Origin of the sequence: Nitrosospira sp. Nsp11 (genome assembly GCF_900142705.1) — a bacterium.
In the GTDB taxonomy this organism is placed as follows: Bacteria; Pseudomonadota; Gammaproteobacteria; order Burkholderiales; family Nitrosomonadaceae; genus Nitrosospira.
In genome coordinates this window covers 1-57,671 of the sequence record NZ_FRBV01000013.1, presented here as the reverse complement: position 1 = coordinate 57,671, position 57,671 = coordinate 1, and the positions used below count along the sequence as shown (strand labels likewise).

The 57,671-nt window shown below is 52.4% G+C and carries 44 protein-coding genes and 2 pseudogenes (1 of these 46 running past the window's edge); 21 read left to right on the top strand and 25 right to left on the bottom strand.

The genetic code is table 11. The features are described from left to right. On the top strand, window positions 1-1,430 hold the 3' portion of the coding sequence (gene pyk / locus BUA28_RS12620) for a pyruvate kinase (protein WP_072768478.1). It extends 25 nt beyond the left edge of the window; 1,430 of the gene's 1,455 nt are visible here — the last part of the coding sequence; the start codon falls outside the window, past its left edge; the stop codon is at window positions 1,428-1,430. A gap of 93 nt (window positions 1,431-1,523) precedes the next feature. Further along, window positions 1,524-2,588: a class II fructose-bisphosphate aldolase gene (fba, locus tag BUA28_RS12615; protein ID WP_072768477.1), complete on the top strand. Its 1,065-nt coding sequence runs from the start codon at window positions 1,524-1,526 to the stop codon at window positions 2,586-2,588. Window positions 2,589-2,797: 209 nt separating this feature from the next. Here the strand turns inward: fba and BUA28_RS12610 are convergent, their stop codons facing one another. The 5 genes from BUA28_RS12610 to BUA28_RS12590 form a co-directional block, all read right to left on the bottom strand. Further along, window positions 2,798-4,366 carry a CYTH and CHAD domain-containing protein gene (locus tag BUA28_RS12610; protein WP_072768476.1) on the bottom strand — a complete coding sequence of 523 codons (1,569 nt, stop codon included), beginning with the start codon at window positions 4,364-4,366 and terminating at the stop codon, window positions 2,798-2,800. Window positions 4,367-4,400: 34 nt separating this feature from the next. Continuing rightward, window positions 4,401-6,482, bottom strand: coding sequence for a polyphosphate kinase 1 (gene ppk1 / locus BUA28_RS12605; protein ID WP_072768475.1), 2,082 nt, complete (start codon window positions 6,480-6,482; stop codon window positions 4,401-4,403). A gap of 80 nt (window positions 6,483-6,562) precedes the next feature. Further along, window positions 6,563-6,835 carry an oxidative damage protection protein gene (locus tag BUA28_RS12600; RefSeq protein ID WP_072768474.1) on the bottom strand — a complete coding sequence of 91 codons (273 nt, stop codon included), beginning with the start codon at window positions 6,833-6,835 and terminating at the stop codon, window positions 6,563-6,565. Between the two features lie 130 nt (window positions 6,836-6,965). After that, entirely contained in the window at window positions 6,966-8,306 is a 1,341-nt protein-coding gene (gene argA, locus BUA28_RS12595) for an amino-acid N-acetyltransferase (protein ID WP_072768473.1), read from the bottom strand. Window positions 8,307-8,442: 136 nt separating this feature from the next. Then, window positions 8,443-9,210 carry a 16S rRNA (uracil(1498)-N(3))-methyltransferase gene (locus BUA28_RS12590; protein ID WP_072768472.1) on the bottom strand — a complete coding sequence of 256 codons (768 nt, stop codon included), beginning with the start codon at window positions 9,208-9,210 and terminating at the stop codon, window positions 8,443-8,445. Between the two features lie 216 nt (window positions 9,211-9,426). Between BUA28_RS12590 and BUA28_RS12585 the strand changes: the two genes are divergently transcribed. The 4 genes from BUA28_RS12585 (at window position 9,427) to prsT (BUA28_RS12570) (ending at window position 17,067) form a co-directional block, all read left to right on the top strand. Next, window positions 9,427-9,984: a thioredoxin family protein gene (locus BUA28_RS12585; protein WP_072768471.1), complete on the top strand. Its 558-nt coding sequence runs from the start codon at window positions 9,427-9,429 to the stop codon at window positions 9,982-9,984. A 3-nt stretch (window positions 9,985-9,987) separates the two neighbouring features. Further along, a complete protein-coding gene (locus BUA28_RS12580) occupies window positions 9,988-10,770 on the top strand; it encodes an inositol monophosphatase family protein (RefSeq protein ID WP_072768470.1) in 783 nt (260 codons plus the stop codon). A 552-nt stretch (window positions 10,771-11,322) separates the two neighbouring features. Next, window positions 11,323-14,115, top strand: coding sequence for an XrtA/PEP-CTERM system TPR-repeat protein PrsT (gene prsT / locus BUA28_RS12575; protein ID WP_072768469.1), 2,793 nt, complete (start codon window positions 11,323-11,325; stop codon window positions 14,113-14,115). Window positions 14,116-14,271: 156 nt separating this feature from the next. Beyond that, entirely contained in the window at window positions 14,272-17,067 is a 2,796-nt protein-coding gene (gene prsT / locus BUA28_RS12570) for an XrtA/PEP-CTERM system TPR-repeat protein PrsT (protein ID WP_083570013.1), read from the top strand. 160 nt (window positions 17,068-17,227) lie between these two features. Here the strand turns inward: prsT (BUA28_RS12570) and BUA28_RS16310 are convergent. The 3 genes and pseudogenes from BUA28_RS16310 to BUA28_RS16455 all read right to left on the bottom strand — a co-directional run. After that, a pseudogene (locus BUA28_RS16310) lies at window positions 17,228-17,863 on the bottom strand (IS3 family transposase); the annotation flags it as partial. 340 nt (window positions 17,864-18,203) lie between these two features. After that, window positions 18,204-19,841 (bottom strand): GMC oxidoreductase, encoded by a 1,638-nt coding sequence (locus tag BUA28_RS12560; protein ID WP_083570010.1) that lies wholly within the window; start codon window positions 19,839-19,841, stop codon window positions 18,204-18,206. A gap of 145 nt (window positions 19,842-19,986) precedes the next feature. Beyond that, window positions 19,987-20,133: pseudogene (locus BUA28_RS16455) on the bottom strand (IS3 family transposase); the annotation flags it as partial. Between the two features lie 390 nt (window positions 20,134-20,523). Between BUA28_RS16455 and BUA28_RS16305 the strand changes: the two are divergent. The 5 genes from BUA28_RS16305 to BUA28_RS12535 all read left to right on the top strand — a co-directional run bounded on the left by BUA28_RS16305 (window position 20,524) and on the right by BUA28_RS12535 (window position 26,515). Then, window positions 20,524-21,618, top strand: a complete 1,095-nt coding sequence (locus BUA28_RS16305) for a PEP-CTERM sorting domain-containing protein (protein WP_072768467.1) — start codon at window positions 20,524-20,526, stop codon at window positions 21,616-21,618. A 400-nt stretch (window positions 21,619-22,018) separates the two neighbouring features. Continuing rightward, the gene (locus BUA28_RS15610; RefSeq protein ID WP_143148518.1) at window positions 22,019-22,405 is read left to right on the top strand and encodes a hypothetical protein; all 387 of its coding nucleotides are present in this window, start codon (window positions 22,019-22,021) and stop codon (window positions 22,403-22,405) included. A 679-nt stretch (window positions 22,406-23,084) separates the two neighbouring features. Continuing rightward, window positions 23,085-23,816, top strand: coding sequence for an N-acyl amino acid synthase FeeM domain-containing protein (locus BUA28_RS12550; protein ID WP_218587265.1), 732 nt, complete (start codon window positions 23,085-23,087; stop codon window positions 23,814-23,816). Window positions 23,817-24,420: 604 nt separating this feature from the next. Beyond that, the gene (locus tag BUA28_RS12545) at window positions 24,421-24,894 is read left to right on the top strand and encodes an acyltransferase (RefSeq protein WP_256598315.1); all 474 of its coding nucleotides are present in this window, start codon (window positions 24,421-24,423) and stop codon (window positions 24,892-24,894) included. Window positions 24,895-25,513: 619 nt separating this feature from the next. Beyond that, on the top strand, window positions 25,514-26,515 hold the full coding sequence (locus BUA28_RS12535; RefSeq protein ID WP_072768465.1) for an EDSAP-1 family PEP-CTERM protein: 1,002 nt from the start codon (window positions 25,514-25,516) through the stop codon (window positions 26,513-26,515). 169 nt (window positions 26,516-26,684) lie between these two features. Here the strand turns inward: BUA28_RS12535 and BUA28_RS12530 are convergent, their stop codons facing one another. Next, window positions 26,685-27,932 carry a nucleotide disphospho-sugar-binding domain-containing protein gene (locus BUA28_RS12530; protein ID WP_072768464.1) on the bottom strand — a complete coding sequence of 416 codons (1,248 nt, stop codon included), beginning with the start codon at window positions 27,930-27,932 and terminating at the stop codon, window positions 26,685-26,687. 257 nt (window positions 27,933-28,189) lie between these two features. Between BUA28_RS12530 and BUA28_RS12525 the strand changes: the two genes are divergently transcribed. Both BUA28_RS12525 and BUA28_RS12520 read left to right on the top strand, forming a co-directional pair. Continuing rightward, the gene (locus BUA28_RS12525; RefSeq protein WP_072768463.1) at window positions 28,190-29,413 is read left to right on the top strand and encodes an ABC transporter permease; all 1,224 of its coding nucleotides are present in this window, start codon (window positions 28,190-28,192) and stop codon (window positions 29,411-29,413) included. A gap of 14 nt (window positions 29,414-29,427) precedes the next feature. Beyond that, the gene (locus BUA28_RS12520; protein ID WP_072768462.1) at window positions 29,428-30,639 is read left to right on the top strand and encodes an ABC transporter permease; all 1,212 of its coding nucleotides are present in this window, start codon (window positions 29,428-29,430) and stop codon (window positions 30,637-30,639) included. Between the two features lie 138 nt (window positions 30,640-30,777). Here the strand turns inward: BUA28_RS12520 and BUA28_RS12515 are convergent, their stop codons facing one another. The 4 genes from BUA28_RS12515 to BUA28_RS12500 form a co-directional block, all read right to left on the bottom strand. Then, complete coding sequence (locus tag BUA28_RS12515; protein ID WP_072768461.1) at window positions 30,778-31,857, bottom strand: nitroreductase family protein; 1,080 nt, start codon at window positions 31,855-31,857, stop codon at window positions 30,778-30,780. Continuing rightward, window positions 31,858-32,715 carry a ThiF family adenylyltransferase gene (locus BUA28_RS12510; protein ID WP_072768460.1) on the bottom strand — a complete coding sequence of 286 codons (858 nt, stop codon included), beginning with the start codon at window positions 32,713-32,715 and terminating at the stop codon, window positions 31,858-31,860. 360 nt (window positions 32,716-33,075) lie between these two features. Continuing rightward, entirely contained in the window at window positions 33,076-34,752 is a 1,677-nt protein-coding gene (locus tag BUA28_RS12505) for a DUF1302 family protein (RefSeq protein WP_072768459.1), read from the bottom strand. Continuing rightward, a complete protein-coding gene (locus tag BUA28_RS12500; protein ID WP_083570015.1) occupies window positions 34,736-35,518 on the bottom strand; it encodes an ABC transporter ATP-binding protein in 783 nt (260 codons plus the stop codon). Before BUA28_RS12500 ends, BUA28_RS12505 begins: the two co-directional genes overlap by 17 nt. Window positions 35,519-35,581: 63 nt before the next feature. Between BUA28_RS12500 and BUA28_RS12495 the strand changes: the two genes are divergently transcribed. The 3 genes from BUA28_RS12495 (at window position 35,582) to BUA28_RS12485 (ending at window position 39,395) form a co-directional block, all read left to right on the top strand. Continuing rightward, entirely contained in the window at window positions 35,582-36,334 is a 753-nt protein-coding gene (locus BUA28_RS12495; RefSeq protein WP_072768458.1) for an outer membrane lipoprotein-sorting protein, read from the top strand. Window positions 36,335-37,050: 716 nt separating this feature from the next. Further along, window positions 37,051-37,833, top strand: coding sequence for a PEP-CTERM/exosortase system-associated acyltransferase (locus BUA28_RS12490; RefSeq protein ID WP_072768457.1), 783 nt, complete (start codon window positions 37,051-37,053; stop codon window positions 37,831-37,833). Between the two features lie 347 nt (window positions 37,834-38,180). Further along, a complete protein-coding gene (locus tag BUA28_RS12485) occupies window positions 38,181-39,395 on the top strand; it encodes an ammonium transporter (RefSeq protein ID WP_072768456.1) in 1,215 nt (404 codons plus the stop codon). A gap of 50 nt (window positions 39,396-39,445) precedes the next feature. Here BUA28_RS12485 and rng read toward each other — a convergent pair whose 3' ends face one another. The 9 genes from rng to BUA28_RS12440 all read right to left on the bottom strand — a co-directional run bounded on the left by rng (window position 39,446) and on the right by BUA28_RS12440 (window position 49,390). Next, entirely contained in the window at window positions 39,446-40,897 is a 1,452-nt protein-coding gene (gene rng, locus BUA28_RS12480) for a ribonuclease G (protein WP_072768499.1), read from the bottom strand. Between the two features lie 31 nt (window positions 40,898-40,928). Continuing rightward, window positions 40,929-41,552: a Maf family protein gene (locus BUA28_RS12475; RefSeq protein WP_072768455.1), complete on the bottom strand. Its 624-nt coding sequence runs from the start codon at window positions 41,550-41,552 to the stop codon at window positions 40,929-40,931. A gap of 81 nt (window positions 41,553-41,633) precedes the next feature. Then, entirely contained in the window at window positions 41,634-42,104 is a 471-nt protein-coding gene (rlmH, locus tag BUA28_RS12470) for a 23S rRNA (pseudouridine(1915)-N(3))-methyltransferase RlmH (RefSeq protein ID WP_072768454.1), read from the bottom strand. Window positions 42,105-42,115: 11 nt separating this feature from the next. After that, window positions 42,116-42,607: a ribosome silencing factor gene (gene rsfS / locus BUA28_RS12465; protein WP_072768453.1), complete on the bottom strand. Its 492-nt coding sequence runs from the start codon at window positions 42,605-42,607 to the stop codon at window positions 42,116-42,118. Beyond that, window positions 42,604-43,278: a nicotinate-nucleotide adenylyltransferase gene (nadD, locus tag BUA28_RS12460; RefSeq protein ID WP_072768452.1), complete on the bottom strand. Its 675-nt coding sequence runs from the start codon at window positions 43,276-43,278 to the stop codon at window positions 42,604-42,606. The genes rsfS and nadD overlap by 4 nt, the downstream gene beginning before the upstream one ends. Before the next feature lie 71 nt (window positions 43,279-43,349). Further along, complete coding sequence (aceF, locus tag BUA28_RS12455; protein ID WP_072768451.1) at window positions 43,350-44,717, bottom strand: dihydrolipoyllysine-residue acetyltransferase; 1,368 nt, start codon at window positions 44,715-44,717, stop codon at window positions 43,350-43,352. Between the two features lie 234 nt (window positions 44,718-44,951). Further along, window positions 44,952-47,618 carry a pyruvate dehydrogenase (acetyl-transferring), homodimeric type gene (aceE, locus tag BUA28_RS12450; protein ID WP_072768450.1) on the bottom strand — a complete coding sequence of 889 codons (2,667 nt, stop codon included), beginning with the start codon at window positions 47,616-47,618 and terminating at the stop codon, window positions 44,952-44,954. A 50-nt stretch (window positions 47,619-47,668) separates the two neighbouring features. Further along, the gene (folD, locus tag BUA28_RS12445; RefSeq protein WP_072768449.1) at window positions 47,669-48,526 is read right to left on the bottom strand and encodes a bifunctional methylenetetrahydrofolate dehydrogenase/methenyltetrahydrofolate cyclohydrolase FolD; all 858 of its coding nucleotides are present in this window, start codon (window positions 48,524-48,526) and stop codon (window positions 47,669-47,671) included. A 207-nt stretch (window positions 48,527-48,733) separates the two neighbouring features. Next, window positions 48,734-49,390 carry a hypothetical protein gene (locus BUA28_RS12440; RefSeq protein ID WP_072768448.1) on the bottom strand — a complete coding sequence of 219 codons (657 nt, stop codon included), beginning with the start codon at window positions 49,388-49,390 and terminating at the stop codon, window positions 48,734-48,736. A gap of 334 nt (window positions 49,391-49,724) precedes the next feature. Here BUA28_RS12440 and BUA28_RS12435 point away from each other — a divergent pair, with 334 nt between their 5' ends. The 3 genes from BUA28_RS12435 (at window position 49,725) to recQ (ending at window position 54,153) form a co-directional block, all read left to right on the top strand. Beyond that, window positions 49,725-50,903 (top strand): NAD(P)/FAD-dependent oxidoreductase, encoded by a 1,179-nt coding sequence (locus BUA28_RS12435; protein WP_072768447.1) that lies wholly within the window; start codon window positions 49,725-49,727, stop codon window positions 50,901-50,903. A 274-nt stretch (window positions 50,904-51,177) separates the two neighbouring features. Continuing rightward, on the top strand, window positions 51,178-52,215 hold the full coding sequence (gene pyrC / locus BUA28_RS12430) for a dihydroorotase (RefSeq protein ID WP_143148517.1): 1,038 nt from the start codon (window positions 51,178-51,180) through the stop codon (window positions 52,213-52,215). Window positions 52,216-52,344: 129 nt separating this feature from the next. Further along, entirely contained in the window at window positions 52,345-54,153 is a 1,809-nt protein-coding gene (gene recQ, locus BUA28_RS12425) for a DNA helicase RecQ (RefSeq protein WP_072768445.1), read from the top strand. 454 nt (window positions 54,154-54,607) lie between these two features. On the opposite strand, the gene BUA28_RS12420 is transcribed toward recQ, so the two are convergent. Next, on the bottom strand, window positions 54,608-55,030 hold the full coding sequence (locus tag BUA28_RS12420; RefSeq protein WP_072768444.1) for a PRC-barrel domain-containing protein: 423 nt from the start codon (window positions 55,028-55,030) through the stop codon (window positions 54,608-54,610). Window positions 55,031-55,223: 193 nt separating this feature from the next. Then, window positions 55,224-55,376: a hypothetical protein gene (locus BUA28_RS15960; RefSeq protein ID WP_178298042.1), complete on the bottom strand. Its 153-nt coding sequence runs from the start codon at window positions 55,374-55,376 to the stop codon at window positions 55,224-55,226. 568 nt (window positions 55,377-55,944) lie between these two features. Between BUA28_RS15960 and BUA28_RS12415 the strand changes: the two genes are divergently transcribed. Next, window positions 55,945-56,712, top strand: coding sequence for a DUF1269 domain-containing protein (locus BUA28_RS12415; RefSeq protein WP_072768443.1), 768 nt, complete (start codon window positions 55,945-55,947; stop codon window positions 56,710-56,712). A 98-nt stretch (window positions 56,713-56,810) separates the two neighbouring features. Then, on the top strand, window positions 56,811-57,221 hold the full coding sequence (locus BUA28_RS12410) for a hypothetical protein (RefSeq protein ID WP_072768442.1): 411 nt from the start codon (window positions 56,811-56,813) through the stop codon (window positions 57,219-57,221). A 90-nt stretch (window positions 57,222-57,311) separates the two neighbouring features. On the opposite strand, the gene BUA28_RS12405 is transcribed toward BUA28_RS12410, so the two are convergent. After that, window positions 57,312-57,524 carry a hypothetical protein gene (locus BUA28_RS12405; protein ID WP_072768441.1) on the bottom strand — a complete coding sequence of 71 codons (213 nt, stop codon included), beginning with the start codon at window positions 57,522-57,524 and terminating at the stop codon, window positions 57,312-57,314. Between the last annotated feature and the right edge of the window lie 147 nt (window positions 57,525-57,671).

Here is a 57,671-nt window from a genome sequence, read left to right as displayed (position 1 = left end):
CAACGCTGGGTCCGGCATCCAGAGACCCCAAGGTACTCGAGCGAATGATAAATGCCGGGGTGGATGTGGTGCGGATCAATTTTTCGCATGGCACAAGAGAGGAACATATAGAAAGCGCCGAATTGGCCCGCTCACTGGCACGTGCTGCGGGACATGCCGTTGGTGTTCTGGCGGACTTGCAGGGGCCGAAAATTCGTGTGGGTAGATTTGAAAAGGGCAATGTTCTGCTCAAAATCGGCGATAAATTCATACTTGATGCCGAATGTGAGCTGGGAAATCAGGAACGGGTGGGTCTGGATTACAAAGAACTGCCAAATGACGTGGAAACAGGCTCGACGCTTATCCTCGATGATGGCCGCATTGTGTTGGGTGTTACCGAGGTCAAGGGGAGCCGGGTGTACTGTGTGGTTGAACAGGGCGGAGTACTGTCCAATAACAAGGGTATCAACCGCAAGGGCGGCGGACTTAGCGCACCTGCCTTGACCGCGAAGGACGTGGAAGACATCAAGACCGCGGCAGCGCTTAAGGCGGACTACCTTGCCGTATCCTTCCCGCGCTCTGGTGATGATATGCGCTGGGCGCGAGACGTGATGCGGGATGCCGGCGGCAAAAGCCTGCTAATGGCAAAGATCGAGCGCTCTGAAGCGATTTTGGCATTGGATGATATTTTGGAAGCCTCCGATGCCATCATGGTTGCGCGGGGTGATCTTGCGGTAGAAGTGGGCGACGCAGTGGTGCCGGCTCTGCAGAAACGAATGATCCGCACGGCACGCGCCAACAACAAGCTCGTGGTGACCGCGACGCAGATGATGGAATCCATGATCAACAGTCCCATTCCAACCCGCGCGGAAGTGTCCGACGTCGCTAATGCGGTGCTGGATGGCACAGATGCGGTAATGCTCTCGGCGGAGTCCGCGGCGGGACAGTATCCCGTCGAATCGGTGGCAGCGATGGCTAGAGTCTGTCTCGAGGCAGAAAAAGAGTACCTGGTGAGCAGCGAACTCCGCCGCCTTCAGGGAGGCCTTCCGGAAACGATAGAGGAAGCGATTGCACGCGCGACCATGTTCACTGCGGGGGGGTTGAAAATTCGGGCCATCGCCGCGCTTACGCAGAGCGGTAGAACGGTATTGCTGATGTCGCGCAGAAGCTCCAACGTGCCTATCTTTGCGCTGAGCCCCCAAGAGGATACCCGTCGTAAAATGACGTTATTTCGTGGCGTTTATCCCGTTAAGTTCGGTGGCGGATCGAACGATCCCGAGATTATTCTGAATCATGCCGAAAACGAATTGCTCAAGCGCGGCGCCGTGCGCAACGGTGACCTGATTATCATGACTATCGGCGAGCCGGTAGGCAAAGCCGGTGGCACCAACACGATGAAGATCGTCAAGGTAGGAGAACACAAAAAGCATGAACGAAAGCCGGGATCCTGAGCGCCAGGCGGGCAGGATATTTTCTGCCTTTCATTGCTGACAGCTCATCATTACGACACACGATAAACTGATTTTAACTTGGAGGAGGCTCAAATGGCACTCGTATCACTGCGTCAACTTTTGGATCATGCAGCGGAAAATGGCTATGGGCTGCCCGCTTTCAACGTAAACAACCTGGAGCAGATTCAGGCCATCATGCAGGCAGCCGACGAATGCGACAGCCCGGTAATCATGCAGGGTTCCGCCGGCGCGCGCAAATATGCGGGCGAAGCTTTTTTACGCCACCTTATCGCGGCAGCGGTGGAAGCCTATCCGCATATTCCTATCGTCATGCATCAGGATCATGGTGCGTCCCCGGCGGTATGCATTAATGCGATCCGCAGCGGCTTTTCCAGTGTCATGATGGATGGCTCGCTGGAGGCAGACGCAAAGACCCCCTCGTCCTATGAATACAACGTAGCGGTCACGGCCAAGGTGGTGGAGATGGCGCACGCGGTTGGCGTTTCCGTCGAGGGAGAGCTGGGATGCCTGGGCTCACTTGAATCGGGTATGGGAGAAGCAGAAGACGGTCATGGAGCGGAGGGTAAGCTATCTCATGATCAATTGCTTACCGATCCGGAGCAGGCTGCTGACTTTGTCAAGCAAACAGGAGTGGATGCCCTGGCGATTGCCATCGGGACTTCCCACGGCGCGTATAAATTTACCCGCAAGCCCACTGGCGACATTCTCGCCATCGAGCGCGTCAAGGAAATCCACCAGCGCATTCCCAATACGCATCTTGTCATGCACGGCTCCAGCTCCGTACCTCAGGAATGGCTTGACATCATCCGCGAATACGGCGGAGAGATGAAGGAAACCTATGGGGTACCGGTAGAGGAGATTCAGGAGGGCATCAAGCATGGGGTGCGCAAGATAAATATCGATACCGATATTCGCCTCGCCATGACCGGCGCAATCCGCCGTCATCTTGCCAAGAACAAAAGCGAATTCGACCCGCGGAAATTTCTCAAGGATGCCACCGGCGCGGCGAAAGATATTTGCAAGGCGCGTTTTGAAGCATTTGGTTGTGCCGGTCAGGCAAGCAAGATAAAGCCCGTCATGCTGGATAATATGGCCAATAAATATGCTAAAGGTGAGTTGAAAGCTGTTATCAAGTAACGGGGCAATATATTATCGATCCAGAAACACGCCCTCTTCTTTTGGGCGTGAAAGATGGAACCGATGGATAACAAGGCTATCAAGGCGGTCAGTATTGACCGCCTTTTTTGTTTGTCAGAAATGCAGGACCGCAAATGGACGAGTTCGCCGTCCGTTTCTATTTCTATTCTTTCGATATGGCTCAGGCGCCACCTGGACCCTGAGAACTCTTACCAGAACGAGTTACTTTTATCGAAATCCACCCATGCATTTGTCAATTCCAGCTTTTTCGTCAATGCCTTGCTTGCGACCCAGCCCCGAATAATACCGACTGCTTCATACTCACCTCGTTCATCGCCGGTGCCAGGCACTTCGCTCAGCAGTTGCTCAATAATTGCCGTGTCGTTCATTACGCCCAGAATATCTTGAAGCTTCGCTAAGGACTTAATGTAAGCTTTCACTTTTTTCGGGGGATAGAACCCAGCGAAAAATTCCCCTGCGTACCGTTGCTTCTTGGCGAGGATACGCACCTCATGCAATTCCGCCGGACTCAGTTTCGCCAGTTTTCTATTGTACTTCTTCAGTTGCCGGTGCCGATGCGCCAGCAATGTTCCGGCGAATTCTTTCACCGACCCGCCGAGTCCGCCAGAGCCACCAGGCCCATCAACCCCCGCCCGATTATCCAAACCCATCAGATCGGACGGAGCAACCCAGGAGTCCGCACTCAGCCATGCGCCCAGCTTCAGCATCAGCTCCGTATAATGCGCCGATTCTACCGCGTTGCGCGCCTCATCGTTGTGACGGCGGCGTATCTGCTCACATTTTTTCTGTAGCGGCAGGATGCCGGGGTGGTCGGAAAAATGCGGAAGAATATCGGCTAATGTCTCCGTCACGAATACATCCCAATCACGGGCTGGTCCAAATTGCCCGGCAAGCCACCTTAACTCTTGTGCCATCGGCGCAAACGCGGCCCTGGAAAACGCTTTGGAAAAAACGTTCAACGCCGAACGCAGTCTACGCAAAGCAACACGCATCTGGTGCAGAAATTCGATATCGCCAACGTGCAACATGCCGGCTTCGTTGCTGTGCAAATGCCCAAGGCAGTTCCAAGCGATTGCCTTGAACGCTTCATTTACACTCATTTCGGCAACGAGCTGAACTGATGTCGCCTTAAGCGGTAGAGGCTTGATGCCGGCAAGCGCATAGCCACGCTCCGCCTTGCTCACATTTTCCAGTCTGAGGGGAGTGGTATGCAGCAGATCCAGCGCAAGCTGAAACAACGGTAATGGACTGCCTGATTTCAATTCCAGTTCGATTTCGCAAAAAGGCATACTGGCGTCGCCGACGACGATCCTGCCCTGATCGAGGCAAAGCTCTGCTTCACCGCCACCGGATAAGCGCAATGTACGGAGCCTACGTTTACACTCGGTGATAAACAACGGACGCATTTGCTCGCGCAGGTCGGCGTTATCGAATAACCTGATAAGAGAGGGATCAGAGATTTTGGTGAAATCAGGTTGTGGCTTCGGCACTGGAGTTTCCCACTCATATCGCTGATGCAATCCCGCTGCCACACTGCCTCCGCCCTTGATGCTCTGTACCCAGCGTCTACCGGAACGACGCAATCGGAATGCCACGTCATTACCTCTAAGATCGAAGTTAGAAGTATCGTAATAAACGGTGTAAAGATTTTGCGTAACGGAAGGCGAAATACTCAGAGATTTCAATAACGGACTCCGCTGCACTCGGGCAACGCAGTTTGAGGGCAGGCGTAATTTCAGCTCGATTTCGTTAGTCATACTGTGGTTTTGCAGGTTTGCTCCATGGCGGATCTCAACCTGGCTTCGATGCCGCCAACTCCGCAAGCAGCATCTCTTGAGCACAAAGCCGCTTGCCTCTGCGGGTCATCTTGAGACGATAATTACCATCACCGTCCATGTCCCATGCCTGCCTGTTGTCCTTGAGATATATATTAAGGCCTTCGGCAAGCACCCGCTTTTTCAGTTTCGCGTCCAGAACCGGAAAGCATATCTCGATACGGCGAAAAAAATTCCGATCCATCCAGTCGCCGCTTGAAAGATAAATGGTCTGGGCGCCGCCGCTACGAAAATAGAAAATCCGGGTATGCTCGAGGAACCGTCCGATGACCGAGCGCACCCGGATGTTATCCGATAACCCCTTAATTCCGGGTCGTAGAGCGCAGACGCCACGCACGATAAGATCGATTTTCACCCCGGCACCGGAAGCGGCATATAGCGCCTTGATGATTTCCGGCTCGAGCAAGGCATTCATTTTGGCGATGATACGTGCAGGCTTCCCCGCTTTCGCATTCTGAATCTCGCTATCGACGGCCGCCAGCATCTGGCTGTGGAAGCTAAACGGAGATTGCCACAGATGCCTTAATTTCCCTGCCTTGCCGAGGCCGGTCAACTGCGTGAATACTTCATTCACGTCCGCGCAGACATCCTCATTGGAAGTAAATAATCCGAAATCGGTATAGAGCCGGGCAGTGCCGGCGTGGTAATTACCCGTACCCAAGTGTACGTAACGCCGCAGCTTGCCCTCCTCACGCCGAACAACCATTGCCATCTTGGCATGAGTTTTGTAGCCGACCACCCCATACACGACATGCGCGCCGACTTCCTCCAGCCGGCTGGCCCAGTTAATGTTGGCTTCCTCATCGAAACGCGCCAGCAACTCCACGGCTACCGTTACTTCCTTGCCGCTGCTGGCGGCAGCGATAAGCGCTGTCATGACTAACGAATCCGTTCCTGTACGGTATACGGTCTGTTTTATGGCCACAACGTCAGGATCAGCCGCAGCCTGCTGAATGAAATGAATTACCGGCTGAAATGATTGATACGGATGATGCAGAAGAATATCGTTCTTCCGGATCATCTGAAAAATATCCACGGCTTTTTTCTTTTGCAACGTTAGCGGCAGACCGGGAATGAACGGCGAGTATTTCAGGCCGGGACGCTCGATCTGATCGGGAACCAGCATCAACCGTACCAGATTCACTGGCCCTTCCACCTGATAAAAATCGTCTTGAGAAAGGCCAAGCTGGTCCAGCAAAAAATCCGACATGTGTTTTGGGCAATTGTCCGCCACTTCGAGCCGTACCGCGTTGCCGAAATGTCGCTGGGGCAACTCGCCCTGCAACGCGATGCGGAGGTTCTTGACTTCTTCCTCGTCCACAAACAGGTTACTATTGCGAGTCGCGCGGAATTGATAGCAGCCGAGGACGCTCATACCGGAGAATAATTCCCCAACATGCGCATGCAAAATAGAGGACAGAAACACGAAGTTATACTCGCAGTTACTGAGCTCGGGCGGCAGCGGAATCACACGCGGCAGTACACGCGGCGCTTGCACGATAGCCGTTCCAGAGCCGCGCCCAAAGGCGTCTTTGCCTTCCAGTTCAACTGCGAAATTCAAGCTCTTGTTGAGCACGCGTGGAAACGGATGCGAGATATCAAGACCTATAGGGGTCAGAACCGGCATCATCTCACGAAAGAAATAAGCCTTGATCCAGTCGCGTTGAGCATCGTTCCACGTGGCGCGGCGCAGAAACCGGATGCCTTCGCTTGCAAGGCCCGGCAGAACATCCTGGTTCAATAACTGGTACTGTCGCGCCACGAGCGCATGTGCCTGCTCGCAAACGCGCTTGAATACCTGATGCGGTAACATCCCGTCCGGCCCGAAGCCGGGCGTGTCCAGCTTGATCTGCTCCTTTAGCCCGGCAATGCGCACCTCAAAAAATTCGTCCAAATTACTGCTGACTATGCACAGAAATTTCAAGCGTTCCAGAAGCGGCGTGTCCTTGTTTCCAGCCTGAGCAAGAACTCGCCGGTTAAACTCTATCAGGCCCAGTTCGCGGTTGAGAAATGGACTAACAGTTTGTGGATTTGTCATGAAAAAGCAGCTTCAGCCTGCGCAGGTTTGGCAGTAGTGGATAAATCGAATCTTTCACGCAAGACGTACTCCCGAATTTATTATTTCGTCGGCGGCACATAGCCCACAGGATGCTCGGCCCCTGCCCCAAAGAAATACGCCTCAAGTTGCTCAGCCAGATACTTGCGTGCCTTGATATCTGATAGATTCAAGCGATACTCATTGACCAGCATGGTTTGATGCCTGATCCATCCGGCCCAGGCCTCTTTCGATACGTTATCGAATATACGCTTCCCTAACTCCCCCGGATACGGTTGAAAATCCAATCCTTCCATTTCACGCCCAAGTTTGATGCATTTAACGAATTTTGCCATTTGAGCTCTTCTCCAGGTATGACAGCAGATAAATTTGTAAGCCGTTACATCAACCTTAACCGTACTTGCCCGTTAATCAAAGACAAGGTTCCGTGACAGTGAATTGACATAGCAGTCGATAAACTACCACTTATATATTTTTTACGAATACCTTGGAGCGGCGACGGTAGTTGTATAGACCCTGTTTTGCTTTGGGTAATTCATGGACATCAGTCTCTACGAAACCTCGCTCGACAAACCAGTGGGCAGTTCGGGTGGTGAGAACAAACAATTTTTTACTTCCCTGAGACCTCGCCTTGGCTTCAATACGCTTGAGCAACGCATCGCCACACCCCGCGCTACGATAATCCGGATGCACCGTGAGACAGGCAAGCTCGCCCGCCTTATCGTCGGGAAAAGGATAGAGCGCGGCGCAGCCGGCTATCATTCGATCGTGTTCGACCACTACGAAGCGGCCGATTTCCATCTCCAGCAATTCGCGGTTCCGTCGTACCAGTGTCCCATCAGCTTCCAGAGGCCCGATCAATTGAAGGATAGCGCCGACATCCTCTATCCTCGCATCCCGTAAATTTTGCAATGGGCCATCAGATATCATGCTTCCTATCCCGCCGTGCGTAAATAGCTCCTGTAATATTGCACCATCCACATGCCGACTGATGAGGTGAACGCGGGATACACCCCCTTCACAAGCCCGTACCGCAAACGGCAGATACAACCGGACATCGTCCGATAGCCTGGGAGGCCCGTCGGCAGCACGCGCCAGGAGCGCCTTGCACTCGGCCACAGTCAGTTCACGCGGCAGCAACGCCTCTGACGTATCAGGAGATTCTTTTTCTATGCTTTCGGCATCCATCAGAAAAATCAGTTTTTCTGCTTTGAGCGCAATCGCTGCTTCTGCCGCAACATTTTCCAGCGTTAGGTTAAAAATCTCGCCCGTAGGTGAATACCCCAATGGTGAAAGCAGCGTCAACTCCCCTTGTTCCAACCGCGAACGGATAGCCGCGGTATCCACCCTCCGCACCTCGCCGGTATGCATCAGATCAATACCTTCTATTACGCCGATAGGACGTGCGGTGACGAAATTTCCGCTGGCGACACGAATAGCGGCATTGGCCATAGGCGAATTGGGCAAGCCCATTGACAACAGCGCCTCAATTTCAACCCGGACCCGTCCTATTGATTCCTTTACGCACTGCAGCGCCGCGCCGTCGGTAACGCGCATCCCCCTGACATAGATCGTCTGCAGGTTATTTTCATTCAGCCGCGATTCGATCTGGGGGCGCGCACCATGGACCAGTACCAGGCGTACGCCCAAGCTTGCCAGCAAATTTAGGTCATGAACAAGTTCGACAAACTTGCCGTCAGCCACGACCTCGCCACCAAAGGCAACAACAAAGATTTTATGGCGGAAAGCATTAACGTAGGGCGCTACCGATCGGAACCAGCTTACAAAATCCGTGTCTAGCCTCATGTTGGAGATGCGCTGTTCATACTATGTAATAGAAAGAGGAAGCCAGCATTGCACTAACCTTACGGTTCAATGCTCGAACAAAGCCTCAAAACCGAATGTGCATGTTGATGCGGATGCTACCATTGAATCCCGGAAATCAATAATCACCCCACAGTGCCTGTATTGCTGCAACTGCCGCTAATGCAGCGGTTTCGGTACGAAGTATGCGCGCGCCTAGCCGTAACGGAACAAATCCAGCCACCAGGGCCGCAGCCTCTTCCTCCGCGGCAAACCCCCCTTCGGGCCCGACCAGTAGCGTTAGAGGAGCGGCCACGGGAAATGCGGGAAGATCGCGCAAACCTTTTTTTGCCGCGGGCGAGAGAATAAAACATGAGCCAGGAGGATTATCGTCGCTTAAATTCTTGCGCTCACTAACTTGATTGTCCAGCCATTTGGATATCGATATCAACGGCATCATTGGCGGAACGCGGTTTCTACCGCACTGCTCACAAGCGGCAATAATAACTTGTTGCCAGTGCTTCATGCGTTTTTCCGCGCGCTCGTCTGATAGTTTCACCAGTCCCCGTTTTGCAGCCAGAGGCTGAATGCGTCTTACTCCCAACTCCACCCCCTTCTGGACAATCCAGTCCATTTTCTCGCTGGCGCACACTGTTTGCGCTAGCGTGATGTCGAGTCGCGACTCGCGCTCGATATCAAGGTACTTTTCGACCACAACCGCAACGCCGCTTTTATTGATAAGCTCAATAGTCGCCCAATATTCGCCGCCGTTGCCGTTGAATAAAATCAATTCATCCCCTTGCTGGAGCCTTAACACGCGGGAGGCATGATGCGCCGCAACCACCGACAGTTCGATGACCTGGCCTATGCTGATTCTTTCTGGTGAAAAAAAACGGGGGAATGTCATCGCTTAGCAGGAGTGAGCAGGAAGAAACCAATGATCAGGCCATGATAATATAATGGCGCATCAATAAACTTGTATTTCGCAGGAGGATATTGTTCGAAGATTTACCTTTTATATAAAACACGTTCGGCAGGCTAAATTACATTCAGTGCTGGTACCGTTGCTTTTGGACGTGCAGCGAGATCAAATTCATTTTGTTATTAATTCCGGAGAGAAAACATGGCGAGCCTGGAAACACCTGTTTGCGATTTCGGCTGGAAGGCCGCGGATTTCGACTTGCAGGGGGTGGACGGAAAACGGTACAACCTCGCATCCGTAAAAGGTGAAAGAGGATTGGTTGTGATGTTCATCTGCAACCATTGTCCTTATGTAAAAGCGATTCGAGATCGCCTTGTCCGGGATGCGGCGGAACTACGCCCACACGGTATAGGCGCTATTGCCATCATGTCGAACGATCCGGCCGACTACCCGGAGGACTCATTCGACAATATGGCACGGATAGCAAGGGAATGCGATTTTTCTTTTCCCTATGTTTGGGACGAAACCCAGGAAGTGGCAAAAGCGTACGGAGCGGTCTGCACACCCGACTTCTTCGGCTTGAATGACCGGCTCGAATTGCAGTACCGCGGCCGATTGGACGCATCCCGCAAGGAAGCCGCTCCTCTCGGTGTGCGACGCGAGCTCTTCGAAGGAATGCTCGAGGTTGCCCGAACCGGCAAGGGGCCACGCGAGCAGATCCCCAGCATCGGGTGTTCAATCAAGTGGCGGACGGAATAACCGGTGCTCAGCGCGGTCATTGCTGCGATTAAAGCGGTCGCTCAGCAGGAAATACTGCCGCGCTATTTGAAGGTGGCACGGCAGCGCAAAGCGGATGGCAGCCTGTTTACCGAAGCAGATCTCGTCACGCAGGAAACATTGTCGAAGGAATTACGAAAGATTTATCCGGGCCCCGTGGTTGGGGAAGAAATGGCGGAACGCGAACAGATTGATCGCTGGCAGGCGGGGGATGCCGGACTATGGTGCATGGATCCGATAGACGGCACTTCGAATTTTGTCAACGGACTGCCCTATTTCGCGGTTTCCGTGGCCCTGATGCGCCATGGCAGGAGCGTGCTCGGCGCGGTTTATAATCCTGTTTCAGACGAAATGTTCTATGCCGAACAAGGCAAAGGAGCCTACCTGAACGGTGAAAAACTGCCGATCAAGGAGCATGTCCCATCTTTGCGCGGAGCGATGGCGAACGTTGATTTGAAGCGGCTTACACCCAAGCTCGCGGAAAGCGTCTGCTCCTTACGCCCTTTTTCTTCCTATCGGAATTACGGCGCCTGCTCGCTGGAATGGTGTTACACGGCTGCCGGCCGGTTCGACCTGTACCTGCATGGCGGCCAAAAACTGTGGGACTACGCAGCAGGCAGTCTTATTCTGCAAGAGGCAGGGGGACATATGTGCGGTCTTGATAAGGATGATTTCTGGGCTGAACCACTCTGGCAGCGCTCGGCCGTCGCTGCGCTTGACCCGGGCCTGTTCATCCAGTGGCGGGACTGGGTACGGGCGCATCGGTAGGTTGATCACAATATCTCAGTCTTTGGTTCGGTCGGTTGGGGCCGCCGGACTTTCGTTGAATTTGAGGCTACGAGATCTGCATCCCTTACCCAGTGGATTCAGCTCGAGTTTTCTGGGGGAAGTTAGCCTGCCCGTTCGGCGGTCAGCCACGCTTGACGGTATCGGCGGAGCAAATACAAAGAAGGCAGTTAGATATATTGATACGTTCTTCCTCAACACATGTCACAACATGTTGTAGCCGTAGCAAATCATGGATATAGTGGCACAACTCGATCTCTGCCACCTGCGTTCTGTGCTCCTGTAATCATTCGGGTGATCCGAGTATGGAGACGCCTTTATTTCAAGGGCTAATCTTTCTCGCACACCAGCCGTAATTGATTGAAATGAGGTAATTCATGCTGGCTCCCAACTCTGTTGGCTCGACGCCACTCTCAGAAACATTCATAGAAACATTCGTTGGATTCTTGATCTATTTATTGAAGACTTGTAGCGATCAGCTGCAGCAAGATCCGCGCCCAAGAGAAATGCTAATGCAGAGAAAGGAAATTTTATATGCGTGATGTAAGCAAAGTTACGGCAACGAAAAATCTATTGGCCCTCATGATCTCTTCGGCACTCATTGGCACCGGTGCAGCAGGCTGCGATAAATCGGAGAATGTCCAAACCCTGATTTCCGACGCCAGACAGTACCAGGAACAAGGAGACAACAAGGCTGCCATTATCCAGCTTAAGAACGCGTTGCAGAAAAATCCGGATGATCCGGAAGCGCGGTACCTACTGGGTACGGCCTACAACAAGACCGGGGACTTGCGATCGGCCGAGAAAGAGCTGCAAAAGGCTTTAAACCTGGGAATGAGCCCTGCAACGGTAATGCCCGAGTTGGGACAAACTTTGTTTAACCTGGGTGAATTCCAGCAGGTGTTAGACAAGACGAAACAGCTTTCAGAAGACAAGCCTTCACCCGAAATTTTAGCATTGCGGGGAAACGCATCACTTGCGCTCGGTAAGGTTAACGATGCCAAGGAGTCGTTCGAAGGCGCGCTCAAGGGCAAACCTGATTTTTCCGATGCGCTGATCGGCTTATCAAAATGCGCATTGGCGAATCAGGATCTCGAAGCAACAAATCAATTCGCGGAGCAAGCCGTAGCCAAAAACCCGGGCAACCCCGATGCTTGGCTTTATAAAGGTAACCTGCTGCGCGTACAGGGGAAAGTTGATTTAGCGCTAGCCGCCTATGATCAGGTTACCAAGCTAAAACCAGACAGCCCCACCGCCTACCTTGATAAAGCACTTTTGGAAATTGGCACAAGGAAATTCGACGTTGCGAAATCGAATATCGACGCAGCTCGCGCGGTGGCGCCCGGCAGCCTTATGGTTTTCTATACCCAGGCGCTCCTGGATTTCAACGAGGGTAAATACGGCGCCGCCTTGGACTCTCTGCAGCAAATATTAAGTAAAGCACCGGACCACATGCCCAGCCTATTGCTTGCTGGGGCAGTCCAAATCGCTTTGGGGTCTGCGCCACAAGCCGAGCAACATCTGAAACAATATCTGGGGAAGGACCCGCAAAACCTTTACGCACGCAAGTTGTTGGCTTCCAGTCTCTTGAAAAGCCACCAGCCTCAGCGGGTAATCGACGTATTGACACCGGCCCTAAAAAGCGGGCAACAGGATCCCCAATTGTTTGCTCTGGCAGGCGAAGCCTATATGCAATCCAAAGATTTCGTTAAAGCCACGGAAAATTTTGAAAAAGCCAGTCAGCTCGCCCCAAAAAATGCGCTACTCCACACCGCGCTCAGCATGAGCAAACTGGGTCAGGGTGAGAACGGTCGCGCAGTGGCCGAGTTGGAAACAGCGGCGAAACTCGACCCTAATTCGTCGCAGACAGGCATCCTGCTGGTCATGACCCACCTTCGTCTCAGGGAATTCGACAAGGCGCTCGTCGCCGCGAAAACCGTTGAAAAAGAAAATCCAGACAATCCGCTTGTTCAAAATTTGAAAGGTGGCATCTACATGGGCAAAAACGATGTCGCAAACGCACGCGCCAGCTTTGAGAGGGCGCTTTCTCTCCAGCCAGCGTACTTTCCCGCTGTGGCTAATCTGGCTCAACTTGATTTGCTGGAAAAAAAACCGGATGCCGCCAAAAAGCGCTTTGAAGCGATTTTGGAAAAAGACAAGAAGAACATTCAGGTCATGACCGCGCTGGCGCGCCTCGCTCTCAGCCAACAACAGAACAAGGAGGCCACCGCATGGCTGGAACGGGCCAGTCAGGAGAATCCGGAATCACAGCAGGCAGCCATGCTTCTGGCGGAGCATTATCTTCGTTCGGGGGAAAAACAGAAGTCTCTGACTCTTGCGCAAAAGCTGCAAAGCAGCAACCCCACCGATCCAGGGGTTCTGGAACTTCTGGCGCAAGCCCAGCTCGCCGGTGAGAACAAAGCGGCTGCGCTGGAAAGCTACAAGAAACTTGCCGCCATGCGACCTGAATATGCGCGCGCTCAATTGCGTATTGCCTCGATTTATGCGGCGATGGAGAACCCGTCGGCGGCATCAGAAGCCTTGAAAAAAGCGCTGGCGATCAAGCCGGATTATGTGGATGCTCAATTGGCGCAAACTGCGTTAGAAGTACGCAAAGGAAATCATGAGCAAGCTCTCGCTATCGCCAGGCAGATCCAGAAACAGCAGGGAAAATTGCCTGTGGGTTATATTCTGGAAGGCGATCTGCTGATGACGCAAAAAGAGCCCGCCGCTGCTGCGAGGGCGTATGAGCAGGCGTTTGCTCTCAGTAAAAGTGGATCGTTGTTGACGAAGTTGCATGCATCGCTGCGCGAGGCCGGAAAAGGGAAAGAGGCAACTTCCAGGCTGACCGAATGGCTAAAGCAACACCCTGCCGACGCAGCTACCCGCATGTATCTTGCCGAAATCTATATGGCGGAGCGGCAGAATACAGCCGCCATCGAGCAGTTTCAAGTCATTCTGAAGCAAGCCCCTGATTTTATGCCCGCACTAAATAATCTGGCCTGGCTCTACCAGCAGGAAAAAGATCCGCGCGCCCTGGAATACGCGGAGAAGGCCTATCGGGTGACCGCCAGCGATCCGACTGTACTGGATACGCTGGGATGGGTGCTGGTGGAGCAAGGCAATATTGCACGAGGCCTGCCATTTCTGGAGAAAGCGACATCCCTCGTGCCCGAGTCGACGGAATTTCGTTACCATCTTGCGGTCGGGCTTGGCAAATCGGGCAACAAGGCAGGTGCCCGCAAGGAACTCGAACAACTGCTAGGCACGGGAAAGAATTTCGCTGGTATCGATGAGGCCAGAAGCTTGCTGAAGCAGATGCAGTAGGCTGTTTCCAAGTATTAGCAAACTCGCCGTAACTCAATGCAGGTTTATAAAATTTAAGCGCTTTACTCTTGGCAACAAGATCCGCATGTTCGCTTGAACGATACGCAAGACATTTAAACATTGCAAGTCGGCAAATATAATGAAGCTAAAGGCTCAATGATGAAGAAAAGGATAATGCATTCATATTTGATTGGAAAGCTGCGCCAAGCCGTGTTGTTGGTGGCGATGATCGTGTTACCTGTTGTCTCTGGGTGCGATTCGAGAAGTTCAACTTCCGACCAGTATATCCAAAAGGCGAAGGACTTCCGGGACGAAGGTCAGTTACGCGCAAGTATCATCGAACTTAAGAACGCATTGCAGCAAAGTGATAGTGGTGAGGCACGGCTGCTTCTAGGTGAGATATATATCAAGGTGCGTGAGGGGGCGAACGCTGAAAAAGAACTGCTGCGAGCACATAAACTCGGAATCGACGAGGACCTAATTAAGATAATGCTGGGGCAGGCGCTACTTTTGCAAGAAAGCTACGCACGTGTCCTTAATGAAGTCAATCCCGGATCAAAAACATCTCTCAAGGACATCGCAAAAATACAGCAACTTCACGCCGAGGCCCAGTTTGGCTTGGGCCATCCGAATGAGGGGTGCGATCTGTTCAAGCAGTCCGCACAGACCGATTCAACATATATCCCTACCTATTGGGGACTTGCCAGATGCGCCGCCATCACGAAGGATTTTGAACACGCCAAGGTGTTACTTGAGCAGGCGCTTAAACTTGATGCCCGGAACACCAGCACTTGGATGTGGCTTGCTAAAGTGGCGCAAGCGGAAAATGATCCAAAAACGGCAGAAGAGGCGTACTCCACCGTACTCGGGATCTCCCCGGATCACATCGAAGCTCACCAGAACTTGGTTTTTCTACACCTGTCAACGGGCAGATACGATACCGCGCAGGCGGAGATTAGCGTAGCGCGCAAGGTGGCGCCAAATAACCTCAGAATCATATACCTGCAAGCTCTACTGGATTTTCGGAAGGCCAGTTATGTTGCAGCAAGAGATAACCTACTGATAGTATTGAAGGATGCACCCGATGATATGCCGAGCCTCCTGCTTTCTGGCTTGGTATTCCATGAGCTCGGCAGTTTTCAGCAAGCCATTCAGAACCTTACAAAGGTCTTGGACCGGCTTCCCGATAACGTGTATGCACGCAAAGGCCTCGCCACCACGTTGATGAAAACAGGACAACCCGATCGCGCATTGGTCATCTTAAAACCCCTGCTCATAGCGGAAGACCAAGATCTGAGCGTCTGGGTGATGGCAAGCCAAGCGTCACTTCAGGCGGGCGAACCCGCGAAAGCGCGTGATTATCTTCAAAGAGCCACTGCATTCGATCCAAAAAATACCCAACTGCGCACCGCGCTGGGCATGAGTCTTATGGCCGCCGGCGACTCGGACCGCGCTATGGCGGAATTGGAGTCCGCAGCCACAGACAATGCGGGTCAAAGCGCTGCGGATACGCTGTTGATCTTAAGCCATCTAGACAAGCGGGAATATGATAAGGCGCTTGCAGCTATCACGAAACTGGAAAAAAAACTGCCGAATGATCCCATTATCTACAATTTCCGTGGGGCGGTCTATGCAGGTAAGAAAGATGTGGTCAATGCCCGCAGGAGTTTTGAGCAGGCGCTGGCAATACTCCCTAACTATAAGGCCGCATTGATTAACCTAGCGCAATTGGATCTGCAGGACAAGAATCTACCTGCTGCCCGCAAGCGCTTCGAAGCCATCCTTGCAACAGATAAGAAGCATGTTGAGTCAATGCTGGCTCTGGCGAAACTGGCGGTCAATGAAAAAGAGAGGGGTTCCTGGCTCGAGCAGGCGGTCAAGGCTGATTCATCGGCCCTCCAACCCAGCGTACTTTTGGCTCAATACTACATGGAACAAAAGCAGCCGGGCAGAGCTTTAGCACTTGCGCAGGAAGCGGTACGCGCAAACCCCAATAACCCTCACGCTCTTGACCTGTTGGGTACGGCTCAGTGGGCCAATGGTGAAAAGGATAAGGCGCTGGCCACCTATACCCAACTAACTGTCATGGCACCAAAGTCTCCGCTTGCGTATTACAAGCTCGCCTCGGTTCAGGGTGCTCTGGAGGACGCTGACGCCGTCAGATCCTCGCTTAACAAAGCGCTGACTCTCAAGCCCGACTATTTACCAGCGCAAACAGCGCTAATCTGGCTGGAATTTAACGCCGGCGAGCACGCAGAAGCACTAAAAATCGCTCAGGGAATCCAGAAGCAATCTCCTAAATCTCCGATGGGACTCGTGCTTGAAGGCAGGATTCTATTGGCACAAAATAAATATGCGGAGGCGGCAAGGGTTTATGAGAAAGCATTTGCGATTGAAAGCAGCGGCTCACTTGCGATTGAGGCACACAAGGCGTGGACTCTTGCTGGCGATGAAAAAAAAGCTGATGCGGGGTTACTACGGTGGCTGAAAGGGCAGCAGGACGACCTCGGCGCACGGGATTATCTGGCGCAAACCTACCTGAAAGCGGGCCGCAACAAGCAAGCGATTGAGCAGTATCAACTTATTTTACAGAAATCCCCAGATAATGTTCTTGTGTTAAATAATCTTGCCGGACTATACCAGCAGGAAAAAAACCCGCGAGCACGGGCTGCTGCTGAGAAAGCCTATAAGCTCAATCCCGACTCACCTACCGTCGTAGATACCTTGGGATGGATCCTTCTGGAACAGGGAGAAACTGCCGATGGTGTTGAGTTGTTGCAAAGAGCCGCAGCCGCAGCGCCGAACAACTTGGAGATCGGCTATCATTACGCAGTGGCGTTAGCCAAGATGGGGGAGAAGACCAAGGCACGTACACAACTAGAGAAATTGCTTACTACCGGCCAAGAATTCACACAACGGGAGCAAGCTCACACGTTATTGAATCAATTGTGACAACTGTGCATGGACTGATGATTTGGTAATCGCAATGTGGGGCGCGGTAGCGAGATTAGCGAAAGCCCCACCTGCTTCCTACTTCTATCAACGAAAAGAGCTGCTGTCTATAACCAAAACCGACTCAATTCGTTTGGTATAAGACCGCCTATTGTAGTGGTCAAGTAATTTCAGACACCGAGATAGGTGGTATTGCTGCCATTTTTCGTTCATAGGCGGTGGGGTTGCAGATAGCCCAGTTTGAGTGCAGTCGAACGTTGTTATAGAAGCCAACGATGTATTCGGTAATATCGCGTTGACCTTCGCCGTGATTGGCATAGTCACGTTGCCATCCTCGCTCCATCTTCAAATTCAGAAAGAAGCGTTCCATCACGGCATTGTCCCAGCAATTCCCCTTTCCGGCTCATGCTGCAGCGAATTCCATGTTGATCCAGTAATGCCTGGTACTCAAGCCAGCATATTGACTGCCGCGATCCATATGCAGCAGCAATCCCGGCGCGGGCTCGCGCTGTTGCACTGCCATGCCTAGCGCAGCGGCTACCAGTTCGATTGGCATCGTTGGTGTTATTGCCTAGCTGACGATCTTGCGCGAGAACAGGTCTATGACTGCGGCAAGGTAGAGCCAGCCTTGGCGCGTTCAAACATAGGTAATATTCTATACCCAGGCCTGATTCGGTGCGTCTGTCTCGAACTGTCGATTCAACAGGTTCTCAGCTACCGGCAAGTCATCACGGCTATCCGTGGTGTGAATAAACTTGCGTTTCCATACCGGACGCAAGGCGGCTTTCCACATCAAAATGAACCCGGTAACGGCCATAGCCAGACCGTAAGCTCCTGCTCGACCGTGAGCGGCTTGCCAATGCCCCCTGCCCATTCAGTTCAGCCTCGAATTGCTTTACCGAGCGCCTAACGTCTCTCCCAGATTCATGCTGCCGCAAACATCACTCAGGGCAATCCCTGGTCCTTTATCATGCGCACAATTTCCAATTTGAAGTTGCTGTCAAATTGCCTGCGGACTCTGCGTTTGGTTATCATAAACTCCTCCATAAGTGAATAATCCACTTATCAAGGTGTCTGTGCAAATTAAACCATTACAGATCAAACCATCGAATCAGTCGGTAGATTCTGTACATGAATTAATGTTCAGAGGACAATAGGATGCGGTCAGCAACCCTAAGCGCATTTGCTGCGAGGGTCAGTGATGGGTTGATACCAGTACTCGTCGGAAAAAAAGAGGCATCCACAACATAAAGATTTTCGAGACCGTGAGCACGGTTATCAGCGCTCAAAACACTTGTCGCAGGATCATTACCAAATCGACAGGTTCCGCACGCATGTGCCAGCCTTTCATTATTTTCGGCGTTCTTAACAAAAGTAAATGTATACGGATGGAGTAATTCTTTTACTTTTTTTCGAAATAGTGAAATTCTCTTTTTGTCGTACTCACTGATTTTATAATGGATTTTTATGTCATTCCCAGAACCAGTAACGTCGACGAAGTTATGCTCGTAGGGTATATCTTCCATAATTCCCGTTAGAATGAGTCGTTGCGAGATATTTCTATTGACAATGTAAGTTATGAGCGGCGTCACCGATCTGATTAACCTGGCGATAATAGGGTAGCCCTTCCGGTCAAATTCCTGCCATAGCTCTTTAACGAGCACATCGGGTGACTGAAGCCTACCTACAGCCTGTAGCGTTCCCAGTTTGTGTCCATCATCAAAATAAGCATCGTTTAGCGCTATCTGTTTTGTCAGCGTCGCAGCCGAAACTTTAGCCTTGGTGTCAACACAATAAAGGTCGAAATAATGGCGCATTAAGTTCTTGCCGACCATCCCAGATTGATTTGCAAGCCCGTTGGGCCAAGTTGGAGATTTCGATTTCAGCAGGATCGCTGGCGTATGCAATGCACCAGCGGCGAGTATAATCAAATCGGCGCTGAGGCTGAGCGTCTCCTGACCATATTTGCACCATACCCTGGTGACGCGATCGGTCGTTGCTTCCAAATGAGTGACTTCGCATTGCTCTAATAGCTCGGCGGAGTATTCCTCTAGCGCGGGTTTTATGCAGATGCGACTACTGTCGTTCTTGCAGTTTTTTGGACAAATGTACCCAATGCACTCCTGACAGCCCGGAACATATTCGCAAGCCATAGGCATCACGTACGGATGTAGCCCTTTCGCTACAAGAAAATCATACAACTCTCCACTCGGCTTACTTAAGGCAGGAGGATTTATCAGCGGATCCAGCAAGGGCTTTCGCAAGGGATCCAAGCCACCTCTGACCCGATAGAGCCGTTCAGCCAAGACGTAGTACGGCCGGATATCCTCGTAACTGATCGGCCAGGCCTCAGGCAAATTGGCACCCTTCACATCATTGAAGTAAGAATTGACGTTAAAATCTTCCGAGAAGAATCTCTCCATCACCATGCCATACAGTGCGCTTGATCCGCCGCCACCCTCGCCGATAAACGGAGAAAAAGCATAAGGACGGTCTGAAGTAACTTCTAGAATCTTTTCCCAATAACGACCAGCTCTTCGAAGTATGTCGCGATGACTGTTCTCCGGTTGCGATGCCTCCGTGTCAAAAAAATCCTCTGCATATCTCCCCGATATCGAATCGCAGTTCCCTTTAAGTTGAACTCGCCCTTTTTCTAAAAATAGAACGCTTTTCCCCGCTTTAGCTAGTGCATGGCCAAGTGTTGCACCTCCAACACCTGTCCCGATGACAATGACATCCCAATTGGTACTCTTGATACTATTTAATTTATTCACCGAAACACCTTTAATAATTTTGAGATAGGTTGTAAATGATGAGCGCCGATGGACTCATGCCACAACCTTTTTTCACGTAGAACTGGCGTTTAAATGCAGCGGGAAACAAATAACCCGATCACGCCTGCTTACGCTGCCGTTTCTAGAGCTCGATATATTCGGCAATAGATTGGATGGCCTCGATGCCGTTTGAAATCCCGTGATGCGCCAGTTCGTTTTTGAGTACTCCCCAGAAGCTTTCGATGGGCGCCTTGTCATAGCAATTCCCACAACGTGAAATTTTGCTGAAAAGGAATTACCTCCATAGCGCAGGCATTGGGGAAGATGCTCATCGGTATACGATAAATGAAGCAACTGTGACATTATAATGACGTGACGCGGTTAGGCGACCGACCATATGTCCGCGTTCCCGCGACGGAACATGACCTTTTACCATGAGTAGTCAGTGGCAATAATTTAGGAATAAGTGATAACGGGGATAGTTGTCGAAACTTCTTACAATAAAGCCCCATTAGTTATCAAAATTTTCGTTGCCCTTTTGATTCTCGCAATAAAAATCAACCCTTGTCCCATTTAAACAAGGACATATAACTTTCTTAACGTGGCTGGCACGTAGATTGCTTTATAACGACTGTGGCAGTGGCAAAATTCGATTTTACTTTACAAGAAGAGGAAATTTAAAATGGACAAGCATTTAAGAAAAATTTTGATAAGCGCTGCAGTTGCTATGGCCTGCGGTAGTTCTCCAGCGTCAGCAACGTTCTTCACGGACCTTTCCTCCTTTACGACAAACTTCGTCGGCGGTAGAGTCGACAATGTGACTGATGTAAATGGCATCACAGGCCGCGGGGCAACTTATACCAACAACGTTACCACTAATGCACCTAACCTGGGTGGGACGATTCACGTGGTTGGCTCAAACCTCCTTGGCTCTTACAGTCTGGACGGCGGTATGGGGGCGGCCGCAACGTTTAACGGTCTGCCGCTCGTAGGTGTCTTTTCCCTTTTTGGAAGTACGTCTGCAACGGATGTTAATGGTGTATCAACCGCGACATTCACGAGCGGCAGTTTGGCATTTTTCACAATTTCCGACGCGAATTCGTTCAATTTAAATGATCCCTTGTCGTGGGGAGCAACGAATGCTGCGGGAACTTTACTTAACACGCCGATTGCGGTCTTCAACTTAGGTACCCCCGACAATATCGCGCCTGGTTCCGGCTATACTGGCTTTAACTTGCCGGCGTCGGCTGTTAATGAGGCGGGCATTAGTACAACTACAGCTACCGACCAACAGGGTAATATTTTGTTTCAGCCGGAAAACGGGGGTCCGCTGACAAATACGGATGGCACGCTGATTTCACCGCATCCGGGCGTTGACTGGCTGACTGTAACAACTCCCACAGGCTCTGGGGAGGGGTTGATCATCCAATCGAACCAACATATTCTTACAGGGACACTCAATCAAGGCTTTTTAACCTCTGCTGGTGGATTCGCTGCGATGAACACAATTGCTCAAGTTCTCGGCGGTTTGCCATCATTTGCGAGCAGTATTTGCAATCCTGCTACCTGCACCCCAGCGCAACTCGCCGATCCTTTAACTTATGTCATTGCTTCCAGCGTGGCAGGCGGTGTCAATAGCGGGGACATCAGAGCAACCTTAGGGACGATTTTGGCTCCAGGAAGCAACAGTAGTGTTCCGGAACCTGCCACGCTCGCACTGGTAGGACTGGGGCTAGCTGGCATGGGTTTTACCGCGCGACGCCGTAAGCAAGCATAACTGCTTCCAAGCTAATAGTTTTGAAGGGCAAGGGGTTCAACTCCTTGCCCTTTTTTATTAAACAACCTGCGAATCGTTTCGGTGTACTTGCATAGGGAAACGCCAGTGGTACGCGCCCGTCAGGCAAGTGCCTGACGAGTGGTAAGGCTGCGGCCGTTGCTGATCACCAATAGAGAGCAACGACTACCGATGTCCAGGAGCACGTAATCTGCAATGAATACGTTGGCAGCTGCATGAGCAAATGCGATTCTGCCACCTGTGGCAACAATAATCGTAAGCGGAGCTGCGATAAGGCGGTAAAAACCATGTGCGGAAGTTCGGCCTGACCGGAACTGCACAAGGTCGGAAAAACCACTGGCTTGTATTCGGTCAAGCGGTTCTACCAGTTTAGCAACGGTGTATGAGCGAGCGGCGTCTTCACCGGCTTCTCACTTACCTCAACGGCTGTGCCATTCGGGTCCATGTAACCCGTCAACACAGTGGCCAGATGCTCCTTGATCAACGCTTCGTGGACGCGTTCGGTCAGCTTCGCTTCAGCGAAGCCGGGCAAAGGCCCGCGAGAAGCTCGATTCGTCTGGCAACGGTTTCCACTTCGGGAAGCCGCAGATCCGCTTCAAGCTACAATCTATCCACAACCGTTGTATCCCGCGAACCTTACCTTTCTGGTGAGCTCGCAACAGAACGAGTTGAACAGTTTTCACGGCACGGGCTGCGTTACAACTCCTTGGGATGGGGCGCCCAGAGCGTTTCACGAGAGGCCGTGCCACGGGGGAATCGGGCAGCATAGGGATGCCGCGACTGTGTTCAGGGCGCCCGCATCCCCTTCGGGGTCACACCTTCCTTCCGAAGGCATTGCTCCGCCCTGCGCGGTCGCACCATTTTGCGTCGTTGCGTCTTGCCCTTATCCAAAAACCGCTCACTCCGCTCCGTCCAATGGCGGATTTAAGTTCAACCGGCCGCGAATGATCTCAATGATTGCCGCCAAAATTGTCGCTTTCTAGCGACAGGAAAAACCCCATGTATTCAATATATTACGATATAAGGGGAAATATTTGGCTTTGCTCGGCGACAGTCCAAGTATTCCTGACCTTTATTACCGATTGATTATAAAACATTATTAAACTGGCACGAATTGTGCTTTATGCTAATGCAACCAAGCTCGTCCCAATAAATTTTCGTTATGCAAGAGTTCTAAAAACGTACCACGCAATCTCAACCGCCTACGCCTGACCCGCAAATTGCTCAGCTTGATTTCTTCTGCTGCGTTTACCAGCCCATCTATTGGAAAAGGGAGCGGGCTAGAGGCTGTGGCCATACTGCCAAGCTTGCGCGTTTCAAATTTGAGTCAATCCGATTAAATCTCTGGACATACCATGCTATTACATAATGATGAAGCTCGTCGCTTGGACAGACCCCATTCCTTCTCATCCGCAGCAACGAGCGGAAACCGCACTTCGCTGAGGTTAATGACTGCGCCACATGTACGACCTAATGAGGGGTTGCGGAATGAAGCCTTTGATCAGTGTGTTTTGAGGCGTGGGGACTACAGCATCCGCCTGGCAGATTCACCGGGGCGAAGTAGTGAGGTGAGCGCGCTCGTTAAGCGTATGTACTCATGGCGTGGCTACAATACCGAGAATACTGCGGTACCGCCCAGTCAGACCACTTTGGAGGCGTTCAACGGGGAAGACCTTGTCGGCACACTCTCACTAAGGCTCGATTCGGAACATGGGCTGCTGGCTGACGAACTTTATAAAGAGAAAATCAGCACCTTTCGGGTAAAAGATAGAAAAGTATGCGAATTGTCAAAACTCGCAATCGATCCTCAGTTCAGCTCAAAGGAATTGCTAGCATCCCTGTTCAACCTCGCGTACATATGCGGGCGCATCATTCACAGGGCGACAGATTTCTTTATTGAGGTTAACCCGCGTCATACCGGGTATTATAAGCGTATGCTAGGGTTTCGCCAGCTTGGCGAAACCTCTAACTGTCGACGGGTCAACGCCCCGGCTGTGCTGCTGCATTTGGAACTGGATTACGTGGATGCGCAGGTTTCCTGCTTGGCAGGTTCGCATGAACCGCGGGAAAGATCGCTCTACCCCTATTTTTTACCTGAGCATGAGGAAAAAAAGGTGGCCAAGAGGATCAATCACATTAACCGAGCAACAGCTTTCGATTTTGCCGCTCTATACGGTTAAGCAAAAACGCTTTTCTTATATGCACTTCACCCCGGGTTTTAGCTTTTACTGTGACTCTCTACGGAATCGGTTCTCGCGTAAAACCAGAACAGCAATAAGCGGGACGTATTAATTATCTCTGCAGAGGATCGAACAGGTGCAGAATCTATTTGTAATTTTTTTAGGCGTACGCTTGCGAGCATTCTGTGGTGCAGGCTGTAGCCTGTAAAGCCAGCGGCAAATCGTCGTTGCGACAATAGCCTTCGCGGCAATGGCTTAACGAAACGCTCGATGCGTTCGACGCAACTGCTGCCAATCCACCCTTTCTTCAGGGACGCTGCTACTGGGCTCAGTAGTTGCTCACACTTTCCATTTTGTTCGGCCTAGGTTCCCCGCCTCTCAGCAATCATGACGTCGTTTAGCCGATATGCGACAGATTACGTCAAGTCAATGTCTTGCTTTCCTGATGTTGCTTATATTGATCCTCGCGCTTGGCTTAGGTACTAGCTGACTGCTTTTTGGCTCACTACTGCTAGGAGATTTCCGCGGTATAGCGCTGACGTGCGCGGCCCTGTTCTGGGTGTAAATTTAAGCCTTTGCAGTATACCAACTGTTTCTGAGTATCTTGCCGCTGCGGGAGGGCGATATTGCAGAGGGTTCACAAGTAGAGTTTGTGGCACAAGTCAATATATTGTTCTACCTTATCCTGTTCAATTCTCTGATCAGAACACACTTCCTGCCGGTGCCGCTGCTTCGTCTGGTTTATCTTGCGCTTGGCGCACGCCTGGGACACAACACTTACAGCGCAGGCGCGATCCTCGATCCGCCGCTGACTTATATCGGTAACAACTGCATTATTGGCCACGATGCGGTGCTATTTTCCCATGCCATAGAAAACAGACGGCTTTCACTTTCCGCAATTCATATCGGAGACAATGTGACTATCGGCGCAACCGCTGTCGTAATGTCGGGGGTAACTATCTGTGATGACGCCATCGTCTCGGCGGGTGCAGTGGTAACCAAGGGCAGCAGAATCGGAAAGGGCGAAGTCTGGGGTGGCGTCCCAGCTAAACTACTCAAGCGGGGCAGCGAAGTATAGATAAAATAAGAAGGTAATCTATTATACGAGCAAAATGTCGGTTTACTCACACACCAGGGGATGACCCGGCTGAGTGTACTTTCCTTGCCCATCTGCAATTGACGAGCATGCCTCCCCCTAGAGCCGATTCTGCAAAAAAATCTCTTAATAAATCCTACGCAGGCGCAACATTATTCACCTGTTGAGTTTTTGGCCTACCTGCGCTGAGGATTCCGTCAATGCACGCCGGCGCCCCCGGTGTTTTTTTTTGCCCTCTCCTCCACGCGTCTGCCAGTACCAGCTGTTCCTGACCGCCATGGTGCTGCAAGGCGCCCAGATTAGGTGCAACAGCAGGGTAAGAAATGCGTGCCTGAGCATTCTAACGACATCCGACGAACTCCCATTCGGGAGCGCACTGCGGGCAATAAATGTCGAATTATTTTACAGCCAAGACGAATACCTGCTCCTGACTTTGCACATCATATTGTAAGTTATTGTTAATTAGGATTAACATTACACTCGCATATACATTGCTTCAAAAATAGCAGGAGCAAGGCTGTCGAGTTGTCGAGTTAGAGCAGCTGTCTTGCTTTTGACGGGTTTCGGTTTCGCAGGATTATCCAACTCAGGAGTATTAATTATGAAAACGAAATTCAAGCTGCTTACGCTGTCGGCCAGCCTGCTGGCCGGGGGCTTGGTCCTGTCGGAGCAAGCCCAGGCCGGTGCCTATGCCTTATCCTCTGTCGTTCTCCAAGATGGCCAGATCGGCGTAACGGGTGGTACAGTCACGCCGGGCATTGCCTCTTCCGCAACCAGCACATCAGGAACACCGGCGCCAATGAATAATCCGGAAGACGTCAAGTCTGGTCTGCTGCCGAATGCTACCGCTGCAAGCCAGGGAACGTTGAGAACAGATGAGACGGTCACGAACGCCGGCCCGACTGGGGGCCCAGGTGCTTTTGAAGCCGGCTATACACCGTTTGGCAAAACTGCGACGGCCTACTCCTGGGGAGATGGCAATACGCCTAGCGAACAGACGGCAACTTCCCTGATCGCGGTCCGGAACGCTGCGGAGGGTAACATCCCGCTCACCGGGTTCGCCAACTCGGGCGCGGAAAACAGCTCATCGTCCTCCCTGGCGTCATTCACAATCGACCTGGACGGACCCGCCACGATGGCATTCCAATTTTTCGCGAACCCATACGCGCAGGTGATTCTGGACCTGAATTCGGGGCCCGGTTCGAAGGCCGAAGCGAACTTCGACAACAGCCTCACCGTCACTGCCGTTGACGTCGCCGGTATAGCGCCACACACAGAAGTGTTCAACTGGGCTCCGGATGGCATTATCAACGCGCCAGGTGGCACGATCGGGGGAATCGAACTCTTTGATCCCGAAAATCTGAATGGAACCGTGGGAACGGTCAGGGCCGGCGATAATATCTCATTCTCGCCTCTTAATACTTTCGCTTTTTTTAATGTAATAACCCATACGTTACCCACTGGCCGCTACGAATTTACGCTGGACACAAATGAATCCCAGTTTGTAAGTCACAATCAGATTCCAGAACCAGCCACAATGGCGCTGGTAGGTTTGGGAATGCTCGGCATGGGCTTCGCGGGCCGCCGTCGCCGGCCTGCATAATGCTTGCTGTTGGCTGTTTTGAAGGGCAAGGGGTCAGATCCTTGCCCTTTTTAATTCAGCATTGGCTATTTGCGGCCGGTCCGCACTGACCGGAAGTACTCCCGGCGACGGGTGTAATATTTTTCGACATTACTTGAACCTGGTTATAAAAAAGTGAGCTGCTCTGCTGCTATCCCACAAGTTGATCCAATGAAGATTGCTTTCCCTTTTTAGCAAGTATCTCCGTTACAATTTCCCGTAAGCGCTGCCCCGCATCATACTGCTGCAACAATCGGCTGAGCCCGCTAGCCGCCTGATAAAAACGAGAATCCCCCAGTATGGCATCTGCTGCCGAAAAGAGATCGGCAGCAGATATCTCTGCACCACGCAGCGTAAGGCCGGCTCCTGCACGTTCCACCGCTCCCATGTTCAACAACTGGTCCATATTGGAACACAGGCCGATGACCGGCACGCCGATGGCTAGTGCCTGATAAGTGGTCAGGCTGCCGCCGTTGCTGATCACCAGTCTCGAACGCCGGGTTGCGATATCCATGGGTAAATAATCGGTAACGTATGCATTGGCGGGCGTATCGGTAATCGCAATTTTGCCAGCGGTGGCAACGATAACCGTGGCCGGTAGCCGCGATAAGGCATCGAGCGCCATGGGCAGGAGGCTCGCCTGCCCAGAACTGCCCAGGGTGATAAAAATCACCGGCTTGCCGTCGGGCAATCGATCCCACCACTCGGGCAATCGAGTATGGGTTGACCAAAGCACAGGACCGAGATAGTGATGGTTGGCTGGCAGATTGCAGGTCGGCACCATTTCGGGGATGTCGGCATATAAAGTGTAATCGCCCCAAGTGTACGCATTCCTGAGATCCGGTCCGAGAGGCGGCAGCCCATAGTTGTGGCGCACTCGATTCAAAGGCCGCGCATGCTGCGCGAAGGCCATGGGCCGAACGGTATCAAACAGCTTTTGCGCCAGGCGCACGCCCACCATTCGCGTCATGGGCAGGTCAGGCACCGGATAACGGGTACTCGCGAATGGGCTCCAGTAAGCATTCACCACGGCCGCATAAGGTATTTTTCGTAATGGCGCGCTCACGGCCAGCGATAGCCTGAAGTCGCCTATGACCAGATCGGGCTTCAGGCTGTCGAGCAGTGCCAGGTCGTCTTCAACATACTGGGTGAGCGTCTCGACGCTGTATAACGGCTTTCCGCGAGCAAGGGCATGCGCGAACTCCGCCGACGGGATCGATCGAATAGGGTGGAATACCGGCTCCAGAGAGGGTTCCAGACCGATGTAGCGAGGGTCTGACGCGACAGCTATTTCATATGCAGACGAAGCAAGCGCCTTTGCCAGCATCGCGATCCGCCCGAAATGTGCAAGGGTGACTGACTCGGCAACAAAAAGAATGACAGGTTTTGGCGCTTCCATAACATGCGCTCCAAGGAAAGCGATACCATAACACGTGGATTATTATGTATCGCGCTATGCAACAAAATTAGCTTAAGTTTTACAGATGCACTACGGCCAACCGTTAATAGGAAGGGAAGCCGCGAGTGGTAGATGTGAAACCGGTGGCAACCCGTTCCCGACGACTGCAATGGCCGGGACGACCGTAGATCTGATAATGACAGTACTCCCGTAACTCATGAATTTTCCAGTTAAATTTCCTATAATTTTTGAATGCCATGGTTGACCTGCTGATCGCCACGCGCAATCTTGCGCGTAATCGAAGACGGGCACTGGTAGCCCTACTTACGGTGACTGTCGGTGCCAGCTCGCTGGTACTCGCCGATGGATTCATCCAGTGGATTTTCTGGGCCATGCGCGAAAGCACCATCGAATCGCAATTAGGCCATATTCAAGTCATGCGGCCGGGATACCTCAAGGCGGGCGCAGCCGATCCTTACGCTTATTTATTGCCGGAGAGCTCGCCGCAGCGCGAAGCGATCGAATCCACTCCTGGCGTCAAGATGGTGGCGCCGCGGCTGGTGGTGACGGGTCTCGTCAGTCATGGTGAGACAACTGTGGCATTTGTGGCAGATGGTATCGACCCGAAGCAGGAAGCGAAGTTAAGCAAGTCCTTGCGTATTGTGGAAGGACGAAATCTGGCCGATGCGGCTGCGAAAGAAGTGATTCTGGGCCGCGGTCTGGCGCGTACCCTTAACGTGAGGCCGGATGCCAGGGTCGCACTGCTGACAACCACTGCAGGTGGCGGCATCAACGCTGTCGAGGGGAAAGTCGTTGGGATATTCGTCAGCACTAACCAGGCTTACGACGATTCTGCCTTACGTCTGCCCATCGACCTGGCGCAGTCATTGATGCGGGTTAGCGATGTCCACACCTGGCTAGTGCTGCTCGAAGACACCGAACGCACAGATGACTATCTGGCGCGGTTTCGCACGCGCTTCCCGGCTGGGGAAAACAAGCTGGTATTTGTGCCATGGTATCAGCAAGCCGATTTCTACAATAAAACGGTGGCACTGTTCTCGCAGCAGATGAACGTACTGCGGCTGATCATTGGATGCATCATTGCTCTCAGCATTTCCAACATGCTGGTGATGAACGTACTCGAGCGCACCGGCGAGATCGGCACGCTGCTGGCCCTCGGTTTCAAACGAAAAAAAATACTTTATCTGTTCGCCATCGAAGGGCTCGTACTTGGGCTGGCTGGCGCATCCTTGGGCCTGGTGTTTGGTTACGGCCTGGCCGAACTGATTTCTGCGATCGGCATTCCCATGCCCCCGCCTCCGGGCATGGAAGAAGGTTATACCGGAGAAATCCGGGTAACGCTGGGTGTGTTGATGATCGCGTTTTTAATTGCGTTTGTAACCACTTTGCTCGCTGGCTTATATCCCGCCTGGAAGGCATCGCGCCTGCCAATTGTTGACGCGTTGCGTCATAACATCTAGAGCTTCGAAAGCGCATGTTCAGGCTTGCCTTCCGCAATATTTTCCGTAACAGTTTGCGCACGGCGCTGACACTGGCGGCAATCGTCACCGGGGTGATTGCCATTATCATCAGTGGCGGGTTTATCGAGGATGTGTTCGTGCAACTGCGGGAGACGACAATTCACTCCCGTATAGGGCATGTGCAGATTTTCCGGCGCGGTTTTAACGAGTACGGGCGGCGCGAGCCGGCGCGTTATATGATCACGCAGCCAAAGGTCGTGGTGGATTTGGTAAAATCCATCCCACATGTACAAGCCGTAATGGCCCGCGTGAATTTTTCCGGTCTTGCCAACAATAGCCGCGCTGATTTACCTATCATTGGCGAAGGCATCGAACCAGGCAAGGAAGCGCAACTGGGAACAGCAACAACCATCGTTGAAGGCCGCTCATTGCAGGACTCCGATGCATTCGGAGCGGTAATTGGCGAAGGCGTCGCTTCCGCTCTGCATTTGCCTCCCGGCAGTTTCATGACCTTGATGGTGAATACGCCTGAGGGCGCGCTGAACACGCATGAATATGAAGTCGTCGGCGTATTCCGCACTTTCTCCAAGGAATACGATGACCGGGCTGTACGCATACCGCTGTCAGCCGCTCAGGAATTGCTGTTTACGCCATCGGCTCACAGCATTGTTGTGCTGCTGGATGATACCGGCGCGACGGACGCTGTGACAGAAATTGTCAGAGCGCGGCTGGGACCGCTCGGCTATGAAGTGAAGCCCTGGCAGGAGTTGGCCGACTTTTATCAAAAGACCGAGGCATTGTACCGGCGCCAGTTCGGAGCCTTGCAGGCCATCATACTGGTCATGCTGGTTCTGAGCGTGGCCAGCACCATCAACATGGTGATCTACGAGCGTACCGGCGAATTCGGGACATTGCTCGCCCTGGGCCTGCGTCAACGCCAGATCTTCAAACTCGTGCTGCTAGAGAATACACTGATGGGTTTGCTTGGCAGCTTGCTCGGCGTAATCCTGGGGATCATGCTTGCGAGCGTTATCTCCGCAGTGGGAATAGCCATGCCGCCGCCGCCGGGGTCAAGCATTGGCTATACTGCAACGATTCGTCTGGTGCCGTGGGCGCTTGTGGCAGCAGCCGCTACCGGCATACTAGCATCCGTCATGGCTGCCGTGCTCCCGGCGCGCCGAGCGTCGCGCCTGCAGGTCGTAGACGCGCTACGGCACAATATCTAAATATCCTTCATTATGAAACTACTCCATACCCTATGGCTCGAGCACCCTCCTTTTCGCGGAAAAAAACCGTGGGGTAACAGCTGCCGTCGCATTTTTATTCAAATACCGGTTTCAGCGAATCGGAGTTACAGTTTTTATTTATTCCGCACTTATTAATCTCTCAACGGGCAACCGCAGGGATCGACTGGTTACGGCGTCGCCACTGCCGATGCGTCCGAGAAAAACCGCCTGTTCTACCGGATCGTTCTGCAGTAACCTCGAGAGACGATTACCTAGCCTGGTCGCGGTATCCATGGCGCCGGGCAGGCGGCTGAATGGTCTGCCTTCGCGCACATAGCGCGTAAAAATCAAAGGAGTCAACTCTGGTTGTAATTGCAGACCAAGACCCGTCGCCGTCAGCCAGAAACGCTGAACCGCGCGGCCTGCCGCAACATAATCGTCTAAAGTCTCAGGTGGCTTTTTAGCCAGAATGGCAAAGTGTGCGGCACAGAACAGGCCGGGCAGCAAATCCATTTCAATTCGGGGAACCAGGTGTCCCGCAAGATAAGTGTTAAAAAAATCGACACGCCCCCAACTGGTCATTACCCAGCGCATCAATTTGAGCGTCATCGGGTCCAGCCCCAGTGCTTGATCAGGTACCTTGTTTTCACTGAAACGCGTATTCCATGCAATGATTCTGCGATGAACGTCATAAGCCTCCGGCAAGGTAAGCCTGAGTTTGGCGTTATCAAACATCAGTTTCGCCAGGTGCCAGCGTTGTATCCCTCCCTCGAACCAACGGACGGTATAGAACATTCCGATCGCATGCTGCAGCGCTTGCTTCTGTGGCTCGGTAAGGGGAATGGTACGCATGGGCCGCCGCTGCACGGAACGATGCTGGACGTGAGGCAACAACGAATCCGGTTGCAGGAGGCTGTCAGGGATCAGTTCCAGAAAATACTCGGGACGCGTATCGGGGGATTCGGGGTTGTGCCGGAATTCGGCTCGCATGGCGTGCGCACTGGCGGCTATAGCAAGAGTTTCCAGTAGGACTCCCAAGGAAATCTGGCTGGGGTGCCCGTCCAGATCATATATGCAATGGTCGCGCGTATCGAAAGCGTGGATGACGAGGTGGCGTTCGTCAATGATTTCGAACCGCCAGGGCTGGGTATTATCCCCACTGGGCGCCCAGCGGGCGAGTTCGAGAATATCCGAGATGGACTGGGGGATTTGGTGCATCTAAAGACCCAATTTGCGCTTTGCGAAGGCTATAGCGAGGCGTTGCAGGGGATTGCGATTTCCACCAGGCCGCGAGGTCAACACCAACTTGTTGCGATAAGCATCGAAATGATAGCCCTTGGGCGCGGCCCGGACCGGACCCCGTCCGAGAAGGATTTTCAGAGCCTCGGTTGCTGCCACGCCAGCACACAATTGGCAGGCCATGATGGTGGATGGCCCCTTGCGATTGGCCAGATCAACCGTAGAAGGATCAACCAGATAGCCCATTTGCAGGCGAGCAGGCGCCAGGCCCATGAGGAAGCGCAGGGGCTTTTCTCGCTCATGGCCGTCCTCAAAACGGAAGTAATCGTCAAAGCTCATGCTACCCGGTAAAAAATTCAGTACCGCGGCGCCCATACCCAGGGGCGCGGCAGTCACAGCGGGAATGCGCCTTGCCGCACACGCTGCAAAAACCTGCTGACGAGCTTCGAAGGCAAAGAAATCCAGACCGTCGATATAAATATCGACTCCATTCAAAAAATCATCCAAGTTGCCGGCAGTTACACCTTCGGCAAATCCTGTTATTTCCAGCTCGGGATTGATGTCCCGCGCTTGCTGAGTCATTACCTCAAGCTTTGAATGACTCAAGGCGCTTACAGTCGCGCCCGCCTGACGATTGAAGTTCGCCAGATCGAATGTATCGAAATCGGCCAGATGAAACTTGCCGATGCCCAGACGGCAAAGCGTTAATAGATGCAGTCCGCCGACGCCCCCCAGACCCGCAATCGCCACACGTTTATGGCGCAACTGATCCTGCTCCCGCTGGGTTAGCCAGCCGATGTTCCTCGAAAAGGCTTCATCATAGATAAAGGATAACATGCGATGCAAAAATCCCGGCAAGCGCCAGTTTCTACCTGAGCAAGTTGTAAATTACCATAACCAGCAGTGAGAAAACGAGGATAAGAAGAAGCAGATTACTTCGTTATACGTATCACACCCCCTTTCATTATAACCTCAACCGCGACGAATAGCCGACGCAACCAAATTAATTGAGAATCATTCCGGCAATACGCTCAGCAATGGATTTTTTCACGCCGGCTGAACAGCACTCTTTACGCCATGCCGCGCAATTGGCTCTCCGATCGGTCAAAAAAAAGTTGGTTCCGCATGAGCCCCAAGCGCTACTATAGGATCCGTCCATTGTTGGGTAATGCCGGCTGAGCTTCATATGCATAGTCATCAGAACGAATAGCGTAGCTCGGTATAGACGCGGTCACTCTGATCGAAACGACCAAATAACCCCGTGGGTTGTCCGCCGAAAACATCGGCCCCGAGTGCTGCACGCCAATTTCTCTCAAAATTCCAGGATAGCCTCGGGCGGAACATCCAGTCGCCGCGATTCAGGCTATGAATCAGCAATGCCTGCGCCTCAACGTTGTGCCGGAGTTTGCCGTTGAGGAGTATGCTGGCTCCATGCTCCAGCTTATCGGTAACAAGGGCTGGATCGTGCGCGAAAAAGACGCGTTGAAAGAACTGGAGATTCAATCGGGTCTCGGCCGGTAAGCTGAAATCAAGACCCAGTACGTAGTCGAGCGTATTCTGCCTGACCAGTCCATCGATCGCGTTTGGGCGCGCGACGTTGAACTTGCGCCCATCCGTGTAAATTAACTCACCTTTTAGCACGACTGAGCCGAAATCTTTCGCCAGCGTTGCGCCAACCTGGTCGATCTCGTCGTGTCGCGCCTGGAAGACAAGGGGTTCGGCCGGTGCGCTGGCACGATAGAAGGTCGGCGCGGCGTCCAGGCTGTGATAATAGAAACCTGAAATATCCCAGCCATTTTTAAGTTGCGATAAACGAACTCCATAATTAGAGTGCGCAACATTGCGCCCGGAACGGTCTTCGGGCAGAAAACTGGCTGCTCCCCTCAGGGGACCCGGGTAAAAATCCGCGCCCGGCTTGCCGCTCTCGTCAAGAGTCGGTACGGGAATCCACACTACTTCAGCATGTATGTCATTTTTCGAATATTCCGCACGCATCGCCCATTGCGGTATTCGTATGATATCGAAGGAGGGCAGGACGAACTCGCGCATATCCTTGGCCGAGACCACATCTGCGAAAAACAACCCGACCATTTCGCCCCAGATGACATGTTGACGGCCGAGGCGGAAGTCGAAGTCACCGGCAGAAACATCCAGGTAATTCTCGCGCAGGAAAAACTCATAGCGTTGATCCCGGCGAACCGCCGGGGGATAGAAATTGGATAGATCATAGGCGGCGTCGTAATCAAAACGGCCACTGATCTTCCACTTTACGTGCTCGCCAAATTGTCCGGTTCGGGACAATTCGGTTCGCAGCTTTGCTTTGGATAAATGTTCCGGATCCGCGTAATTATCAGCGATTTCGAGCTGGGAAAACCCTTTCCATCCCGTTGCCAACTGCTTCCACACCGGTATGGGAGGCGATTTCTCCTTTACCGGGGCGTTGCCTCCAAATAGCGACTCGCGGGATGTAAATCCGGTTTCGGTGTCCTCTTTAGCTTCCGAGGCCAAGTCAGCCATATTTTCCTTGATGGAGGATTCGACAGAGAACAGTGAAAGGGAGGGGGATAAAGAGATGTGCAGGGGCTCGCCGCTGGTCTCCCCTGACAAGGCATTCCCCAGGTCGACAGCGATATGTGCGCTGCTGGCCGGTTTCACCGCGCTGCGAGTTGAAGATGGGGATAAAGATAAAGATAAAGATAAAGATAAGGACAAATATAAAGGCTCCTTATCCGAATCACCCACTAGCGATGCGTCTGATGGCGGTTTTGCACGAGCAGGGGAGTCGGGTACGCCAGCCCCGGCAAAGCCTTGTAGCGGCAAACCCATCAATGCCGCTACCAATACAACACACGTCGATTTAGATGTGTGTTCCATCCGCCTCGCTTTGATTGGCGCCGTGAACCAGAGGGTAATTTGTCGCGGGAGACCGCTCGATAACTGCAACTGGTCCGCCCGCCCTCACGTCCTGCGTAACAATCCGTCCATCTTCTATGTGCACCAACCTGTCCGCCAACTCCATCACGCGCCGATCATGGGTGGAAAAAATAAAGGTGGTCTTGAATTCGACGTTAATATTCTTCATTAATTGGAGAATGCCTTCACCAGTCTTATGGTCAAGATTGGCGGTCGGCTCGTCAGCCAACACAATCTTCGGTTGTGTCGCCAGCGCACGCGCGATGGCCACCCGCTGCCGCTGTCCACCGCTCAACTGGCCCGGGCGATGACGAGTAAATGAAGACAGACCCACGATGGCGAGGTATTTTGCCACCCGGCTGCGCCGCTCTGTTGCGTTCAGCTCCTTGAATTGCAATAGGGGATATTCGACGTTCTCCTCAGCCGAAAGAACCGGCAGGAGGTTGAATGTCTGAAAAATAAAACCAAGCGTTCGGGCCCGAAGGTCGGAAAGCTCATCAGGCTTCTTGCCACTGATATCCTGGCCATTGATGAATATTTTTCCAGATGAGGGAGTATCGATGCAACCGATCAGGTTGAGCAACGTGGATTTGCCGCTGCCGGAGGGACCAGCGATCGCAAGAAAAGCACCGTCCTCAATATTCAGCGTAACGTCCCTCAGCGCCTGGACCTGCTGTTCCCCGAGGGTGTAGTCTTTGAAAACATTTTCGAGGTGTACAATGCTCATGAGAAACTCCATAAATATTTAAACCCACACAGGGGTAAACGGCATCTCACGACAGGAATTGAAATGCAAGTAAAAACTTTGCAATACCTGCTTATGGTAATTTTCATGTTTTTCACTACGGCATCGATCGCATCCGAGGATGCGGAATTAGCCCAAAGCATCCTGGAAAAAGCTGACCAGATTCGCTTCCCGCGTGAAAGTTTCCAGGTAGACGTCGATATCAATACGACAGCGCCTGATAAAACTGCCGAGCGGCGCAAATACCAGGTTCTATCCAAAGGAAATGAGAACAGCGTGGTGATGACGACCGAACCGGCTTCCGAGCGCGGGCAAATTTTACTGATGAAAGGGCGCGATTTGTGGATATTCATGCCGGAAATTTCGCAACCTATACGCCTTTCCATGTCGCAGCGACTGACCGGCCAGGTAGCCAACGGCGATTTGGCGCGCGCAAACTTTGCCGGCGATTACAACGCCACGATTCTGCGCACAGACACCATCGACGGGGATAAGTACTACGTACTGGAGCTTATTGGCGTCGATCGAAGCGTTACGTATCATAAAGTCTTATACTGGGTACGGCAATCGGATTTCTGGCCCTATCGCGCCGAGTTCTACTCATTGTCGGATCGTTTGCTTAAAACCGCTCGCTATGAAAACTTTGAGATGATACTGGGCAAGAAGCGGCCTACCCGCCTCGTTATGACTGATGCATTGCGCAGGGGCGAGGAATCGGTGCTTGAATATACAGAAATGAAACTCCGCGATCTACCCGACAAGATTTTTACCAAAGACTATCTGAAGAAACTCGAATAAATAACGAACCACGCGCATGTTTTGCAGAAAACGGGGCTCAACTAACAAGGTCTGAAACTGAAACCGCGCTGAACTCAAGCGGATCTTTTGTGCATTCTCATGAGTCGTTTGCGACAGTTCGGCGCACTCGCAATCGGCGGGCCGCACAAAAGACTAACAATCGAAAAAGTACCTATCCATTCATAAGGCTCAATGTTTCGTGGACATTCGGGTGGAGCGTTTCCCGCATTTTCATGGCTATGAAGTTTCTTACCGCGTGGCGGTAAATATCTCGCTGAACAACGCTGAGCCTTAGCACCTTCGAGTAGTTCTGCATCCACCTTCCATTCCGCAACCGGGTTCAATCCCGGCTTGTGCTCGCGGTTCAAATAGCGACATTGTGTCTAATGTCGCTATCGTGTGGCCAAATCGGCCTGTATTCCAGTGGAGGCTCATCATTCTAAAAGGCGTGAGAAGAAATAAAAGGAGTAGCTCTAAAGTTAGCATCCGGCCTTCCGTAAATATACATGCGGGCATGGAGACTGATGAACTTGGCCCCGACGCTGTGCCGGTACGTGAATTCCAAAGAACCAGCCTCGAATCAGAGAGTAAATCCGTCCTGTGATTCAAGGACGCTCACGTCAATCATCTTAATACTCATACAGGAAGCCAATTTATTTCCAGATATTTTTTTACCTTCCAACATCGCTTCAGCAGAAGGTCCCGGGAAATCAAATATGTTCTCATCAAAAATATTCAATCTGGGCAGTGCATTCAAGCAGCACTTCGAAATCGTACCCGCATTCTCAGACGCCCTGAAGGAAGAGGTCTACCGGGTGCGGCATCAGGTTTATTGTGAAGACCTGAAATTTGAACCTACCAGGCCGGATAGACGTGAAACCGATGAGCACGACGCCAATTCTCTACATCTCCTGATGCGTAGCATAAAAACTGGCGAATTTATCGGTTGCACGCGCATTGTCCTGTCGCGGCCCGAGGATCCCTATTATCAGCTACCTTTCGAAAAGACTTGCGCTACCGCGCTGGACCGATCGATCATTGACCCATCCAAATTACCCCGGCAAGACATCGCCGAGGTATCACGCCTCGCCGTTATCGCCGCCTTCCGCAGGCGTAAAGGTGAGGCAAACAGCGCGGTTGGCATCTCGGGCGGGGATTTCGGCACGCCGGACCAGCCACGCTTCCCATTCATCCCGATTGGCCTGTACCTCGCCACCACCGAACTTGCGCGCTTGAACGGAATTGATACGGTGTTCGTTCTGACGGAGAAACGGCTGGCGAGTCACTTCAGCAAGCTAGGCTTCGATCTGCAATATATTGGTAGTCCAATTGAGCATAACGGCGAGCGCATCCCCTCGATAATGAGCGTCAGCGCCACTATCAACAATATGCGGGTTAATTTACTTCCCCTTTATCACACGATTGCAGAGGATATAGAACGAAATCTTCCAAAGGAAGCATTGTGCTTCGGGAAGATGAATAATAAAAATTTTGCATAAACGTAATCTCCAAGTCTTGGGAAGATTAAGAATCGATGCATGACGTTGTAACTGCACGGAACGCCCTAGGCCGTCAATAGCGATAAACCCCCATCTGTCGCATAGTCGATAGCAAAAAAATGGTGAGCCCGGGCGCAATTTCTGCCTGGACAGGTAATCTGCGCCGCCTATGTGCTACCACCTCTCAGTGCGCTATCTGGAAACGCTCTACACCATGCGTTGTTCCCGGCAATCCCCATCTTTAGACATCACGAACTCATTCGAAATATCCCTATTGTATTCGAGGCTATTGAGGTTCACACTTTGCGTGGGTAGACCAATAATCGCGAAACATGGGAGGAATCAAAATGAAAAAAAGCCTCTGCTTGACGCTGTGTGGTGTAGCTAATCTGTTTCTGCTGTGTTTCGGCGCCTGGGCGAGCGAGAGCGGTGCCGGATCCGAGCTCAATGAAGCTCGGCAAGTGGCTCAGTATAATTATGTTATTCACATCCTGGCAATGTTGCTGGTGGGTTTTGGTTTTCTGATGGTGTTTGTCAGGAGATACGGATTTGGCGCCACGACTGGCACCTACCTTGTGGTAGCGGTCGGCCTTCCTCTTTATATGCTCCTGCGCGCAAATGGTATTTTTGCTCATGAAATTGCTCCAAACACAATCAAAGCGCTCCTGTTTGCCGAATTCGCAGTGGCTGCCGCACTCATTGCCATGGGAGCCGTACTTGGACGTCTGCGGGTTTTTCAATATGCGTTACTGGCACTTTTCCTCGTTCCGGCATATCTGATGAACGAATGGCTGGTACTGGATAACGGGATGGGTTTGACGGAAGGTTATCAGGATACCGCCGGGTCAGTCATCATCCATGCCTTTGGCGCTTATTTTGGCTTGGGATTATCCCTCGCATTGACCACCGCGCGGCAACGAAGTCAACCGATTGAATCAGATGCCACCTCTGATCGTTTTGCCATGCTCGGCTCCATGGTATTGTGGATTTTCTGGCCAAGCTTCGCCACAGCCATTGTTCCTTTTGAAGAGATGCCGCAAACCGTCGTCAACACAGTACTCGCGTTGTGCGGCGCTACCCTCAGCACCTATTTCCTGAGCACGTATTTTCACAAGGGAAAAACGTCAATGGTCGACATGGCAAATGCGGCCTTGGCTGGGGGAGTAGCCATAGGATCGACATGCAATATTGTTTCACCGACGGGCGCCTTCGCAATCGGCCTGCTGGCCGGCGCTGTCAGCGTCATCGGTTATGTGTTCATTCAGCCTGGACTGGAAGCACGTTTCAAGATTATCGACACTTGCGGCGTCCATAATCTTCACGGAATGCCCGGATTGTTAGGTGCGTTGACTGCCATTGTGGTGGTGCCCGGTATCGCGGCTGCTCAGCTCATCGGCATTATCTTCAGTGTCGTGTTCGCTTTCGTGACCGGACTTATCGCCGGTGCGGCGATCAAAGCCACAGGCACGACGCGACTGGCCTATGAGGATAGCGAGGAATTCGCTCACTGTGAAACGCCGGATATCGAGAATATAGAACTCGAAGTCGAGACACGAACCTGAGGAGCAAGCCGGACAAATGCCGATTTCTGATGTAGCGCATCAGCGAGCTGCTACATCAGAATAAGGTCATACTGTTCCTGCGTATAGGCCACCTCCACCTGCAGGCTGACTGTTTTGGCAATGAAATCCGCCAATTGCGCAAGGCTTTGAGATTCTTCATCTAGAAATAGATCAATGACTTCTTGCGAAGCGAGAATGCGAAATTCGTGCGCATCGAATTGACGGGCTTCACGCAATAATTCACGCAGGATTTCGTAGCATATCGTCTGAGCGGTTCTCACCTTGCCGCGGCCTTGGCACGTGGGGCATGTCTCGCATAATATGTGAGCAAGACTTTCCCTCGTGCGCTTGCGCGTCATTTCCACAAGCCCAAGCGCCGTGAAACCATTCACCGTCATATGCGTCCGGTCTTTCATCAGCGATCTCTTGAATTCCACCAGGACTGCATTTTTATGTTCCACGTTCTCCATGTCTATAAAGTCAATAATGATAATTCCGCCCAGGTTGCGCAAGCGCAACTGGCGCGCTATGACCTGGGCTGCTTCGAGGTTGGTTTTAAAAATGGTATCGTCAAAGCTGCGTATACCGATGAAGCCTCCAGTATTGACATCGATGGTTGTGAGTGCCTCGGTCTGGTCGATAATCAGATATCCGCCGGATTTCAGGTTGACGCGTCGCGCCAGGGACTTCTCGATTTCATCTTCCACCCCGTAAAGATCGAATAGTGGCCGCACCCCGGCATAGTGATCTATTCGTCCCACGACGTTGGTCATGTAGACCTGGGCAAATGCCGTCATTTTTTGTGAGGTTTCGCGCGAATCTACCAAGATGCGCGCCGTATTGTCGTTAACGAAATCGCGCAATACGCGGTAGCTGAGGTTCAGGTCCTGATACAGTAACCCGGGCTGAGCAGTGGCGGACTTTTCCTTGATGTCGTGCCACAATTTATTTAGATATTCGATATCCGTTTGCAAGTCCTGGTCGGTGGCGGCTTCCGCCATGGTGCGGATAATGAAGCCACCTTTTTCATCAGGGGATAGCAAGTGTTTCAGTTTTTCGCGTAGCGACTTTCGCTCGGTTTCATCCTCGATACGCTGGGAAATGCCAATGTGGGATACCTGGGGCAAATAAACCAGCATTCGCCCCGCAATACTGACCTGCGTAGACAACCGCGCCCCCTTGGCGCCGATGGAATCCTTGATTACCTGGACGAGAATATTCTTTCCTTCGTGCAGCAACTTCTCGATGGGCTTGCCGGCGTCCTCGCTCTGGCGCAATCTCCAAATATCTGCGAGGTGGAGAAAGGCAGCGCGATCCAGCCCGATGTCCACAAAGGCCGACTGCATTCCCGGCAGGACTCTTGTAACGCGGCCACTGTAGATGTTGCCGACAATTCCGCAACTGCTGGTGCGCTCTATGTGCAGCTCTTGAACCGCCCCATGCTCGACTACGGCCACGCGGGTTTCCTGCGGGGTAACGTTGACGAGAATCTCGCTGTTCATGAAAGATTTTTCTGTAGTTTTTTTTTCAAGTTCATGGAAATATTTCAACACCGGATTTTTGTAACAATTGCGCTGTCTCAAATAGCGGCAATCCCATTACACCGCTGTAGCTGCCCGAAATCTCCGCGATAAAAACTGCCGCCATTCCTTGAATTGCATAACCACCTGCTTTATCGAGCGCCTCGCCCACGGCGAGATAGCGGTGGATTTCGTGTTCGCTGATATCGCGGAATCGCACTGCAGAGCTGGATATACTGACTTGTATCCCACTTTGTGCAGCTACCGCTACTGCGGTCAATACCTGATGAGTCTGGCCGGAAAGTGCGCGCAGCATGTCTTTTGCATGCGTGAGGTTTTCTGGTTTGCCAAAAATACGCTCTCCCAGCACCACAGCCGTGTCCGCCGCCAGCACGGGAAGCTCCGTCAACCTGCGTTCTAAAATCCGGGCTCGCCCCATTTCAACCTTTACTATAGCAATGCGCCTGGCGTAATCAGCCGGAGCCTCGCCTGGCAGCACGACCTCAGCCATATCCGCGCCCCGCGGTGCAGCTTCACGTAGCAATAAGGTTCCGAAATTCACGCCGATCTGCTTCAATAATTCCCGGCGGCGTGGACTGCGGGAAGCAAGATAAATGCGATTTTCTGGTAGAGTCATGTAGAAAGTGTCGAGACATTCCGAATAAGCCAGATTGCCCTTCTCCGGGAAATGCCTCAATCTTACCTGAGCATGGCCTTTCTATGCTCGATGGTAGGGATGTCCTTTGATAAGCGACATGGCACGATACAATTGCTCCGCCAGCAATACCCGCGCCAAGCCATGCGGCAGCGTCAGCGTGGATAATGCCAGAACTTCATCGGCCGACTTTTTTATGTTGGCGTCCAACCCATCCGCGCCACCAATGAGAAAAGCGATATCTCCCCCAACCCCCATCCATCGGGTAATAGAATCGGCCAGCTTGATGGTGGTCTGCTGCCTGCCGCGCTCATCCAATGCAACGACATAATGCTTGGCCGGCAGCAATGCCCGGATGCGGATGGCCTCCGCTGCCAGCAACTGCTCCACCTTTTTGCCGCCGATGCGTTTTTCCGGTTTGACTTCAAGGAGTTCAATAGCAGCCTCATGCGGCATCCGTTTGGCGTATTCTTCAAACCCGGCCGCGACCCATTCCGGCATTTTATGACCCACCGCACAAATAATGAACTTCATACGGTGGCGGTTCAGGCCTCGTCGTCAGAGGAATCCAACTTTGCCTTGACGGCTTTATTTTTTTCAACCGGGGAAACCGCTTTAGCTTTAGCTTTAGCTGGGGCGGCACGGCGTTTGACGGCAGACGGCTCGACGAGAGTTTTGCTCCTGGCCGAACTTGCGGAAGCCTTGTTTACTTTTATTCCTTCTGCCCACAATTCCTCCAGGTTGTAATGCGCGCGCACAGCAACCTGCATGACATGCACCAACACATCACCCAAGTCGACCAGTATCCATTCACCGTTTTGCTCGCCTTCCATGCCATAAACCTTACCTCCGGCTGCCTTGACGCTCTCCGCCACATTATTGGCGATCGCTTTGGTTTGTCGGGTAGAGTCCCCGCTTGCAATAATCATTCGATCAAATAATGCTGTTATTTTTGTCACATCCAGCACTTCAACGTCTCGCGCCTTTATTTCTTCCAAGGCAGCAACAACCGTTTTCACCAGCTTAGTGAGCGTCATCCTTTTTCCGAATATAAGTGATTTGCTGCAATATAATCGAGCGCAGCGTCGGGAATCAAATAACGGATGCTTTTCCCTGCGGCGACCCGTGCGCGAATGACTGTTGCTGAAATATCCAGCAAAGTTGTTTGAGCGATAAAAATCATGCCGCTGGTTGCATGTTTGAGGCTATCCACGCTCGATACCCAGCGTCGCGCGCACTCTGCGTTTAATTCCAGCGGAAGGAGATCGGGATTTTCCGCAAGCATATGACCCGGGCGGGCCGCAATAATAAAGTGGCACAGCCCGAACAGTTCACGCCAATTGTGCCAGGCGGCAAGATTCATGAAAGCGTCTGCTCCGGTAACAAAACAGAGCGCGACGTCCTCCCCCAGTTCCTGTTTGAGCTCGCGCAACGACTCCACGCTATAACTTACTCCGGGACGCCGGATTTCACGCTCATCCAGAATAAACCTGGAGTTGCTTTGGATTGCCAAACCGACCATAACAGCCCGATGCTGCAGCGATGCCTCGGGAGAGCAGCGTAAACGAGGGCACCCAGCGGGGATAAAATGCATTTTTCGCACATCGATCATTTCGACAATCTCTTCAGCTATCCGCAAATGACCATAATGGATAGGATCAAAGGTTCCGCCGAAAATACCGATGAGCGTATGCTCGGAACTATTCATGAGCCGATAAAATCAGACACATGGAAGCGGAGAAACGTTGTTTAGAATATTTTTGTCCTCATGGTATTTTTTTAGAGCAATAACCGCCGCAGGTCGGCCAAGGCCTCGGCCAGGAAAGAAGTGAAGCGCGCGGCAGTTGCTCCATCGATTACGCGATGATCATAAGATAGCGACAACGGCAGAATAAAACGGGGGACAAACTGTCCATCCCGATAAACTGGCTGCATGCTGGCGCGGGATACGCCGAGGATGGCTACCTCGGGTGCGTTTATAATAGGCGTGAATGCAGTGCCGCCGATGCCTCCCAAGCTGGTGATGGTAAAGCTTGCTCCCTGCATGTCGGTGGGTTTCAGCTTCCCGTTGCGTGCAAGTGCTGCCAGACCCGCCATCTCTTTAGCAATGGCAACGACTCCTTTTTGATCCACATCCCGGATTACCGGCACCACCAATCCATTGGGTGTATCTGCTGCAAACCCGATATGGCAATACTTCTTCATGGCGAGGTTCATCTCCCCGCCGTCGTTGACAAGCGATGCATTGAACTCGGGAAATTTTTTCAGCGCGGCTGCGGAGGCCCGCATTAAAAAAGCCAGTACCGTTATTTTCACACCCTCTTCTTTTATCTCCTCGTTGGATTGCTTGCGTAAGGCCTCCAGTTCTGTAATATCAGCGCCCTCGAACTGCGTAACATGCGGGATCATTACCCAGTTACGATGCAAGTTCGCTCCTGATATTTTTTGAATACGCGACAGTGGTTTCAACTCCACCGGGCCGAATTTTGCGAAATCGACCTCCGGCCATGGCAGCAGATCAAGTGCGGCGCCGGCATGCGTCTTCGATAATTCAGCCTTGACGTAGGCTTGAACATCCTCCTTGAGAATGCGCTGTTTGCGGCCACTACCCTTTACCAGTCCGAGATTCACGCCAAGTTCCCGGGCAAATCGCCTGACTGATGGACCGGCATGAGCATTTGCGAAGTCGGCTTCGTCTGTCTCGGAGGCAAAATTTACCGATGGACTAACCGGTTGGCCTGCCGAAGCTGGCTCTCGTGGCCGGGTTTCAGAGTCGGGCGCACTCTGAGACTCGGCAGGCGCCTCCGAGGGCGAAGGCTGTGCGGACAACTCAGGAACTGAGACTGAACCCACTGCTGGTTCTGTGCCTGAGGCAGATGAGGAATCAGGTGGCGCACTATCCGTGTCGGAGACTTCCATTACCAAAACGAGCGCACCTTCAGAAACCTTATCACCCACCTTTACAGATATATCCTTGACTATGCCTGCAAATGGTGAAGGCACTTCTATCGTTGCCTTATCCGACTCCAATGAAATCAAGGGGTCTTCCGCCTGGATAGAATCACCGGGTTTCACTAGAACCTCTATCACCGGGACATCTTTAAAATCGCCAATGTCGGGGATTAATACCTGTTTGGTCTCTGCCACGCCTCTTCCTTCATTCGTATTTTACGTGTGGTATTTGCAATGAAATGATAATGCACCGGCTTCATCTGCAACCCCGGATCCGGCATATTCACACCTTCCATCCCATCACCCTTACCGCCCTGTTTCTTATCGATGTAGTGGAAAAAATATTACTGAAGCGCGAATCAGTTCATGCTCGGCGCTCTCGAATGCACAATCAGCTCGCGCATGTGCGCTTGCCATTTTGCGGACCCCTCATACTGTTACCGGATTGGGCTTGTCGGGGTCAATGCCGAGTTTGCTTATCGCTTGCGCCACTTTATCCGCCGTGATCTGACCTTCCTCGGCCAGCGACTTGAGCGCCGCTATCGTAATGTAATAGCGGTCTACTTCAAAAAACCGGCGCAGCTGTTCACGTGTGTCAGAGCGACCAAACCCATCTGTGCCCAAAACCTTATAACGCCCTGGCACGAATTCCCGGATCTGATCGGCAAAAATTTTCATGTAGTCCGTCGCGGCTATGACGGGCCCCTTCCGATCCTTAAGGCACGTGCCGACATAGGACAACCTCGGCGCCTCGGCGGGATGCATCATGTTCCATCGGGTAACGTCCAGCGCTTCACGTCTCAATTCGGTAAAGCTCGTGGCGCTCCAGATGTCGGCAGCGACGCCATATTCCTTTTCCAGTATTTCCGCCGCTGCTATCACTTCGCGCAGAATTGTTCCGGAACCGAGCAATTGTACCCGGAGACTTGAATTCTCCCCTGCCGGATTACCTTCCCGAAACAGGTACATACCTTTCAATATCCCTTGTTCCGCATTTGCAGGCATCCCCGGGTGAGAATAGTTTTCGTTCATTACTGTTATATAGTAATAGACATCCTCCTGCTCTTCGTACATACGGCGCAGGCCATCCTGGATAATGACGGCGATCTCATACGCAAACGTCGGATCATAAGATATGCAGTTTGGAATAGTGGATGCGGCTAGATGACTGTGGCCGTCCTCATGCTGCAGGCCCTCTCCGTTAAGGGTCGTACGTCCTGCAGTGCCTCCCAGTAAAAATCCGCGGCAACGCATATCTCCAGCCGCCCAGGCAAGGTCGCCCACACGCTGAAAACCGAACATGGAATAATAAATATAGAACGGGATCATCTGCACGCCGTGATTGCTGTATGCCGTTGCCGCCGCCATCCATGAACACATCGCCCCGGCCTCGTTGATCCCTTCCTGCAGAATCTGGCCGTTCTTGTCTTCCTTGTAATACATCAGTTGATCGGCATCCTCCGGTTTGTAGAGCTGCCCCGTCGACGACCAGATGGCCAGTTGTCGAAACATCCCCTCCATACCGAAAGTCCGCGACTCGTCCGCAACGATGGGCACCACTCGCTTACCGATGCTCTTGTCCTTTACCAGAATGTTGAGTATGCGTACGAAAGCCATGGTGGTGGAAGATTCCCGCCCCTCGCCGCTCGCCTTGAGCAGAGTATCGAATGCGGATAACGGTGGAATCTGCAGCGCTTCCGCCTTCCGCTGGCGCCGGTGGATGAAACCCCCCAGGGCCTGACGCCGCTGATGCATGTAAATATACTCGGGCGAAGCCTTGTCAAACGTCAGATACGGTATATCGTCTATCTTGTCGTCTGCAATTGGAATACCGAAGCGGTCGCGAAATGCTTTCAATGAAGTGGTACCCATCTTTTTTTGCTGATGGGTGATGTTCTGCGCCTCGCCCGCTTCACCCATCCCGTAACCCTTGATGGTTTTGGCAAGGATCACGGTGGGCTGTCCCGTATGCCGTATCGCGGCTGCATAAGCCGCATAGACTTTATGCGGATCATGGCCACCGCGGTTCAAGCGCCAGATGTCATCGTCCGACATATTGGCGACCATCTCCAGCAACTCGGGATATTTGCCGAAAAAATGTTCACGGACGTAGGCACCGTCTCTCGACTTGAAAGTCTGATATTCGCCATCTACACATTCCATCATGCGTTGCTGCAGCAGGCCCTTGGTATCCTTGGCAAACAATGGATCCCAGTAGGAGCCCCATATCACCTTGATGACATTCCAGCCGGCACCGCGAAAGGCGGCTTCAAGTTCCTGGATAATCTTGCCATTTCCACGTACCGGCCCGTCCAGGCGCTGAAGGTTGCAGTTAATCACAAAAATCAAATTGTCCAGATTCTCGCGTGCGGCCAGAGAAATACCGCCCAGCGATTCCGGCTCATCCATTTCGCCGTCACCCATGAAAGCCCAGACTTTGCGGCCGCTGGTCTTGACCAGTCCGCGACTGTCCAGATACTTCATGAAACGGGCCTGATAAATCGACATCAGCGGCCCCAGCCCCATCGATACTGTGGGAAACTGCCAAAAGTCGGGCATTAGCCAGGGATGCGGATAAGAGGATAGCCCTTTGCCGTCCACCTCGCGTCTGAAATTATTGAGCTGGTCCTCCGTCAGCTCCCCCAGCATAAAAGCATAGGCATAAAGACCAGGCGACGAATGGCCCTGCGCGAATATCATGTCTCCGCCGTGGTTTTCCGATCTGGCATGCCAGAAGTGATTGTAGCCGACATCATAGAGCGTCGCCGCGGAGGCAAAGCTGGCAATATGGCCGCCGACATTGGAGTTCTTGTTGGCGTGCAGCACCATTGCCATGGAGTTCCAACGGACATAAGAGCGAATGCGATGTTCCAGCGCGTGATTACCGGGAGAGCGATCTTCCTTGCCCGGTGGAATGGTATTGATATAGGCCGTGGTGGCACTGTAAGGAAGGTATGCGCCTGAGCGCCGGGCTTTTTCTACCAGCCTTTCCAGCAGGTAATGCGCGCGCTCGGTTCCCTCGTGCTCCAGCACGGATTCCAGCGCGTCCAGCCACTCCTGTGTTTCAGATGGATCTATGTCGGGAATGGGTTCCATTTTCGTCTCGAAATTGTTGGGATTACCGATATGATTGGTCTGCGTCGCGGTTAAGCCCGTGCGTATGCACGCTCAGCAGCCTCGATAGTGTTATACAGCAACATCGCGATAGTCACCGGGCCCACGCCGCCCGGCACAGGCGTGATGTAACCTGCCTTCTCTTTGACCGATTCGAACTCCACGTCACCCGCCAGTTTACCGTCCGGCATGCGATTGATGCCAACATCTATCACCGCTGCGCCGTCCTTCACCATGCTGGCGGTGATCATATGCGGTTTTCCGGTCGCTACAACCAGGATATCCGCCCGATGCGTATGCTCGGCCAGATCGCGGGTTTTCGAGGTACAGATGGTCACTGTCGCGCCTCTCTGCAAGAGCATCAGAGCCATGGGTTTGCCGACGATGTTACTGCGGCCCACGACCACCGCGTGCTGCCCTTCAATTGGAACGCTGTATTTTTCCAGTATTTTGATCACCCCATGAGGTGTGCAGGGCGGGAAAATAGCGTTACCGGTAACCAGCGATCCTACATTGTAAAGATGGAACCCATCCACGTCTTTTTCCACTGCAACGGATGCAATCACTTTATCGCTTTCGAAGCGTCGCGGTAACGGCAGCTGCACGAGAATACCGTGAATCCTGGAATTCCGGTTCAGTTCCTGAATACGCTCTATTACCTCGTCCTGGCTCGCGTTTTCGGAAAACTCGTGTATTTCGGAATAAATCCCCGTGTCGCTACATGCTTTCGCCTTGTTTCGCACATAGATGCGTGATGCTGGATTATCACCGGCAATAACCACCGCCAGCCCAGGTTGCATGCCCTTTTCCGTCAAACCCGCAGCGCGGATCTTACAGTCGGCTCGAAGCTCGCGAGCAAGTGCACTCCCATCCATAATTTTGGCATTCATCGTTTCTTTGGATCGCCTTAAGCGAATATTAGACGGTCAATTATACGCCAAGGGGCAGTAAATAAGCCCGTGTAAGCGCCAGGCCGACCCGCAGTGGAACAGGAGGTGGATCGCCGATAGGCGAATGAGGGCAAAGCTATATTCAGGCATCCTATTAGGTGACCATGTGCAAACCGGCGCCATCCATGATGCCGATGTTCTCCACGATCAAGATTGACGCGCGCCCGACGAGTCTGCTTTTCTGATCTTCATTCGATAAATCAGCAACCCCACCAGAAAAGTTGGGAGGACAACCAAGGCAGCAGCCACGAGCCCAGCCGCCAGCACGTCAATTCCCTCAGTTTTTGGAAGAAAAATAGTTACGACCCAAACCGTCAGGAAAGCAGCCACCGCACCGCCGATAACCATGATCTTTTTACCACGCTCATACAGTCGCCACAATGAGCCGGAAACGCGTGTTTCATTTCGATATTCATCAAAAACTGCCAGGATGCTGTCATCGTTGGGCATAGCTTGGTAGCCCATGCTCACGGCAAGCGAGTCGTCGCCGCCCTCCGCTCTTGACATTTTTCTCAGAAATGCAACTCGTTTTTGAGCATCCTTTTTTTTCAAGCCGTCGCTGATGAGCATCGACTCAAGCGCCGCAAAGGCATGGTCGCGAGCATTAACTGGTAAATCGAGACTCTCACCCTGGCGCCACATGACACCCACCAGATAGAGCTGAATCGTCATCTGCCTGAACTGTGGCGCGAAATCATATCCTTTGTCTTTAATTTTCGGGAGTTGAGACTCCAGCACCTCGCGCGCACGCACCACGCAAACCTCAATTACAGTCGTTTCAGAGTCAGTTTTCGTGTCATTCATTGTCGTAATAACGGGACATGCCCAACCTTAACTTTGAATTTGTTAGAGGAACGCATTATATACTGGCAAAAGCTTGTTGAAGGAGGATGAATCTTCCCGCGCCTGGATGGTTGTCGATCCGGTTCCGGATAAATCCGACGCGCTATCATGCTTCCAAAAAAAGGAATTCACCAAAGAATTCAGACTGATCTACAATTAGATAAGGCGATCTATATTGAGTTCCCCAATATGCGGCAGCGATCTTTTTCTTGAACACTACGAAAAGCTTTTTGAAATATCGTAATCCGGTCAATTCTCAATTTGCGCTTGGGCGCGTATATAAATGGGGAAGATTATGAAACATCATAAATACCTTATCGTCGGCGGTGGAATGACTGCCGATTCTGCTGTTCACGGTATTCGCAAGATCGATCAAGAAGGGGCAATCGCGATGATTTGCGAGGAGCGGCATTTGCCTTATGATCGTCCACCCCTGACAAAGTCTCTCTGGAAGGGCTCGGCTTACGAATCAATCTGGCGGAATGCGCACGGGCTAAACGTTGCGATGCATCTGGCAAAAAAAGTGGTGGCCGTCGACCCATCAAAAAAAACTGCAACGGATGATGCCGGAAACGTCTATACATACGAAAAACTTTTGCTCGCCACGGGCGGCTCGGTGCGGAGTTTTCCCGGTTTTGGTGAGAGCATAATCTACTACAGAACCGCAGATGACTACCTTAAGCTGCGGGAGTTGAGTCAGCACGGTTCAGATTTCGTTGTTATCGGAGGCGGCTTCATCGGTTCCGAAATTGCCGCCGCGCTTGCGATGAACAACAAGCGGGTGACGATGATTTTCCCGGAAAGCGGCATCGGCGCGCGTGTTTATGCGCAACCTCTCGCTGAATTCCTGAATTCATACTACCGGGAGAAAGGCGTCACCGTACTTGCGTCTGAAACGGTTAAATCCGTGAGAACTGAAGGCGCCAAAACAATTGTAACCACGGAAAACGGCATAGATATCTCCGCCGATGGCGTCGTTGCCGGACTGGGCATCTCGCCCAACACCGACTTGGCCACGCAGGCGGGACTGGCGGTAGATAACGGCATTGTCGTGGACGATCAATTGCGCACGAGCAATCCGGACATTTACGCCGCAGGCGATGTAGCGAACTTCCGCAGCGCGTTATTGGATAAGCGTATGCGCGTGGAACATGAGGATAATGCTAATGTGATGGGTGAAATGGCGGGGCGGAATATGGCAGGGCAATCGGATACCTACCATCATCAGCCTTTCTTTTATTCCGACCTGTTTGACTTGGGCTATGAAGCGGTGGGAGAACTGGACTCCCGCATGGATATCGTCGAAGATTGGGAGGAGCCTTTTCGTAAAGGCGTGATTTATTATTTACGTGATGGACTCGTGCGCGGCGTGTTGCTTTGGAACACATGGGGACAGGTCGACGCCGCTACCCGGCTAATTGCCAAAAAAGCTGTGCACTCCAGCGAAACACTGATGGGCCGCATCACGGGCTAGCAGCCCGTGATGCGGCAGTCAGATACGGTTCTCCCGCTATGCCTTCGCGCCGGTATAAAAGACGCGTTTGAATTCAAGACCTCGGTTCGGTCGCGTCAGGAAATGCCGCTACTGATCCGGCGCGCGAGCAGTACAACTTACACGAGCGGTATCCAAGGTCGTCCACGGCATGCCATTTATTATTGGTTTGGGTTGGGACCCGGGGCGGCACCGAAATGTTGAAATCCACCGCAGGTTCTCGTCCGATAGATTAGAGAAATAATTAGCACACGTTATCTTGAAAACCCTGACCCTTACCCGCCCGGACGACTGTCACCTTCATTTGCGTGACGGCGAGCAAATGCGGGCGGTCCTGCCGGATACGGCACGCCGCTTCGCCCGTGCCATTGTCATGCCCAACCTCAAGCCGCCGATAATCACGGCTGAAATGGCACTGACATACCGCGAGCATATCCTTGCCGCCCTGCCGCCGGGTATGCGCTTTGAACCACTGATGACACTCTACCTTACCGACAACACCGCGCCTTCCGAAATTTCCGAAGGCAGGAGAAACGGTACAATACATGGCGTGAAATATTATCCTGCCGGCGCCACGACAAACTCCGCTGCTGGCGTTACTGACATTGCCAGATGTTACCGGACGCTCGCGGCAATGGAAGAGATGGGTATGCCGCTGCTCGTGCATGGAGAGGTGACTGATCCAGCAGTGGATGTGTTCGACAGGGAAAAATATTTTTTGGACAGGGTATTAATGCCCCTTACGCAGCGGTTCCCGCAATTGCGGATCGTGTTCGAACACATCACCACCCAAGAGGCGGTGGAGTTCGTTACAGGCGCATGGGGCCACATTGCAGCCACAATTACCGCCCATCATATGCTGCTTAACCGCAATGCCATGTTCCAAGGCGGCATCCGGCCGCACCACTATTGTCTCCCGGTACTAAAACGCGAAACCCATCGCCAGAAATTGGTCGAAGCCGCCATCAGCGGTAACCCAAAATTCTTTCTGGGCACCGATAGCGCACCTCATCCCCGGTCTGCAAAGGAAAGCACCTGCGGCTGCGCAGGAGTCTACACGGCTCACGCGGCGATTGAACTCTATGCAGAAGCCTTCGAACAGGCGGGCGCTTTGGACAAACTGGAAGCCTTCGCCAGCTTCCATGGCGCGGATTTCTACAAACTGCCGCGCAACAAGGACAGCATTACGCTGAAGAAGGAAAGCTGGATCGTGCCGTCGCAACTGAGTTTTGGAAACGAAACATTGATCCCGCTTCGGGCGGGGGAAAGCCTGGCATGGAGATTGATCGGTTAAGATGCAGGATTTGCGTAGTAGTCACGCCCGAGTTGTCAACCCGATTTTCTACAAATCGTCGTCGGAAGCGTGGCAATTCTTGAAACTCCCTTGAGTTGAAACTCCCTTAATTTTGAAACTTCCTTAAGCATGGCGCCCAGCGCTCTCGCCCTTCTGAAAGATATCTTCGGCTATCCCGCTTTTCGTGGGCAGCAAGCCGAGGTAATCACGCATATTACCGGAGGCGGGGATTGCCTCGTATTGATGCCGACCGGAGGTGGAAAATCGTTGTGCTATCAGATTCCGGCTTTATTGCGCGAGGGTGTCGCGATAGTAGTTTCGCCGCTGATTGCGCTTATGCAGAACCAGGTAGCGGCGCTGCATGAAGTTGGAGTGCGCGCTGCGTTTCTCAATTCCTCTCTGCCACAGACGGAAGCGGCCATGGTCGAGCGGGGCATACTCGCGGGCATATACGATCTGGTGTATGTGGCGCCAGAGAGGTTGCTGACCCCGCGCTTTCTCGATCTTCTGGCGCGCACGCCGCTTTCTCTGTTCGCCATCGATGAGGCGCACTGCGTGTCCCAATGGGGGCATGATTTCCGTCCGGAATACATCAAGCTTTCGATCCTGCATGAGCAATTTCCCAACGTGCCGCGCGTGGCCCTGACAGCCACTGCGGACAGCGTGACGCGCGAGGAAATCATATGGCGGCTTGGCCTCAATGGCGCGAAAATTTTTATTTCGAGTTTTGATCGCCCCAACATTCGTTATCAGATCGTCGATAAAATAAACGGCAGGACGCAGCTAATCGCTTTTATCCGTGCTGACCACAATGGCGATGCCGGTATCGTCTATTGCCTGTCGCGCAGGAAAGTCGAGGAAACAGCTGCATGGCTGGTCGAAAAGGGTATACGCGCCCTTCCGTACCATGCCGGCATGAATGCACTGGACCGCAGCCGCAACCAGGAAGAATTCCTGCGCGAAGAGGGCATTGTAATGGTCGCTACTATCGCATTTGGGATGGGCATAGACAAGCCGGACGTGCGCTTCGTGGCTCATCTCGATCTGCCTAAAAGCGTGGAAGCCTATTATCAGGAAACCGGCCGAGCCGGGCGCGACGGTCAAGCCGCCAGCGCATGGATGGCTTATGGCTTGGGCGACGTGGTACAGCAGCGGCGGATGATAGAGGATTCTCCAGCGGAAGCTCAATTCAAACGGGCCGCATCAGCCAAGCTCGATGCGCTGCTGGCGCTGTGCGAGGCCACCACCTGCCGCCGTGTGCGCCTGCTCGAGTATTTTGGCGAATCGCCCGCCGATGCCGCATGCGGCAATTGCGATGTCTGCCTCGATCCTCCACAAGTGTGGGACGGCACGGTGGCCGCACAGAAGGCGCTGTCGTGTGCATTTCGCACCGGTCAGCGCTTTGGCGCCGGGCATCTGATTGACGTGCTGCGCGGCAACGATACCGCACGTGTGAGGCAATGGGCTCACGACAAGGTCAGCACCTTCGGTATTGGCAAGGAATTGGATGAAAAAGCATGGCGAGCAGTATTCCGCCAACTGGCGGCGCTCCGCTTGCTCACCGCAGACAGTGAAGGTCATGGTTCGCTGTGTCTTGCCGCAGCCAGCCGTGCAGTACTGACTGGAAATCAAACAGTTCGTCTGCGCCTGCAGCCAGAGAGAAAGAAGGCTACGGCCAAGACTAAGGTGGCGAGTGAAGATAAATCCGCCGCGCTTGACCTCCCGGCTCGTGCACTATGGGCCCGCTTGCGCACATGGCGCACGGAAGCTGCAAAGATGCACGGCGTTCCCGCTTATGTCGTGTTTCACGATACAACACTGGCAGAACTGGTGCGCCTGCATCCAAAGACGGAAAATGAACTGCGCGAAGTGCCCGGTATCGGCGCAAGAAAACTGGAGAGTTACGGCGACGATCTGCTTATGATTCTTCGAAGTTGAAAAAAACACGATAAGAGCATCGCACCGGGGTTGAGATAGTGATCTGACTGGGGATGGCGCATTTTATCTCCTGTCCTGCCTCGTACCCGGTTGGTAATGTCTTGGGTATATCTGGAAAATACCTGTTTTCTATTATTTCATCCGCCAATCATTCACCGGTCTAAATGCCCGGGTTTGCAAATGCTTACCGTGCTGTCGCGTCACCTGACGTATCGAAATAGTCCACGCCAGATACAACCACCATTCCTCATACTGGAAAACACCGTTAAGAAATGTGAGTACCATTTAGATATCCGCGCGGGTTGCGCGGATTGAAGGGCTTGAATCGCTCGGCTATGGCACGGTAGAGCCTATACCGCCTCACTTGCGAGTGAGGCGCCATGTGCACCAGGCCCTCACAGCTCATCGTCCCCAGAGGCGGGAACACCGGTAAGTGTTCCCGCTGGTTTTCTGCCTAACGTTTTTCTGGCTCCTTTTCTATTCCTACCAAGATCCGATAATCGAATCTGGGCAGTTGCCTCAATTTTTCCTTTGTTGCGCCTGGAAGAATCGCTTTCGGGACAATCTGTGAGAACCTGTGCGCAGGGACGGCTACCTTGTAATCACCGTAGCCAAGAAAGCCGCCAAGGTTCACGATGGTAAAAACCAGATGCCCATCTTTGGTCACGATAAAATCATCGATATCCCCGACCTTTTCCTTGTTCTCGTTATAGACATTCTCGCCCTTGAGTTTCGATACCTGCCATCCCAGATTAATGAGCTCACTCTCCTCCGAGGTAGGGCCCAGGTCCTTGTCTGCCTTGGGATCCGCAGCGATGGCCGTAGTGGCAAGGGACAAGCTGCAGATTGTGACTACAATCATTTTAGTGAGATTCATACCTTTTCCTCCTTCTAGTAATGTGATCAAACGCACCGGTTTTTGGTGCGCCACTTATTAGCATCCGGCCTTGCCGTTGGCAGGACCGGTGCCAGGCAACCCCTGCCTTAAACCTCAACAGGAGATTTCATGGGGCAGCTCATGAGGTTAGAATCTCATGCTGTCCCCCATTTTTTTGCCCACCAGGCGAGCATCAGCCACCAGTTGCTGTCGACTTTTCTGCTTTGAAAGGCGGGGGAGCGGAAACGGTGCCACCAATTAACGCATAGGCGGCAAAAATGACAAGCAGCCAAAACAGCGGATTCCAAGCCAACGAGTGCCAAGTCTTTGAAAGCAATTCGTTCATGATGTCACCCCAGTTCAGTTGTCATCGAGTCCTTCGTGCTTGGGTTTAGTTCGCCATTGACATGAAATCTCTATGAATACTCTAGGTTGCTAGCGAGGATACAAACGCGAATTGTGGGTGGCTGTGCGGAAAGACACATAAGGTAGTGCACAAGTATAAGGAAGCGCATAGCAGAGAGCTAAGCTTCACTACTCTTGCCACTACCTTTATCCGGGCTAGCCTCAAATTGAAGCGCGGCAATTGTTTTCTGTCAGTTTGGGGGCCTATGTCCATTTAAGCGTTGCTGTGAATGACGTTACCAGACCACCACCCGCACCCTTTTTCCAAGCGAGCCTTGCTGGTCATCCTCCAAGGTATACGCCTACACCGGAGAAGAACAGTTTTGCGTTCGGCATCGAACGGACCTGAGGACCCCGATGGCACTATAAACGGCCTTGAACCAGAAAAAATCCGGCTGCAACGAAAGCAGTATCTCGCGCACAGTCAAGACAACATTGACTGGGAGCAACTTGCATAGCAGGGTTTTTTAACTGAGTCCGCTGGCCCCTGATGCAGACAGGAGACATTCATGAGTAATTTTATTGTCGTTATCTTTCCGACGGAGACACAGGCAGACGAGGGCGGGAAAGCGCTCAGGGAACTTCAGGATGAAGGAAAGCTTACGATCCATGGGATGGCCATCATCACCAAGCGTGCAGACGGCAAGGTCTCTATGAAGGATGAACCGGGCGAAGCGCCTCTTGGGACGGCAGTAGGTACAGTCGTGGGTAGCTTGATTGGTCTGTTGGGAGGACCAGTGGGGCTTGCCGCAGGCGCGGCTGCAGGTGCTTTTTTGGGATACGCGGTCGATGCCTTCAATTATGGGGTGGGCATGGAGTTTGTTGATGAGGTATCGCGGAATTTAACGCCCGGAAAGAGCGCTCTGGTCGCCGAGGTTGACGAGTTCTGGACCTTGGGGCTTGACCTGAGGATGGAAGCACTAGGCGGAATCGTAGTTCGCCAGTGGCGCCTGGACGTTGAACGTGATCTGATTGAAAATGAAATCCAGGCGCGCAATGCCGAGCTTTTTCAGCTCAAGGCGGAGTACGCACAAGCCGAGGATGAGCATAAGGCCAGGCTGGAAATCAAGATCAAGACTGCCGAGGCCAAATTGAAAACCGCCCTGGAACGCGAAAAGGCCAAGGTGGAAGCGTTAAAACAGCAAGCAGACACGAAGATCAAGGCCCTCCAGAAGCAGGCTGCGGCGGCAACTCTGGAAACTAAAACCAAAATTGAGCAACGGATCGTGGAAATTCAAGCCGAATCCGAAAAGCTTGCAAAACAGCAGGCGACCTAAAGCATAGATTCAGAACAGGTTCATCCTGGGCGATTGAAACGATCGCAATAGTGGTATCAACCTTGATAAAACAGAAATTCAATCAATGAGGAGGTGTTATGGCAAGTGAAAATAGAACGAGTGAGAAACCGAAATATCCTACAAGTTTCAGTCTGTTTTATCCTGTCGGCTATCTGGTCGTCGGATTTCAAAGCAGGGAAGACGCTCTACGGGTACAGCAGGACCTAATGACGGGAGGGTATGAACCCGACGACTGCACATTTTTCTCCTGCAGGGAAGTAACGGAAGCTGCAAACAAAAATCTTGACCAGGGGAACTTTCTGCCTCATCTGGGTGGCGTCGATAAAGTCATCGAAAAACATCTGGAAGCAGCAAAAGAGGGAAGTTCCTTTCTTGTGATCTATGCGCCGGATAAAGTCACTTCAGATCGCGCCATGAACGTTATCCGCCGTGTGCCGTTTGAGTTTGCACACCGCTACCACCGGCTCGTAATCGAAGAACTCAAGTAAACCATCCTCTGGATGCCGCTAGCAGCGTAGCGGCATCCGATTCGCTGCAGACGGTAAATCAGCGCAAAGCCGTGCCCCAGTAATGGTCGTTTAGGATAATGTTTTAAGATGGCCGTAATAAGGAGCCACACCAAGGCTGGGGCCACGCTTCTTTGCCCAATAGACCTTGGACTCCGGAAAACCGACCAATGGTTCTTCATGCAGATAAGGTGCTGTTAATTTACTCTCAGTGTTGTACATAGCGTTTCCGATGCGCTCAATTGTCCCGTCCGAGTTCCGAATATAGGGAACAAGCTTGCTCATGCAGAATCTCCAAAGAAAAATGTTTTTGATGCAAGCGGACGCGGCGCGATCATTTGACCCTACCCCACAAAACCGTACCATTTAAAAGTAGAATTTCTGGCATGATTTTGACCTTAAATGGAAAGGAGCATGACGTGAAGAGAAGCA

What these genes read in the sequence shown, in the direction of transcription:
- BUA28_RS12405 (WP_072768441.1), bottom strand. Translation starts at nt 57,524, where the DNA reads ATGAGCAAGCTTGTTCCCTATATTCGGAACTCGGACGGGACAATTGAG.
- BUA28_RS12530 (WP_072768464.1), bottom strand. Translation starts at nt 27,932, where the DNA reads ATGGAAGCGCCAAAACCTGTCATTCTTTTTGTTGCCGAGTCAGTCACC.
- BUA28_RS12505 (WP_072768459.1), bottom strand. Translation starts at nt 34,752, where the DNA reads ATGGAACACACATCTAAATCGACGTGTGTTGTATTGGTAGCGGCATTG.
- BUA28_RS12535 (WP_072768465.1), top strand. Translation starts at nt 25,514, where the DNA reads ATGAAAACGAAATTCAAGCTGCTTACGCTGTCGGCCAGCCTGCTGGCC.
- BUA28_RS12435 (WP_072768447.1), top strand. Translation starts at nt 49,725, where the DNA reads ATGAAACATCATAAATACCTTATCGTCGGCGGTGGAATGACTGCCGAT.
- BUA28_RS16305 (WP_072768467.1), top strand. Translation starts at nt 20,524, where the DNA reads ATGGACAAGCATTTAAGAAAAATTTTGATAAGCGCTGCAGTTGCTATG.
- BUA28_RS12415 (WP_072768443.1), top strand. Translation starts at nt 55,945, where the DNA reads ATGAGTAATTTTATTGTCGTTATCTTTCCGACGGAGACACAGGCAGAC.
- prsT (WP_072768469.1), top strand. Translation starts at nt 11,323, where the DNA reads ATGCGTGATGTAAGCAAAGTTACGGCAACGAAAAATCTATTGGCCCTC.
- BUA28_RS12490 (WP_072768457.1), top strand. Translation starts at nt 37,051, where the DNA reads ATGTTCTCATCAAAAATATTCAATCTGGGCAGTGCATTCAAGCAGCAC.
- BUA28_RS12440 (WP_072768448.1), bottom strand. Translation starts at nt 49,390, where the DNA reads ATGAATGACACGAAAACTGACTCTGAAACGACTGTAATTGAGGTTTGC.
- rsfS (WP_072768453.1), bottom strand. Translation starts at nt 42,607, where the DNA reads ATGACGCTCACTAAGCTGGTGAAAACGGTTGTTGCTGCCTTGGAAGAA.
- BUA28_RS12610 (WP_072768476.1), bottom strand. Translation starts at nt 4,366, where the DNA reads ATGACTAACGAAATCGAGCTGAAATTACGCCTGCCCTCAAACTGCGTT.
- argA (WP_072768473.1), bottom strand. Translation starts at nt 8,306, where the DNA reads ATGAGGCTAGACACGGATTTTGTAAGCTGGTTCCGATCGGTAGCGCCC.
- BUA28_RS12525 (WP_072768463.1), top strand. Translation starts at nt 28,190, where the DNA reads ATGGTTGACCTGCTGATCGCCACGCGCAATCTTGCGCGTAATCGAAGA.
- BUA28_RS15960 (WP_178298042.1), bottom strand. Translation starts at nt 55,376, where the DNA reads ATGAACGAATTGCTTTCAAAGACTTGGCACTCGTTGGCTTGGAATCCG.
- BUA28_RS12590 (WP_072768472.1), bottom strand. Translation starts at nt 9,210, where the DNA reads ATGACATTCCCCCGTTTTTTTTCACCAGAAAGAATCAGCATAGGCCAG.
- BUA28_RS12420 (WP_072768444.1), bottom strand. Translation starts at nt 55,030, where the DNA reads ATGAATCTCACTAAAATGATTGTAGTCACAATCTGCAGCTTGTCCCTT.
- rlmH (WP_072768454.1), bottom strand. Translation starts at nt 42,104, where the DNA reads ATGAAGTTCATTATTTGTGCGGTGGGTCATAAAATGCCGGAATGGGTC.
- BUA28_RS12550 (WP_218587265.1), top strand. Translation starts at nt 23,085, where the DNA reads ATGACTGCGCCACATGTACGACCTAATGAGGGGTTGCGGAATGAAGCC.
- rng (WP_072768499.1), bottom strand. Translation starts at nt 40,897, where the DNA reads ATGAACAGCGAGATTCTCGTCAACGTTACCCCGCAGGAAACCCGCGTG.
- BUA28_RS12515 (WP_072768461.1), bottom strand. Translation starts at nt 31,857, where the DNA reads ATGCACCAAATCCCCCAGTCCATCTCGGATATTCTCGAACTCGCCCGC.
- BUA28_RS12410 (WP_072768442.1), top strand. Translation starts at nt 56,811, where the DNA reads ATGGCAAGTGAAAATAGAACGAGTGAGAAACCGAAATATCCTACAAGT.
- BUA28_RS12585 (WP_072768471.1), top strand. Translation starts at nt 9,427, where the DNA reads ATGGCGAGCCTGGAAACACCTGTTTGCGATTTCGGCTGGAAGGCCGCG.
- BUA28_RS15610 (WP_143148518.1), top strand. Translation starts at nt 22,019, where the DNA reads ATGAGCGAGCGGCGTCTTCACCGGCTTCTCACTTACCTCAACGGCTGT.
- BUA28_RS12500 (WP_083570015.1), bottom strand. Translation starts at nt 35,518, where the DNA reads ATGAGCATTGTACACCTCGAAAATGTTTTCAAAGACTACACCCTCGGG.
- aceE (WP_072768450.1), bottom strand. Translation starts at nt 47,618, where the DNA reads ATGGAACCCATTCCCGACATAGATCCATCTGAAACACAGGAGTGGCTG.
- nadD (WP_072768452.1), bottom strand. Translation starts at nt 43,278, where the DNA reads ATGAATAGTTCCGAGCATACGCTCATCGGTATTTTCGGCGGAACCTTT.
- recQ (WP_072768445.1), top strand. Translation starts at nt 52,345, where the DNA reads ATGGCGCCCAGCGCTCTCGCCCTTCTGAAAGATATCTTCGGCTATCCC.
- ppk1 (WP_072768475.1), bottom strand. Translation starts at nt 6,482, where the DNA reads ATGACAAATCCACAAACTGTTAGTCCATTTCTCAACCGCGAACTGGGC.
- fba (WP_072768477.1), top strand. Translation starts at nt 1,524, where the DNA reads ATGGCACTCGTATCACTGCGTCAACTTTTGGATCATGCAGCGGAAAAT.
- BUA28_RS12495 (WP_072768458.1), top strand. Translation starts at nt 35,582, where the DNA reads ATGCAAGTAAAAACTTTGCAATACCTGCTTATGGTAATTTTCATGTTT.
- BUA28_RS12600 (WP_072768474.1), bottom strand. Translation starts at nt 6,835, where the DNA reads ATGGCAAAATTCGTTAAATGCATCAAACTTGGGCGTGAAATGGAAGGA.
- prsT (WP_083570013.1), top strand. Translation starts at nt 14,272, where the DNA reads ATGATGAAGAAAAGGATAATGCATTCATATTTGATTGGAAAGCTGCGC.
- BUA28_RS12520 (WP_072768462.1), top strand. Translation starts at nt 29,428, where the DNA reads ATGTTCAGGCTTGCCTTCCGCAATATTTTCCGTAACAGTTTGCGCACG.
- folD (WP_072768449.1), bottom strand. Translation starts at nt 48,526, where the DNA reads ATGAATGCCAAAATTATGGATGGGAGTGCACTTGCTCGCGAGCTTCGA.
- BUA28_RS12510 (WP_072768460.1), bottom strand. Translation starts at nt 32,715, where the DNA reads ATGTTATCCTTTATCTATGATGAAGCCTTTTCGAGGAACATCGGCTGG.
- BUA28_RS12485 (WP_072768456.1), top strand. Translation starts at nt 38,181, where the DNA reads ATGAAAAAAAGCCTCTGCTTGACGCTGTGTGGTGTAGCTAATCTGTTT.
- BUA28_RS12475 (WP_072768455.1), bottom strand. Translation starts at nt 41,552, where the DNA reads ATGACTCTACCAGAAAATCGCATTTATCTTGCTTCCCGCAGTCCACGC.